General features: G+C 72.0%; 56 protein-coding genes (1 of these 56 only partly in view). 8 read left to right on the top strand and 48 right to left on the bottom strand.

The features are described from left to right. Together N801_RS00285 and N801_RS00280 are read right to left on the bottom strand one after the other, a co-directional pair. Positions 1–161 carry the 5' end (the start) of an ABC transporter permease gene (locus N801_RS00285; protein ID WP_035931583.1) on the bottom strand. It extends 763 nt beyond the left edge of the window, so the window shows 161 of its 924 coding nt (coding positions 1–161); its start codon is at positions 159–161; its stop codon lies off the left edge, out of view. A 100-nt stretch (positions 162–261) separates the two neighbouring features. Next, a complete protein-coding gene (locus N801_RS00280) occupies positions 262–1911 on the bottom strand; it encodes a peptide ABC transporter substrate-binding protein (RefSeq protein WP_035931580.1) in 1650 nt (549 codons plus the stop codon). A gap of 239 nt (positions 1912–2150) precedes the next feature. Between N801_RS00280 and N801_RS00275 the strand changes: the two genes are divergently transcribed. Beyond that, a complete protein-coding gene (locus N801_RS00275; protein WP_052112452.1) occupies positions 2151–2642 on the top strand; it encodes a copper chaperone PCu(A)C domain-containing protein in 492 nt (163 codons plus the stop codon). Positions 2643–2665: 23 nt separating this feature from the next. On the opposite strand, the gene N801_RS00270 is transcribed toward N801_RS00275, so the two are convergent. From N801_RS00270 to N801_RS00190, 17 genes are all read right to left on the bottom strand, one after another. Next, a complete protein-coding gene (locus tag N801_RS00270) occupies positions 2666–3652 on the bottom strand; it encodes a polyprenyl synthetase family protein (protein ID WP_035931577.1) in 987 nt (328 codons plus the stop codon). Then, positions 3649–5202, bottom strand: a complete 1554-nt coding sequence (gene nuoN, locus N801_RS00265; protein WP_035931925.1) for an NADH-quinone oxidoreductase subunit NuoN — start codon at positions 5200–5202, stop codon at positions 3649–3651. The genes N801_RS00270 and nuoN overlap by 4 nt, the downstream gene beginning before the upstream one ends. Before the next feature lie 8 nt (positions 5203–5210). Further along, the gene (locus N801_RS00260) at positions 5211–6755 is read right to left on the bottom strand and encodes an NADH-quinone oxidoreductase subunit M (protein WP_035931574.1); all 1545 of its coding nucleotides are present in this window, start codon (positions 6753–6755) and stop codon (positions 5211–5213) included. Continuing rightward, on the bottom strand, positions 6755–8704 hold the full coding sequence (nuoL, locus tag N801_RS00255) for an NADH-quinone oxidoreductase subunit L (protein WP_035931571.1): 1950 nt from the start codon (positions 8702–8704) through the stop codon (positions 6755–6757). Before nuoL ends, N801_RS00260 begins: the two co-directional genes overlap by 1 nt. A 14-nt stretch (positions 8705–8718) precedes the next feature. Beyond that, positions 8719–9018, bottom strand: coding sequence for an NADH-quinone oxidoreductase subunit NuoK (gene nuoK, locus N801_RS00250; RefSeq protein WP_035931569.1), 300 nt, complete (start codon positions 9016–9018; stop codon positions 8719–8721). Beyond that, complete coding sequence (locus N801_RS00245) at positions 9015–9839, bottom strand: NADH-quinone oxidoreductase subunit J (RefSeq protein WP_052112451.1); 825 nt, start codon at positions 9837–9839, stop codon at positions 9015–9017. Before N801_RS00245 ends, nuoK begins: the two co-directional genes overlap by 4 nt. Continuing rightward, on the bottom strand, positions 9836–10450 hold the full coding sequence (gene nuoI / locus N801_RS00240) for an NADH-quinone oxidoreductase subunit NuoI (protein WP_035931566.1): 615 nt from the start codon (positions 10448–10450) through the stop codon (positions 9836–9838). The genes N801_RS00245 and nuoI overlap by 4 nt, the downstream gene beginning before the upstream one ends. Next, positions 10443–11912 carry an NADH-quinone oxidoreductase subunit NuoH gene (gene nuoH, locus N801_RS00235; RefSeq protein ID WP_035931564.1) on the bottom strand — a complete coding sequence of 490 codons (1470 nt, stop codon included), beginning with the start codon at positions 11910–11912 and terminating at the stop codon, positions 10443–10445. The genes nuoI and nuoH overlap by 8 nt, the downstream gene beginning before the upstream one ends. Further along, on the bottom strand, positions 11909–14410 hold the full coding sequence (locus N801_RS00230) for an NADH-quinone oxidoreductase subunit G (RefSeq protein ID WP_035931560.1): 2502 nt from the start codon (positions 14408–14410) through the stop codon (positions 11909–11911). Before N801_RS00230 ends, nuoH begins: the two co-directional genes overlap by 4 nt. Positions 14411–14471: 61 nt before the next feature. Further along, positions 14472–15785 carry an NADH-quinone oxidoreductase subunit NuoF gene (nuoF, locus tag N801_RS00225; protein ID WP_035931918.1) on the bottom strand — a complete coding sequence of 438 codons (1314 nt, stop codon included), beginning with the start codon at positions 15783–15785 and terminating at the stop codon, positions 14472–14474. Between the two features lie 5 nt (positions 15786–15790). Then, on the bottom strand, positions 15791–16705 hold the full coding sequence (nuoE, locus tag N801_RS00220; protein ID WP_052112450.1) for an NADH-quinone oxidoreductase subunit NuoE: 915 nt from the start codon (positions 16703–16705) through the stop codon (positions 15791–15793). Further along, a complete protein-coding gene (locus N801_RS00215) occupies positions 16705–18123 on the bottom strand; it encodes an NADH-quinone oxidoreductase subunit D (protein WP_035931558.1) in 1419 nt (472 codons plus the stop codon). The genes nuoE and N801_RS00215 overlap by 1 nt, the downstream gene beginning before the upstream one ends. Continuing rightward, a complete protein-coding gene (locus N801_RS00210) occupies positions 18123–18908 on the bottom strand; it encodes an NADH-quinone oxidoreductase subunit C (protein ID WP_035931555.1) in 786 nt (261 codons plus the stop codon). Before N801_RS00210 ends, N801_RS00215 begins: the two co-directional genes overlap by 1 nt. Then, the gene (locus tag N801_RS00205; protein ID WP_035931551.1) at positions 18905–19501 is read right to left on the bottom strand and encodes a NuoB/complex I 20 kDa subunit family protein; all 597 of its coding nucleotides are present in this window, start codon (positions 19499–19501) and stop codon (positions 18905–18907) included. The genes N801_RS00210 and N801_RS00205 overlap by 4 nt, the downstream gene beginning before the upstream one ends. A 74-nt stretch (positions 19502–19575) precedes the next feature. Beyond that, complete coding sequence (locus tag N801_RS00200; protein ID WP_035931547.1) at positions 19576–19938, bottom strand: NADH-quinone oxidoreductase subunit A; 363 nt, start codon at positions 19936–19938, stop codon at positions 19576–19578. After that, positions 19935–21248 carry an NAD(P)/FAD-dependent oxidoreductase gene (locus N801_RS00195; protein WP_052112449.1) on the bottom strand — a complete coding sequence of 438 codons (1314 nt, stop codon included), beginning with the start codon at positions 21246–21248 and terminating at the stop codon, positions 19935–19937. Before N801_RS00195 ends, N801_RS00200 begins: the two co-directional genes overlap by 4 nt. Positions 21249–21442: 194 nt before the next feature. Next, positions 21443–22138 (bottom strand): demethylmenaquinone methyltransferase, encoded by a 696-nt coding sequence (locus tag N801_RS00190; RefSeq protein ID WP_035931545.1) that lies wholly within the window; start codon positions 22136–22138, stop codon positions 21443–21445. 63 nt (positions 22139–22201) lie between these two features. Between N801_RS00190 and N801_RS00185 the strand changes: the two genes are divergently transcribed. Continuing rightward, positions 22202–23515, top strand: coding sequence for an isochorismate synthase (locus N801_RS00185; protein ID WP_035931541.1), 1314 nt, complete (start codon positions 22202–22204; stop codon positions 23513–23515). Between the two features lie 211 nt (positions 23516–23726). Here the strand turns inward: N801_RS00185 and N801_RS00180 are convergent, their stop codons facing one another. Genes N801_RS00180 through N801_RS00160 form a run of 5 tightly spaced genes read right to left on the bottom strand, consistent with a single transcriptional unit; the run spans position 23727 to position 28653 of the window. After that, positions 23727–24959 (bottom strand): geranylgeranyl reductase family protein, encoded by a 1233-nt coding sequence (locus N801_RS00180; RefSeq protein WP_035931538.1) that lies wholly within the window; start codon positions 24957–24959, stop codon positions 23727–23729. A 25-nt stretch (positions 24960–24984) separates the two neighbouring features. Continuing rightward, the gene (menD, locus tag N801_RS00175; RefSeq protein WP_035931535.1) at positions 24985–26751 is read right to left on the bottom strand and encodes a 2-succinyl-5-enolpyruvyl-6-hydroxy-3-cyclohexene-1-carboxylic-acid synthase; all 1767 of its coding nucleotides are present in this window, start codon (positions 26749–26751) and stop codon (positions 24985–24987) included. After that, a complete protein-coding gene (locus N801_RS00170) occupies positions 26751–27209 on the bottom strand; it encodes a DUF3817 domain-containing protein (RefSeq protein ID WP_035931532.1) in 459 nt (152 codons plus the stop codon). Before N801_RS00170 ends, menD begins: the two co-directional genes overlap by 1 nt. Then, positions 27206–28414: a PGAP1-like alpha/beta domain-containing protein gene (locus tag N801_RS00165; protein WP_035931529.1), complete on the bottom strand. Its 1209-nt coding sequence runs from the start codon at positions 28412–28414 to the stop codon at positions 27206–27208. Before N801_RS00165 ends, N801_RS00170 begins: the two co-directional genes overlap by 4 nt. Continuing rightward, a complete protein-coding gene (locus tag N801_RS00160; RefSeq protein WP_035931526.1) occupies positions 28411–28653 on the bottom strand; it encodes a hypothetical protein in 243 nt (80 codons plus the stop codon). The genes N801_RS00165 and N801_RS00160 overlap by 4 nt, the downstream gene beginning before the upstream one ends. Before the next feature lie 154 nt (positions 28654–28807). Between N801_RS00160 and N801_RS00155 the strand changes: the two genes are divergently transcribed. Continuing rightward, entirely contained in the window at positions 28808–30214 is a 1407-nt protein-coding gene (locus N801_RS00155; protein WP_035931520.1) for a mycothione reductase, read from the top strand. Positions 30215–30232: 18 nt separating this feature from the next. On the opposite strand, the gene N801_RS00150 is transcribed toward N801_RS00155, so the two are convergent. The 8 genes from N801_RS00150 to N801_RS19450 form a co-directional block, all read right to left on the bottom strand. Next, a complete protein-coding gene (locus tag N801_RS00150) occupies positions 30233–31552 on the bottom strand; it encodes an MFS transporter (protein ID WP_035931516.1) in 1320 nt (439 codons plus the stop codon). Positions 31553–31586: 34 nt separating this feature from the next. Then, complete coding sequence (locus tag N801_RS00145) at positions 31587–31976, bottom strand: DUF779 domain-containing protein (RefSeq protein ID WP_035931514.1); 390 nt, start codon at positions 31974–31976, stop codon at positions 31587–31589. A gap of 1 nt (position 31977) precedes the next feature. Next, on the bottom strand, positions 31978–33495 hold the full coding sequence (exaC, locus tag N801_RS00140; RefSeq protein ID WP_035931512.1) for an acetaldehyde dehydrogenase ExaC: 1518 nt from the start codon (positions 33493–33495) through the stop codon (positions 31978–31980). 95 nt (positions 33496–33590) lie between these two features. Then, on the bottom strand, positions 33591–34835 hold the full coding sequence (locus N801_RS00135; RefSeq protein ID WP_035931509.1) for a sigma-54-dependent transcriptional regulator family protein: 1245 nt from the start codon (positions 34833–34835) through the stop codon (positions 33591–33593). A 71-nt stretch (positions 34836–34906) separates the two neighbouring features. Further along, positions 34907–35632 carry a VOC family protein gene (locus tag N801_RS00130; RefSeq protein ID WP_211254644.1) on the bottom strand — a complete coding sequence of 242 codons (726 nt, stop codon included), beginning with the start codon at positions 35630–35632 and terminating at the stop codon, positions 34907–34909. Further along, positions 35629–36612 carry an o-succinylbenzoate synthase gene (locus N801_RS00125; RefSeq protein ID WP_035931500.1) on the bottom strand — a complete coding sequence of 328 codons (984 nt, stop codon included), beginning with the start codon at positions 36610–36612 and terminating at the stop codon, positions 35629–35631. Before N801_RS00125 ends, N801_RS00130 begins: the two co-directional genes overlap by 4 nt. Continuing rightward, positions 36609–37013: a VOC family protein gene (locus N801_RS00120; RefSeq protein ID WP_035931485.1), complete on the bottom strand. Its 405-nt coding sequence runs from the start codon at positions 37011–37013 to the stop codon at positions 36609–36611. Before N801_RS00120 ends, N801_RS00125 begins: the two co-directional genes overlap by 4 nt. A 10-nt stretch (positions 37014–37023) precedes the next feature. Further along, positions 37024–37917 (bottom strand): hypothetical protein, encoded by an 894-nt coding sequence (locus tag N801_RS19450; RefSeq protein WP_052112448.1) that lies wholly within the window; start codon positions 37915–37917, stop codon positions 37024–37026. A 140-nt stretch (positions 37918–38057) separates the two neighbouring features. On the opposite strand from N801_RS19450, the gene N801_RS00105 reads away from it, so the two are divergent. Next, positions 38058–39008 carry a 1,4-dihydroxy-2-naphthoyl-CoA synthase gene (locus N801_RS00105; protein WP_035931476.1) on the top strand — a complete coding sequence of 317 codons (951 nt, stop codon included), beginning with the start codon at positions 38058–38060 and terminating at the stop codon, positions 39006–39008. A 26-nt stretch (positions 39009–39034) separates the two neighbouring features. On the opposite strand, the gene N801_RS00100 is transcribed toward N801_RS00105, so the two are convergent. Beyond that, a complete protein-coding gene (locus N801_RS00100; RefSeq protein WP_035931474.1) occupies positions 39035–39490 on the bottom strand; it encodes a hypothetical protein in 456 nt (151 codons plus the stop codon). 46 nt (positions 39491–39536) lie between these two features. On the opposite strand from N801_RS00100, the gene menE reads away from it, so the two are divergent. From menE to N801_RS00085, 3 genes are read left to right on the top strand one after another with little or no spacing between them, the layout of a single operon-like run. Continuing rightward, positions 39537–40703: an o-succinylbenzoate--CoA ligase gene (menE, locus tag N801_RS00095; RefSeq protein ID WP_035931909.1), complete on the top strand. Its 1167-nt coding sequence runs from the start codon at positions 39537–39539 to the stop codon at positions 40701–40703. Between the two features lie 4 nt (positions 40704–40707). Beyond that, positions 40708–40956 carry a PLDc N-terminal domain-containing protein gene (locus N801_RS00090; protein ID WP_035931471.1) on the top strand — a complete coding sequence of 83 codons (249 nt, stop codon included), beginning with the start codon at positions 40708–40710 and terminating at the stop codon, positions 40954–40956. A gap of 12 nt (positions 40957–40968) precedes the next feature. After that, positions 40969–41853 (top strand): 1,4-dihydroxy-2-naphthoate polyprenyltransferase, encoded by an 885-nt coding sequence (locus N801_RS00085; RefSeq protein WP_035931468.1) that lies wholly within the window; start codon positions 40969–40971, stop codon positions 41851–41853. A gap of 28 nt (positions 41854–41881) precedes the next feature. Here N801_RS00085 and N801_RS00080 read toward each other — a convergent pair whose 3' ends face one another. From N801_RS00080 to N801_RS00045, 8 genes are read right to left on the bottom strand one after another with little or no spacing between them, the layout of a single operon-like run. Continuing rightward, positions 41882–42193, bottom strand: coding sequence for a DUF4229 domain-containing protein (locus tag N801_RS00080; protein ID WP_035931460.1), 312 nt, complete (start codon positions 42191–42193; stop codon positions 41882–41884). Between the two features lie 7 nt (positions 42194–42200). Then, positions 42201–43190 carry a c-type cytochrome biogenesis protein CcsB gene (ccsB, locus tag N801_RS00075; protein WP_035931458.1) on the bottom strand — a complete coding sequence of 330 codons (990 nt, stop codon included), beginning with the start codon at positions 43188–43190 and terminating at the stop codon, positions 42201–42203. Further along, entirely contained in the window at positions 43187–44779 is a 1593-nt protein-coding gene (gene resB, locus N801_RS00070; RefSeq protein ID WP_035931456.1) for a cytochrome c biogenesis protein ResB, read from the bottom strand. The genes ccsB and resB overlap by 4 nt, the downstream gene beginning before the upstream one ends. Next, positions 44779–45528 carry a cytochrome c biogenesis CcdA family protein gene (locus N801_RS00065; protein WP_035931453.1) on the bottom strand — a complete coding sequence of 250 codons (750 nt, stop codon included), beginning with the start codon at positions 45526–45528 and terminating at the stop codon, positions 44779–44781. Before N801_RS00065 ends, resB begins: the two co-directional genes overlap by 1 nt. Before the next feature lie 4 nt (positions 45529–45532). Further along, entirely contained in the window at positions 45533–46150 is a 618-nt protein-coding gene (locus N801_RS00060; protein ID WP_035931449.1) for a TlpA family protein disulfide reductase, read from the bottom strand. After that, positions 46147–46803: a histidine phosphatase family protein gene (locus N801_RS00055; protein ID WP_035931444.1), complete on the bottom strand. Its 657-nt coding sequence runs from the start codon at positions 46801–46803 to the stop codon at positions 46147–46149. The genes N801_RS00060 and N801_RS00055 overlap by 4 nt, the downstream gene beginning before the upstream one ends. Before the next feature lie 35 nt (positions 46804–46838). Beyond that, positions 46839–48197, bottom strand: a complete 1359-nt coding sequence (gene hemL, locus N801_RS00050; RefSeq protein ID WP_035931438.1) for a glutamate-1-semialdehyde 2,1-aminomutase — start codon at positions 48195–48197, stop codon at positions 46839–46841. Positions 48198–48213: 16 nt separating this feature from the next. Further along, the gene (locus tag N801_RS00045; RefSeq protein ID WP_035931437.1) at positions 48214–48708 is read right to left on the bottom strand and encodes a MarR family winged helix-turn-helix transcriptional regulator; all 495 of its coding nucleotides are present in this window, start codon (positions 48706–48708) and stop codon (positions 48214–48216) included. 140 nt (positions 48709–48848) lie between these two features. Between N801_RS00045 and N801_RS00040 the strand changes: the two genes are divergently transcribed. After that, positions 48849–49394 (top strand): YceI family protein, encoded by a 546-nt coding sequence (locus N801_RS00040; protein ID WP_035931435.1) that lies wholly within the window; start codon positions 48849–48851, stop codon positions 49392–49394. A gap of 146 nt (positions 49395–49540) precedes the next feature. Here the strand turns inward: N801_RS00040 and hemB are convergent, their stop codons facing one another. The 7 genes from hemB to N801_RS00005 all read right to left on the bottom strand — a co-directional run. Continuing rightward, the gene (gene hemB / locus N801_RS00035) at positions 49541–50506 is read right to left on the bottom strand and encodes a porphobilinogen synthase (RefSeq protein WP_035931432.1); all 966 of its coding nucleotides are present in this window, start codon (positions 50504–50506) and stop codon (positions 49541–49543) included. A gap of 13 nt (positions 50507–50519) precedes the next feature. After that, positions 50520–52145 carry a bifunctional uroporphyrinogen-III C-methyltransferase/uroporphyrinogen-III synthase gene (locus N801_RS00030; RefSeq protein ID WP_052112447.1) on the bottom strand — a complete coding sequence of 542 codons (1626 nt, stop codon included), beginning with the start codon at positions 52143–52145 and terminating at the stop codon, positions 50520–50522. Continuing rightward, the gene (gene hemC / locus N801_RS00025; protein WP_035931427.1) at positions 52142–53092 is read right to left on the bottom strand and encodes a hydroxymethylbilane synthase; all 951 of its coding nucleotides are present in this window, start codon (positions 53090–53092) and stop codon (positions 52142–52144) included. The genes N801_RS00030 and hemC overlap by 4 nt, the downstream gene beginning before the upstream one ends. After that, positions 53089–54414, bottom strand: coding sequence for a glutamyl-tRNA reductase (locus N801_RS00020; RefSeq protein ID WP_035931425.1), 1326 nt, complete (start codon positions 54412–54414; stop codon positions 53089–53091). The genes hemC and N801_RS00020 overlap by 4 nt, the downstream gene beginning before the upstream one ends. After that, positions 54411–55106: a redox-sensing transcriptional repressor Rex gene (locus N801_RS00015; protein WP_035931422.1), complete on the bottom strand. Its 696-nt coding sequence runs from the start codon at positions 55104–55106 to the stop codon at positions 54411–54413. The genes N801_RS00020 and N801_RS00015 overlap by 4 nt, the downstream gene beginning before the upstream one ends. 361 nt (positions 55107–55467) lie before the next feature. After that, positions 55468–55779: a glutaredoxin family protein gene (locus tag N801_RS00010; protein ID WP_035931419.1), complete on the bottom strand. Its 312-nt coding sequence runs from the start codon at positions 55777–55779 to the stop codon at positions 55468–55470. A 12-nt stretch (positions 55780–55791) separates the two neighbouring features. After that, positions 55792–56946 (bottom strand): lysophospholipid acyltransferase family protein (locus N801_RS00005; protein ID WP_035931416.1); only part of this gene is annotated, 1155 nt, incomplete at its 5' end.

Raw genomic sequence — 56946 nt, 5'->3', positions numbered from 1 at the left:
TCGCGCAGCGTGGCCACGGTCGAGGGGGAGATCGGCCGGTCACCGGCCAGGGCCCGGATCGGGTCTCCGGGGATCGCGAACACCAGGGCGAAGATGAGGAACGTCGTCCCGATGAAGACCGGCATCAGCTGCAGCAGCCGGCGTGCGGTGTACCTGCCCATGGCTCCTCCTTCCTGGTTGGTGGGCGGCTGACGGCGGGAGTCCTCACCCCGCCGCCAGCCACCTCGATGTGGGCCGTCCCTGTGCGGCCCACGGGCCGGACTACTGCTGGACCGTGACGTCCTCCAGCCGGACCCGGGTGAACGCGTCGATGACGACGTCGTCGACCCGGTCCGAGTGCCCGGCCTGCACCTTGCCGAACCACATGGGGATGATCGGCATGTCCTCGAGGATCTGGTCCTCGGCTCGGTGGTAGGCATCGATGCCGGCCTCGACGCTCTCCGCCGCGTTGCCCTCGGCGATGAGCTTGTCGACCGTCGGGTTCGAGTAGGTCGTGTTGTTCGACGAGCCACCGGTGCTGTGGATCGGCTCCAGGTAGTTCTGCGGGCTCGGGTAGTCCATGACCCAGCCGAGGCGGAACGGCCCGGTGACCTCCTCGGCATCGAGCAGCCCGAGGTACTCCGCGAAGGCCAGGGACTTGAACTGCACGTCCGTGATGCCGAGGTTGGTGCGCAGCTGGTTCGAGACCGCCTCCATCCACTTCTCGTGACCCGCGCCGCTGTTGAACCACAGGGTCAGCGGACCGGTCCACCCGCCGGCCTCCTCGAGGAGCTGCTTGGCCTTGGCCGGGTCGTAGGTGCACGCCTCCCCGCACGGGTCCTCACGTGCTCCGGTCACGACCGGCGAGACGACGGACTTCGCGGGCTGGAACGAGCCGTTGAACACCGCGTCGATGATGGCCTGCCGGTCGATGGCCATCGAGAACGCCTGACGCAGCCTGGCGTCCTTGAACTTCGGGTCGTAGAGCGGGAAGCCGACATAGGTGAAGCTGGAGCTCGGTCGCTCGAGGAAGCGCTCACCGAACTGCGACCGGGCCTCGCTGAGCCGCTCCGGCGGCAGCGAGTCCATGATGTCGAGGTTGCCGCCGAGCAGGTCGTTGTATGCCGTGTTGACGTTGGAGTAGATCTTGAACGTCACCGCGTCGGCCTTGGCCTTGTCGCCCTGGTAGTCCTCGTAGCGGGTGACCTTGATCTGCTGGTCGTGCTGCCACTGGCCGTCCATCTTGAACGGGCCGTTCCCGATCGGGCTCTCCTGGTAGGCCTTCGGGTCGTCCTCGTACGCCTTGGGCAGCGGGAAGAAGGCGGTGTAGCCGACGGTCAGCGGGAACTGGCTGAAGGGGTCGGTGAGGGTGACCCGCAAGGTCAGGTCGTCGACGACCTCGAGGCCGCTGAGCTCCTTGGTCCCCGGCGCAGCCGGCTTCTGGGGGCCGTCACCGTCCGGGTCCTTGGGGTTGAGGGCGTCATAGCCCTCGATGTTGGCGAAGAAGTAGTTGTTGCCGTAGGCGTTGGGCCCGTACGCCCCGGCGTTCCACGCCCGGGCATAGGACTGCGCGTCCACCGGCTCGCCGTTGTGGAAGGTGTAGCCCTCCTTGAGCTTGATGGTCCACACCTTCTGGTCCTCCGACTGGATGGACTCCGCGATCGCCCCGTCGTAGGTCAGCTCGCTCGTGTCGGGCGTGAAGTTGACCAGGGGCGTGAAGAGCGCTCCCAGGACCTCCCCGCCGCAGGTCTCGTTGGTGTTCTGGGGGACGAGGTGCTCCGGTTCGCAGACGTACATCGAAAAGCTTCCGCCGTTCTCCGCTTCGCCCTCCGCCGAGTCGGTTCCCTCGTCCTGGCTGCCACCACAGGCGGAGAGCGCCAGCGCTGCTCCGGCGGTGATGGCGATCCAGGTCCTCGTGCGTTGCCGTGCCATGACGGTGACCCTCTCTTCCTGGGATGTGTGCCGCGCCGGGTGCGCGTCCTGTGGTGTCTCCACCCAGCCACGTCCCGGACGCAGGCGCCACACCTCGGACCCGCTTTCGGCCGGTTCGTCACGCAACCTCAAGGGCTGCGTCACCGTTCTGCAACATCCGTGCGGGGACGTCACACGCCTGCGGATTCCGTGACGCGACAACGGTGTTCAGCCCGTGCCGGGCAGGCGAGGCTGGAACCATGCGATCAACCCAAACCTTCCGAACGGCGACCGCCACCCTGGCGGCCGCACTCCTCGCCACCTCCTGCGCGACCAGCCCCACCACGGTCGGCGACTCCCCCGGCACCAACCTCGAGTTCGATGGCGTCAAGATCCGCTACGCCCACCTCGAGGCGCCCAAGGACCCGGACGGGTGGGAGCAGGGGGACGACGTGCCGCTGTACGTCTGGCTGCACAACAGCTCCGGCGAGCCGCGCCGGCTCGTCGGCGCCAGCAGCCCGGTCGCCTCCGCGGTGACCCTCAGCGAGGGGGCGCTGCCCATGGACCTGCCGACGATGGAGTGGCTGCAGCTCGAGCGTGGCCAGCCGCACCTCGTCCTCCACGACATCGAGGAGCAGGTGCGGGGCGCCGAGTTCGTGACCGTCACCCTGACGTTCGCCACCGGAAAGGAGGCAGTGATGCAGGTGGAGGCGGTCGATCCACAACCGGACCCGCCGGCATCCCCCACCTGACCCCCTTGCGCGGGGAGGGTGGCTCAGGAGGTGCGGTCGGTGACCGAGGTGGCCAGGGCGAGCAGGGCCGTCTTGGCCTCGCTCTCGGGCAGCGGCGCGAGGGCCTCCTGGGCCTGCACCCCGACGGCTCGCGTCTCGGCCCGGGCCCGCTCGAGCCCCGGGTGGGCCCGCAGCAGCGTGAGCGCCTCGGCGAGCGCGGCGTCCTCCGACAGGTCCGAGCGCAGCAGCGCCTGCAAGCGTGCGTCGGCGGGGTCCGTCGAGGCCAGCGCATGGAGCACCGCGAGCGTCCGCTTGCCCTCACGCAGGTCGGTGCCCGGCGTCTTGCCCAGCTCCTCCTCGGAGGACTCGATGTCGATGAGGTCGTCGGCGAGCTGGAAGGCCATGCCGAGCCGCTCCCCGTAGACGCGCAGCGTCTCGACGACCTCGTCGGAGCACCCCGAGAACATCGCGCCGTAGCGGGCCGCGGTCGCGATGAGGACACCGGTCTTGTCCTCGAGGACGCGCAGGTAGTAGGCGCCCGAGTCCTCGCCGTCCGCGGCCTGACGCTCGTCGCGGATCTGCCCCGTGCACAGCCGGATGAACGTCTCGGCCTGGATGCGCACCGCCTGCGGACCGAGGTCCGCGACGAGGGCCGACGCGTGCCCGAAGAGCAGGTCGCCGACGAGGATGGCGGTGGAGTTTCCGTATGCCGTGTTGGCCGTCGGCGTCCCGCGCCGCAGGTCCGCCTCGTCCATGACGTCGTCGTGGTAGAGCGAGGCGAGGTGGGTCAGCTCCACCGCGGCGGCGGCGGCCACCACCGAGTCGTCGACGCCGTCCCCGAGCTCGGACGCGAGGATCGTCAGCATCGGCCGGAACCGCTTGCCTCCCGCGCGCAGCAGGTGGACGCTGGCCTCGGCGATGAACGGGTCCTCGTGGTCGATCCGCTCCTCGATGAGCGCCTCGACCCGGGACAGGCCGTCGGTGAGCCGCTGTCGCAGCCCATCCGACACCTCGGGCAGGGCGAGGGTCACTGGATGAACTGCGACACCCGACCGGCGAGGTCGAGGATCGGGCCCGGGACGACGCCGAGGATGACGGTGCCGAGGGCTCCGACCGTGATGGCGATCGTCGAGGCGATGGACGGCGTGAGCGCGACGACCTTGTCGCCGGTCGGCTCGGTGAAGTACATGAGCACGATGAGCCGGAAGTAGACGAACGCCGTGACCGCGGAGGCGAGCACTCCGACGACGACCATGACGACGCCGGCCAGTCCGCCGTGGGCGATCGCCGGGGCGAACGCGGCGAACTTCGCGGTGAAGCCGGACGTCAGCGGGATGCCGGCGAAGGCGAGGAGCAGCAGCGCGAAGATCCCGGCGACGACCGGGTGGTTGCGCCCGAGGCCGGCCCACTGCGACAGGTGCGTCGCCTCGGACCCGCCGGAGCGGACGAGGGCGACGATGGCGAAGGCCGCGATCGTGGCCAGGCCGTAGGCGAGCAGATAGAACATCACGCCGGAGACACCGGTGACGTCGAAGGCGAGGACGCCGACGAGGATGAAGCCCGCGTGCGCCACCGACGAGTAGGCGAGCAGCCGCTTGATGTCGGTCTGGGTCACGGACAGGACCGCACCCACGACCATCGTCAGCACGGCGATGGCCGCGACGCCGAGGCGCCACTCCAGACGCGAGGACTCGACGCCGACGTAGGTGAAGCGCAGGATCGCGCCGAAGGCGGCGAGCTTGGTCGCGGCGGCCATGAAGCCGGTGACCGGGCTCGGCGCACCCTGGTAGGCGTCCGGGGTCCACGAGTGGAACGGCACGGCACCGATCTTGAACAGCAGGCCGATGAGGACGAGGACGACGCCCGGGAGCAGCAGCCCCTCGTAGGCACTGTTGGCCGTCGTGATCGCGGTGGCGATGTCCGCGAGGTCGGACGAGCCGGCATACCCGTAGAGCAGGGCGGCACCGAAGAGGAAGAACGCCGACGAGAAGGCGCCGAGGATGAAGTACTTCAGCGACGCCTCCTGCGAGAGCAGGCGGCGTCGGCGCGCCAGCCCGGTGAGGACGTACAGCGGGAGCGAGAGGACCTCGAGCGCGACGAACATCGTGATGAGGTCGTTGGCCGAGACGAACATGAGCATGCCGAACACCGCGAACATCGTCAGCGGGAACGCCTCCGACGTGGCGTACCCGGCCCGGTCGGCGGCGGACTCGGCCGGCGAGCCCGGCGTCGCCGCACCCATGGGTGTGAAGGCGTCGGCGGACCGGCCACCGAAGCGCTCCGACATCGTGAGGACGCCGAGGATCGCGAAGATCAGCAGGCCGCCCTGGAGGAACAGGGCCGGTCCGTCGATGGCGATGGAGCCACCCGCCGTCACCGTGTGGTGGTCGACCGAGACCAGCGCGAGGAACGCGAACGACGCGACGAGCGCGGCGAGGGCCAGCCCCACCTGGATCGCGTGGCGCCGGAGCCGCGGCGCGAACGCCTCGGCGAGCACCCCGACGAGCGCGGCGCCCACGACGATGAGCATCGGCGCCACGGCGGCGTAGTCGACCGTCACGGCCTCGAAGGCCGTGGGCATGAGGGCGGTCACTGGGCACTCCCGGAGGCGTTGGTCGGCGCCGGGTCAGTGACGCCGACGAGGTCGAGGGTCTGCTTCACGGCGGGGTTCACGAGGTCGAGGACCGGCTTCGGGTAGGCCCCGAGCAGGAGGAACGAGGCGATGATCGGCACCACGACGAGCTTCTCGCGCAGGCCCAGGTCACGCGGCTCGCGCCCCTCGAGGAACACCGGGCGCGGGCCGGTGAAGACCCGCTGGTAGGTGAGCAGGATGTAGAGCGCGGCGAGCACGATGCCGAGCGTCGCGATGACGGCCGCCACCTCGTAGCGCTGGTACGTCCCGGTGAGCACGAGGAACTCGGAGACGTAGGACGACAGCCCCGGCAGGGCCAGCGACGACAGCCCGGAGACGAGGAAGGTCCCGGCGAGGAGGGGGGTGACCCGCTGCCAGCCGCCGTAGTCGGCGATCCGCTGCGAGCCGTGGCGGGTGATGAGGAAGCCGGCGATGAGGAACAGCCCGGCGGTCGCGAACCCGTGGTTGATCATGTAGAGCGCCGACCCGGACCCGGCCGTCGACGTCATCGCGAAGATGCCGAGGACGATGAGCCCGAAGTGGCTGATCGAGGTGAACGCGATGAGCCGCATGATGTCGCGCGAGCCGATCGCGAGGAGTCCTCCGTAGATCACCGAGATGACGGCGAGCGTGATGACCACCGGGGTGGCCCACTTCGACGCCTCGGGGAACATGCCGAGGCAGAAGCGCAGCATCCCGAAGGTGCCGACCTTGTCGAGCACGCCGACGAGGAGGACGGCCGTGGCCGGGCGCGCCTCGGAGGCCGCGTCGGGCAGCCACGTGTGGACCGGCCACATCGGCGCCTTGATCGCGAAGGCGATGAAGAAGCCGACGAACAGCCAGCGCTGCGTGGTGGTGGAGGCGGTCACGCCGCCCTCGAGGGCCTCGTAGAGGAAGCCCTGCTCACCGCCGGGACCGTTGAAGTACAGGGCGATGACGGCGACGAGCATGACGAGCCCGCCGACGAGCGAGAAGAGGATGAACTTCACCGCGGCGTACTGCCTCCGCGGGCCGCCGAAGAGCCCGATGAGGAAGTACACCGGGATGAGCATGGCCTCGAAGAAGACGTAGAAGAGGAAGACGTCGCGCGCCGCGAACACGCCCACCATGAAGGTGAGCAGCACGAGCATGAGCGCGAAGTAGGTCTTCTCGCGCTGCGGCTCGGCGTCCTCACCGAGGTCGTTCCACGCGGCGAGCAGGCACACCGGCGTGAGGATCGTGGCCATGACGATGAGCGAGAGCGCGATGCCGTCGACGCCGAGCGCGTAGGAGACCCCGAACTGCGGGATCCACGAGTGCGTCTCGGTGAGCTGGTAGCGGTCCGAGGAGCCGTCGCCGTCGAAGCGGGCCCACGCGAGCAGGGCCAGCGCGAGGGTGACGAGCGAGGTGGCCAGCGCGATCGGCTTGGCCAGTCGCGCGGACCCGCCCGGCAGCAGCGCGACGACCGCCGCGCCGACGAGCGGCACGACCATCATGACCGTGAGCAGGGGGAAGCCGGACATCAGTTCATCACCCACAGGGCTCCGAGGACGACGACGACGCCGGTGAGCATCGTCAGGGCATAGGACCGGGCGTAGCCGGTCTGCAGGCGGCGCAGCCGTGAGGACGCCCCGCCGATGGACGCGGCGAGCGAGCCGGTGACACCGTCGACACCCTTGCCGTCGGTGAAGACGAGCGCGCGGGTGAGGTGGGTGCCGGGCCGCATGAACAGGCCCTCGTTGATGGCGTCCTGGTAGAGGTCGGCGCGAGCCGCCTGGGTGAGGAGCGAGCCGCGCGGGGCCGTCTCCGGCACCGTGTCACGCCAGTAGAGCATCCAGGCGTAGGCCGCCCCACCGGCGACGAGGAGGAGGGTCAGCCCCATGATGACGGGCACCGCGAGGACGGGGTGCTCGTCACCGTGCTCGCCGACGACCGGCTCGAGCCAGTGCGAGAACGTGCCGCCCCACGAGAGGGCGAGGCCGAGCACTCCCGAGCCGACGGCGAGGACGATCATCGGCACGGTCATCGTCAGCGGTGACTCGTGCGGGTGGTACTCCGGCTCCCCCTCGCGGGCGTCGACCCAGCGCTTCTTGCCGTGGAAGGTCATGAAGAACAGGCGCGACATGTAGAAGGCGGTGATGCCGGCGCCGATGAGCGCGACGAAGCCGAAGACCCACGGCCGCCAGCCCTCACCGATGAACGCGGACTCGATGATCTTGTCCTTGGACCAGAACCCGGAGAAGGGGGGGACACCGAGGATCGCGAGCCAGCCCAGGCCGAACGTCACCCACGTGATCTTCATCGCGCTCGACAGGCCACCGAAGCGGCGCATGTTCACCTGGTCGTTCATGCCGTGCATGACCGAGCCGGCGCCGAGGAACATCCCCGCCTTGAAGAAGCCGTGCGTGACGAGGTGGAAGATGGCGAAGGCGTAGCCGACCGGGCCGAGACCCGCGGCGAGCATCATGTAGCCGATCTGGCTCATCGTCGAGGCGGCCAGCGCCTTCTTGATGTCGTCCTTGGCGCAGCCGACGATCGCGCCGTAGAGCAGCGTGATCGCGCCGACGACCGCCACGGCGAGCTGCGCGTTCGGGGCCGCGTTGAAGATCGTGTGCGAGCGGACGATGAGATAGACACCGGCGGTGACCATCGTCGCCGCGTGGATGAGCGCGGAGACCGGGGTCGGACCGGCCATGGCGTCACCGAGCCAGGACTGCAGCGGGAACTGCGCCGACTTGGCGCACGCCCCGAGCAGCAGGAGCAGACCGAGGACGGTCATCGCCGTCGACCCAGCCTCGGCGGCACCGGCGTGGACGGTCTCGAAGTCGACCGCTCCGAAGGTGAAGAACATGACCATGATCGCCACGGACATCCCGACGTCGCCGACGCGGTTGACGAAGAACGCCTTGTTGGCCGCCGTCGCGTACGCCGGGTTGTGGTTCCAGAAGCCGATGAGCAGGTATGACGCCAGCCCCACTCCCTCCCAGCCGACGAACAGCAGGAGGTAGGAGTCGGCCAGCACGAGCAGGAGCATGGAGGCGACGAACAGGTTGAGGTAGGCGAAGAACTTGCGCCGGTCGGCGTCGTGCTCCATGTAGCCGATCGAGTACACGTGGATGAGCGAGCCGACGAAGGTGATGAGCAGGACGAACGCGATCGACAGCTGGTCGATGAGCAGCCCGGTCTCGAGCTGGAACTGCCCCGCCGGGACCCAGTTCCAGCCGCCGACGTGGGCCGCGCGCTCCTCGGTGCCCCGCCCCGCCATCGCGAGGACGATGAGGAAGCCGAGCACGAAGCTGGCCCACGAGAGTGCCGTGGCGAGCAGGTGGCCCCAGGCGTTCGTGACGCGGCCCCCGACGAGGAGGAGTGCGGCTCCCAGCAGGGGCAGCCCGACGAGGAGCCAGGCGTATGCCGTGATGCCGGTGGCCGCAGCCACCTCGCCTTCCGCGGCGAGCTGTACGAGTGAGTTCACGAGTGCGGGCCCCTTCAGAGCTTCAGCAAGTTGGCGTCGTCGACCGAGGCCGACCGGCGGGACCGGAAGATCATCATGATGATGGCCAGGCCGACGACGACCTCGGCCGCCGCGACGACCATGACGAACAGGGCGATCACCTGGCCGTCGAGGGTGCCGTGCATGCGCGCGAAGGTGACGAACACGAGGTTCGCGGCGTTGAGCATGAGCTCGACACCCATGAAGACCACGATCGCGTTGCGCCTCGTGAGGACCGTCGCGCCACCGATGACGAAGAGCAGCGTCGCCAGGTAGACGTAGTTCATCAGGTTCACGGCTGGTCCTCCCCGGTGACCGGGCTCCCGGGTTGCGGGAGCCGGCCGGGCACGTCGTCGGCGGCGATGTCGCGCTCCATCTCGTCGGAGGCCTCGACCCACGGCGTCGCGGAGGCGACCTGGCCGCGGGCGGTGAGGACCCTCGAGACCGACAGCTCGCTCGGCGAGCCGTCCGGGAGCAGGGCGGGGGTGTCGACCGCGTTGTGGCGGGCGTAGACGCCCGGGGCGGGCAGGCCGGCGAGGTTCTCACCGGAGCGGATCCGGCGCTCGCTCCACGTGCGCTGGTTCGGCGCGGAGCCGAGGCGCTCGCGGTGGGCGAGGACCATGGCGGCCAGGGCCGCCGTGATGAGCAGCGCCGAGGTGGTCTCGAAGACCCACACGTAGCGGCCGAAGATCAGCTCGGCGACCCCCGACACGTTGCCGGTCTCGGAGTTGATCGCGTCGAGCTTGTTCGCCGGGCCGTCACCGACGGTGACCCGGCCGATGGCGCCGACGAGCAGGGCGCCCAGGCCGAGGGACAGCACGGCGGTCGCGGCGCGCTGGCCCTTGAGGGTCTCGACGACGCTGTCGGAGGAGTCGACGCCGACGAGCATGACGACGAAGAGGAAGAGCATCATCACGGCGCCGGTGTAGACGAAGATCTGGATGACGCCGAGGAAGTCGGCACCCTGCGCGAGGTAGAAGATGCCGAGCATGATCATCGTCAGCGCCATGCCGAGGGCGGCGTGGACGGCCTTGCGGGCGAAGACCAGGCCCAGCGCGCCGACGACGCAGAGCGGGGCGAGGACCCAGAAGAGGACCGCTTCACCTGTGCTGGTCATGAGGACACCTCCTCGGTCGTCCTGACGTGGTGCTCGTCGACCCACGACTTCTGGGTGGGCGTGGCCTCGGAGACGGAGCCGAGGTAGTAGTCGCGCTCCTCCAGGCCCTCCACCATCGGGTGCGGCGGGCTGAGCATGCCACCCTGCAGCGGCGCGAGCAGCTGCTCCTTGGTGAAGATGAGGTCGGCGCGGTTGTTGTCGGCGATCTCGTACTCGTTGGTCATCGTCAGCGCGCGCGTCGGGCAGGCCTCGATGCACAGCCCGCAGAAGATGCAGCGCAGGTAGTTGATCTGGTAGACGCGGCCGTAGCGCTCGCCGGGTGAGAAGCGACCGGCGCCGCCCTCGCTGTCGTCGTTGTTGGCGCCCTCGACGAGGATCGCGTCCGCGGGGCAGGCCCACGCGCACAGCTCACAGCCGACGCACTTCTCCAGCCCGTCGGGGTGACGGTTGAGCTGGTGGCGGCCGTGGAAGCGCTGCGCCGTGGGGCGCTTCACCTCGGGGTACTCGGTCGTGGCGACCTTGCGGAACATCGTCGCGAAGGTCACCCCGAACCCACCCACGGGGGCGAAGAGGTCGGAGAGGAACCCGCCCTTCTTCTCGTCGTCAGCCACGGGGGGCCTCCTTGTCGGGGTCGGACGTGGCGGCGGACACCGGCGACTGGGTCACGGGCTCGGCCTCGGGAAGTGCGGGGGCGCCGACGCGGGCGGTCTCGCGCAGCCGCTGACCGGGCATGGGCGGCACGACGAACCCACCGGCATACGGGTCGATCTCCTCAGGCGGAGCGGCGGCCGCTGCTGCTTCTCTGGCGAGGGCGCGGTTGTCCCACCACCAGCCGAGCGCGAGCGCGCCGACGGCGACGAGGCCGACGATGAGCAGCGACGAGATCGGGAACCGGCGGCCCGCGAACTCGAGCGCCGAGTCACCGAACCAGCCGTTCTGCGCACCACGGAAGAACGCGACGAGGACGACCCACCCCAGGGTGGCGGGGATGAGGAACTTCCACCCGAAGCGCATGAACTGGTCGTAGCGGGTGCGAGGCAGCGAGCCGCGCAGCCACACGAAGACGAACATGAACATCCACAGCTTGACGGTGAACCAGAGCAGGCCCCACCAGCCCTCGTTGAACATGCCGTCGTTGATGGCCGCGATGCCGGGAGGCGCCTGCCAGCCGCCGAGGAACATCGTCGTCGCCAGCGCGGCGACGGTGAACATGTTGATGTACTCGCCGAGGAAGAACATGGCGAAGCGCATCGAGCCGTACTCGGTGTGGAAGCCACCGGTGAGCTCGCCCTCGCCCTCGGCGAGGTCGAACGGGAGGCGGTTGGTCTCGCCGACCATGGTGATGACGTAGACGAAGAAGCTGAAGAACGCCGGGATGATGTACCAGACGTTGCCCTGGGCGCCGACGATCTGCGAGGTCGACATCGAGCCGCTGTAGAGGAACACGGCGACGAGCGAGAGGCCCATGGCGATCTCGTAGGAGATCATCTGGGCCGAGGAGCGCAGGCCACCCATGAGCGGGTACGGCGAGCCCGACGACCAGCCCGCGAGGACGACGCCGTAGATGCCGATGCCGGCGATGGCGAGCACGAAGAGCACCGCGATCGAGGAGTCCGCGAGCTGGAGCGGCGTGCGGTGCCCGAACATGCTCACCTCACCGGCGAGCGGGATGATCGCGAAGCCGATGAAGCACATCGTCGCGGTGATGAGCGGTGCCAGCGTGAAGACGAACCGGTCCGCCTTGGCGGGGGTGTTGTCCTCCTTGAGCATCGACTTCATGCCGTCGGCGAGGGTCTGGAGCAGGCCGAAGGGACCGTTGCGGTTGGGTCCGGGCCGCTGCTGCATGCGGCCGATGACCCGGCGCTCGAACCAGATGACGAGCAGGGTCGAGACGAGCAGGTAGACGAAGATGATGAGCGCCTTGACGAGCGAGAGCCACCACGGCGTGTCGGAGAAGTCGGCCCGCGGGTTGTCCTTGCCCTCCGTGGCGAGACTGCCGAGAGCCTGTATGCCGGTCAGTCCGGTGTCGGCGAACGTGCCGACCGCGTGCTGGACGCTGAGGATGATGCTCATGGTGTGTCCACCTTGTCCACCTTGGTGACGGAGACGCGGATGCCCGGGGCGTCCGCGAGCGTGCCCCGGAGGTCGCAGCCCGCGGAGTGGGTCGGGAGCCAGACGACGTGGTCGGCCATCTCGGTGACGTCGACGGGGACGGTGACGGTGACGGTGCCGGCCCGGACGTTCACCGAGTCGCCGTCGGCGACCCCGATCGAGGCGGCGGTCGTCGCCGAGACCTTGGCGGCGGCCCGGGGGGCCGTGCCGGCGAGGAACGGCTCGCCGTCCTGGAGGATGCCCTTGTCGAGCAGGTGGCGCCACGTCGCGAGGACGAGGTGACCGTCCTCGGCGCTCGGCACCTCACCGGCGGCGACGTCGGGGGCCGCGAGCCGGCCCTCCTCGGAGCCCGGGCCGAGGCGCTCCATCTCGGAGCGGATCTCGGCGACGGTGCGGCACCCGAGGAACTCGCCCATCTCGTCGGCGAGCATGTGGAGGGCGCGGTGGTCGCTGACGAAGCCGGTGTCGAGGGCCTGGGCGAAGGGGCGGGTGCGGCCTTCCCAGTCCACGAAGGCGCCCGACTTCTCGGCGTGCGCGGCGACGGGCAGGACGACGTCGGCGATGGCGGTCACGGCCGACTCGCGGATCTCGAGCGAGACGACGAAGGGTGCCTCGAACGCGGCGAGCGCGTCGGCCCGTCCGAGGTCGAGCGGGTCGACCCCACCGACGACGAGCGCACCGATCTCGCCGGAGCGAGCCGCCTCGAGGATCGCGGCAGCGTCCCGGCCGGGCGCCTCGGGGAGGGCGTCGACCTGCCACACCGAGGCGACGTCGGCCCGGGCCGCGGCGTCGGCGACGGGGCGGCCGCCGGGCAGCAGGGTGGGGAGGGCGCCGGCCTCGAGGGCACCGCGCTCCCCCGCACGACGGGGGATCCACGCGAGGCGGGCCCCAGTGGTCTCGGCCAGGCGAGCAGCGGCGCTCAGCGCACCGGGCACGGTCGCGAGGCGCTCACCGACGAGGATGATCGCGCCGTCACCGCGCAGCGCCTCGGCGGCCGCGCGGACGGTGTCGGGACCGTCCCCGGCAGCGCCGCTGGCCGAGCCCTTGCCGAGGGCGTCCAGCACCTCGGGCTCGGTGCCCGGGGCGGTGGGGATGAGCCGACCGGAGACCTTGTCGAGCCCGCGGGTCGCGACGGGCGACACGGCATACACGGCCGTCTTGTTCTTGCGCGACGCCTTGCGCAGACGCAGGAAGACGATCGGGCTCTCGTCCTCGGGCTCGAAGCCCGCGAGGACGACGGTCTTGGCGGTCTCGAGGTCGGCGTAGGTGACCGCGCCGCCCGCGGGGCCGGTGGCGACGACGCGGGAGGCGAGGAAGTCGGCCTCCTCCGCCGAGTGCGGGCGGGCACGGAAGTCGATGTCGTTGGTGCCGAGCACCGTTCGCGCGAACTTCGAGTACGCGTAGGCATCCTCGGCGGACACGCGGCCGCCGGTGAGGACACCGACGCCGGACGCCGCGCGCAGGCCTGCGGCGGCGGCCTCGAGGGCCTCACGCCAGGAGGCGACACGGAGCTCGCCGTCCTCGCGCACCATCGGGAGCTGGAGCCGGGCCGGGGTGGCGGCGTACTGGAAGGCCCAGCGACCCTTGTCGCAGTTCCACTCCTCGTTGACCTCCGGGTCGTTCCCCGCGAGGCGGCGCAGGACGGCGCCGCGGCGGTGGTCGGTGCGCATCGAGCAGCCGCTCGCGCAGTGCTCACAGATGCTCGGCGTCGAGACGAGGTCGAACGGGCGGGCCCGGAAGCGGTACGCCGCTCCGGTGAGCGCGCCGACCGGGCAGATCTGGACGGTGTTGCCGGAGAAGTACGACTCGAACGGCTTCTCCTCGTAGATGCCGACCTGCTGCAGGGCACCGCGCTCGACGAGCGCGATGAACGGGTCGCCGGCGACCTGGTCGGAGAAGCGCGTGCAGCGCGCACACAGCACGCAGCGCTCGCGGTCGAGGAGGACCTGGCTGGAGATGTTGATCGGCTTGGGGTAGGTCCGCTTGACGTCCTCGAACCGGCTGACCGCGCGGCCGTTGCTCATCGCCTGGTTCTGCAGGGGGCACTCGCCACCCTTGTCGCAGACCGGGCAGTCGAGCGGGTGGTTGATGAGCAGGAACTCCATCTGCCCGTGCTGCGCCTTGTCGGCGACGGGTGACGTGTGCTGGGTGTTGACCTGCATGCCCGGGGAGACCGTCATCGTGCAGGAGGCCTGCGGCTTCGGCATGGGGCGCAGGGTGCCGTCCGGGCCGGGCGTCGCGACGTCGACGAGGCACTGGCGGCAGGCTCCGACCGGCTCGAGTAGCGGGTGGTCGCAGAAGCGCGGGATCTCGATCCCGACCTGTTCGGCCGCCCGGATGACGAGGGTGTTCTTGGGGACGGAGACGTCGATGCCGTCGATGGTGAGCTCCACCATCTCGACCGCCGGCTTCGGCGAGCCGCCGGTGGTCTTGGCGCTCTGGTCTGAGGTCACAGTCATGCGGGGTCCCCAAGGCGTTGTGTGGAGGAGCGAAGCGGGGGAACAGAACGTCGTGGGGTGCTCATGCCGTCACGCGGTCCTTGTGGAAGAGCGTCGACTCGCGAGAGTCGAAGGGGCAGGCACCCTGCGTGAGGTGCGCGATGTACTCCTCGCGGAAGTACTGGATCGAGCTCGTGATCGGGCTCGTCGCTCCGTCGCCCAGCGCACAGAAGGCGCGGCCGAGGATGTTGTCGCAGATGTCGAGCAGCTTGTCGAGGTCCTCCTCGGACCCCTGACCGTGCTCGAGGCGGCCGAGGATCTGCTTGAGCCACCACGTGCCCTCGCGGCACGGGGTGCACTTGCCGCAGGACTCGTGCTTGTAGAAGTCGGTCCATCGGTCCACGGCGCGCACGACACAGGTCGTCTCGTCGAAGATCTGCAGGGCGCGGGTGCCGAGCATCGAGCCGGCCGCGGCGACCGACTCGAAGTCGAGGGGGACGTCGAGGTGCTCGGCGGTGAACAGCGGCGTCGAGGAGCCGCCCGGCGTCCAGAACTTCAGCTGCTTGTCGGGGTCGCGCATGCCACCGGCCATGTCGAGCAGCTCGCGCAGGGTGATGCCGAGCGGCGCCTCGTACTGGCCGGGGTTCTTGACGTGGCCCGAGAGGCTGAAGATGCCGAAGCCCTGGGACTTCTCGGTGCCCATGTCGGAGAACCACTCTGAGCCGTGGAGCAGGATCGGCGGCACCGACGCGATGCTCTCGACGTTGTTGACGACGGTGGGGCGTGAGTACAGGCCGGCGACGGCGGGGAACGGGGGCTTGAGCCGCGGCTGGCCACGACGGCCCTCGAGGCTGTCGAGCAGCGCCGTCTCCTCGCCACAGATGTAGGCGCCGGCACCGGCGTGGACGGTCACCTCGAGGTCGAACCCCGAGCCGTGGATGTTCTTGCCGAGGTGGCCGGCGGCGTACGCCTCCTCGACGGCACGCAGCAGCCGCCGGTAGACGTGGACGACCTCACCGCGGATGTAGATGAAGGCGTGGTTGCACCCGATCGCGTACGACGTGATCGCGACGCCCTCGATGAGGAACTGCGGCGCGGCCATCATGAGCGGGATGTCCTTGCAGGTGCCCGGCTCGGACTCGTCCGCGTTGACGACGAGGTAGCGGGGACCGCCGTCCGGCGGGGGCAGGAAGCCCCACTTCATGCCGGTGGGGAACCCGGCGCCGCCGCGACCGCGCAGGCCGGAGTCCTTGGTGAGCTGGACGAGGTCCTCGGGCTTCATGCCCAGGGCCTTCTTGAAGGCCTGGTAGCCCTCGTTCTTCTCGTAGGTCTCGAGGGTCCAGCTCTGGGGGTCGTCCCAGAACTTGGTGAGGATCGGGGTGAGCGTGGTGGTCACGGCGGTCACTTCCCCTCTTCCTTGGGAGCGTCGTCCTTGCGGGAGTCCTTCGCGGGCGCGCCGCCCGGCTTCTCGTCCGGCTCGTTGGTCGGCGTGTTGACGGAGGTGTGGCGCCCGGCCGCCCGGCCCTCGACCTGCTCGCCCGAGGGGCTGGCGGCGGTGTCGGCGTGCGCGGTGCCGGAGCCCGCGCCCTCGTCGGCGTCGGCGCCGGCCGGAGCGGTCCAGTTGTTGGCGTGCGCGACCTCGAGACCGCGCAGCGACGCCGGTCCGGCGCCGACGCCCTCGTCGGCGCGGCCGTCCGGGAAGCCCGCGAGGACACGCGACATCTGCTTGAACGTGCACACCGAGTTCGCCCCGCGGGTGGGCTTGACGGCGGCCCCGGCACGCAGGTCGTCGACGAGCTGGTTGGTCGACTCCGGCGTCTGGTTGTCGAAGAACTCCCAGTTGGCCATGACGACGGGTGCGTAGTCACACGCCGCGTTGCACTCGATGCGCTCGAGGGTGACCTTGCCGTCGGCGGTGGTCTCGTCGTGGCCGACGCCGAGGTGCTCGGACACCGACTCCCAGATCTCGTCGCCGCCCATGATCGCGCAGAGGGTGTTGGTGCAGACGCCGACGGTGTACTCGCCGTTGGGGTGGCGCTTGTACTGCGTGTAGAACGTCGCGACGCCCGACACCTCGGCGCGGGTGAGGTCGAGGACCTCCGCGCAGAAGTCGATCCCGCGACCGGTCACGTAGCCGTCGACCGACTGCACGAGGTGCAGCAGGGGCAGCAGCGCCGACCGCTTCTGCGGGTAGCGCGCGACGACCAGCTCCGCGTCCGCGCGCAGCTGCGCGAGGTGCTCGGCGGCATACGGCTCCTTCGACTCCGCCGACACCGTGAGGTGACCGGCCGCCGTCTGCAATCCGTAGTGCTCCATCAGCGGTCCACGCCTCCCATGACGGGGTCGATCGACGCCACGGCCACGATGACGTCAGCGACCTGGCCGCCTTCGGACAGCGCGGCCACGGCCTGCAGGTTGTTGAAGCTCGGGTCCCGGAAGTGCGCCCGGAACGGACGCGTGCCCCCGTCGGAGACCACGTGCGCGCCCAGCTCGCCCTTGGGCGACTCGATCGGCACGTACGCCTGCCCGGCGGGCACGCGGAAACCCTCGGTGACGAGCTTGAAGTGGTGGATGAGCGACTCCATGGACGTGGCCATGATCTCGCGGATGTGGTCGAGGCTGTTGCCCTGGCCGTCGCTGCCGACGGAGAGCTGCGCCGGCCACGCGATCTTCTTGTCCTCGACCATGACCGGGCCGGTGACCTTCTTGAGGCGTTCGACGCACTGCTCGATGATCCGCAGCGACTGGTACATCTCGTCGAGGCGGATCCGGATCCGGTCGTACGCGTCAGCACCGGTGCGCGTGACGACGTCGAAGTCGTAGGTCTCGTAGCCGCAGTAGGGCTGGCTCTTGCGCAGGTCGTGCGGCAGGCCGGTGGAGCGCAGGATCGGGCCGGTGATGCCGAGCGCCATGCAGCCGGCGAGGTCGAGGTAGCCGACGTTCTTGGTGCGGCCCTTGAGGATCGGGTTCTCGTTGAGGAGCAGCTCGAGCTCGTGGATGCCGGTGCGCAGCTCGCCGACCGTGTCGTTGACGAGGTCGAGGCAGCCGTGCGGCAGGTCCTGGGCGACGCCGCCGGGGCGGATGTACGCGTTGTTCATGCGCAGGCCGGTGACGCTCTCGATGATGCGCAGGATCCGCTCGCGCTCACGGAAGCCGACGGTCATGACCGTCGTCGCGCCGAGCTCCATGCCGCCCGTGCCGAGGCAGATGAGGTGGGAGCTGATCCGGGTGAGCTCCATCATGAGGACGCGGATGATCGTCGCCCGCTCGGGGATCTGGTCCTCGATGCCGAGCAGCCGCTCGATGCCGAGGCAGTACGTCGTCTCCTGGAACATCGGCGTGAGGTAGTCCATGCGCGTGCAGAACGTCACGCCCTGCACCCAGGTGCGGTACTCCATGTTCTTCTCGATGCCGGTGTGGAGGTAGCCGATGCCCGCTCGGGCCTCGGTCACCGTCTCGCCGTCGAGCTCGAGGATGAGGCGGAGCACGCCGTGGGTCGAGGGGTGCTGGGGACCCATGTTGATGACGACGCGCTCCTCGTTGAGCGAGGTCGCCTCGTCGACGAGGTCGGCCCAGTCGCCACCGGTGGCGTTGAGGACCCGGGCGCCGCCCTCGCGGTCGCCCTCGGTCGTGGCGTAGGGGTCGCGGTCGCCGTCGCCGAGGTCCGGGTGCAGACCCGGGCTCTGCTCGTCGGCCGGGATCTCTTCGTAGACGGTGTCTTCGTGAGTGGTCATCAGCTGTACGACCTCCGCTCGTCGGGCGGGGGAACCGTTCCGCCCTTGTACTCCACCGGGATGCCACCCAGCGGATAGTCCTTGCGCTGGGGGTGACCCGGCCAGTCGTCCGGCATGAGGATCCGGGTGAGGGACGGGTGCCCCTCGAAGACGATGCCGAACATGTCCCAGGTCTCGCGCTCGTGCCAGTCGGCGGCGGGCCAGGTCTCGACCACCGACGGGATCGTGGCGTCGCCGTCGGGGACGCTCACCTCGAGGCGCACGCGCCGGTTGTGGGTGATCGAGAGCAGGTGGTAGACCGCGTGCAGCTCGCGACCGGCGAGGTCGGGGTAGTGGACCCCGGAGACGCCGGTGCAGATCTCGAAGCGCAGCGCCGGGTCGTCGCGCAGCGCGCGCGCCACGGTCGGCAGCGCCTCACGGGCGATGTGCAGGGTCAGCTCTCCGCGGTCGACGACGACCCGCTCGACGGCCGCGCCGAAGCTCGTGTCGCCGGCGCCGTCGAGCGCGGTCTCCAGCGTGCCGGTGAGCTCGTCGAAGTAGCCGCCGTAGGGCTTCTCGGCCGATCCGGGGAAGAGGATCGGGGTGCGCAGGCCGCCGTAGCCGGAGGTGTCCGTGCCGGTCGAGGGGCCGAACATGCCGCGTCGCTCGCCGATCCGGACCGGGTCGGTGTCCCCGGCGGCCCGGGCCCGGGTGAGGTCGACGTCGGTCGCGTGAAGGTCGGAGGAGTCGAACGTCTCGGGGACGGGCTCGGTGGCCTCGGTGCCCCTGGTGGTGTCGTCGCTCATGCGAGAAGGCTCTTCCCGGGTGTCGCGGTGAGCGCCCCGTGGTCGTGGGTGGCCGGCATGAGGTGCGTCGGCGTGGCGCGCAGGGCGGCCTCCTCGGCGGCACGTGCGGCGGCGACCCGGTTGACGCCGAGCTTGGAGTTCTGGATCTGGTCGTGCAGCTCGATGATCGCGTTGAGCAGCATCTCCGGGCGCGGCGGGCAGCCGGGCAGGTAGATGTCGACGGGCACGATGTGGTCGACGCCCTGGACGATCGCGTAGTTGTTGAACATGCCGCCCGAGCTGGCGCAGACGCCCATCGCGATGACCCACTTCGGGTTCGGCATCTGGTCGTAGACCTGCCGGACGACCGGCGCCATCTTGTTGGAGACGCGTCCGGCGACGATCATCAGGTCGGCCTGACGGGGGGTGGCCGAGAAGCGCTCCATGCCGAAGCGCGCGATGTCGTAGTCCGGCGTGCCGACGGCCATCATCTCGATGGCGCAGCAGGCCAGGCCGAAGGTCGCCGGCCAGATCGAGGCCTTGCGCATGTAGCCGACGACGTTCTCGAGCGTCGTGAGCACGAAGCCTGCGGGCAGCTTCTCCTCGAGTCCCATCTAGAGACCCCTTCCGATCGGTTCGGACAGCAGAACGGCTGGCGCACACGCCAACCGGGCACACGGCATACGCGTCAGTCCCACTCGAGACCCCCGCGCTTCCACACGTACGCGTACGCGACGAAGACGGTGAGGATGAAGAGGACCATCTCGACGAGGGCGAACAGGCCGAGCTGGTCGAAGGCCACCGCGAACGGGTAGAGGAAGACCGACTCGATGTCGAAGATGATGAAGAGCATGGCCGTGATGAAGTACTTGATCGGCACGCGCCCGCCGCCATGGGCCCGCGGCGTCGGCTGGATGCCGCACTCGTACGGCTCGGACTTGGCGCGGTTGTAGCGCTTCGGCCCGACGACGAGGCTGGTGCCCACCGAGCCGACGGCGAAGACGAAGCCGAGTCCGACGAGGAAGAGGATCGGGACGTAGGGGTTGCTCATCGCTGGTCAACTCCCCTTTCGGTGCCTGGGTGTGCGGCGGCTCGGGTCACGGAGACCATCGTAGGGGGCGTGAGCGAGGTCTCAACCGGAGCGCCCGGCGACGGGGTCGCGTGGCGCAGGACGCGCTTCATCAGCGCCTCCCGCGGAAGGGCGTAGGTGGTGACCAACCGTGCCACGGACGGCCGGTCGAGCAGGCGGGCTGCGAGCCGGTCCCACCGCTCGTGCCGGCCGAGTGCGTCGTCCAGGCGCGCGCCGTATGCCGCGAGCGTCGTCGCGATCTCCGACTCACCCGTGCGGGTGAGGGCCTCGACGACGGTGGCTGCGGCGACCCGCGCGGAGACGAGGGCTGCGGTGAGCCCCTCGCCGGTGACGGGGTGCGCGGCGCCGGCGGCGTCACCGACGTGCAGCACTCCGTCGCGTGCGCCGTCACGGTGGGCGCGGGCGGTGCCGAGGCGGGCGGCGCGGACCGGGCCGGTCGTCGTGGTCTCGGTGAGCTGCCAGCCGGCCGGGAGCGCGGTGAGCCACTGCTGGAGCACACCGGCGCACTGGTCGGGGGTCGCGGAGGTGTCGGCGGCGAGGGCGCCCACGCCGGCGGTGACGTGACCGTCGCCGCGCCCGACGATCCAGCCGTGGCCGGGGAGTCGGGTGCCGTCCGCGGACGTGAGGGAGAGCCACGTCTCGACGTGGTCGTCGAGGTGGCGGGGGCTGGCAAAGTCGACGCTGACGGCGAGGCCGGACGGCTGTCCGGTGGCGGCGACACCGGAGGCGTCGATGACGACCCGGGCCCCCACGGTGAAGCCTGCACCGGTCGGTTGCCCGGACCCGTCGACCGGCTGCGCCGCCACGCCGTTCACCCGACCCCGAGCGTCGGTCTGGAAGCCGGTGACCTCGGTGGCGCGGTGGACGCGGGCACCGCTCGCGACGGCATACGAGGAGAGGGTGTCGTCGAGGACGGCCTGCGCGCAGGTGAGCCCATGGCCCGGGCGTCCCGCGACGTCGGGCCACGCGACGGCGAGGCGCATGCCGCCGCCGACGAAGCGCACGCCTGTGGTCCGGTGCCACCGCTGCGTGCCGGCGTCGTCGATCCCGAGGGCGCGGAGCTCGCCGACCGCCTGCGGGGTGAGGGCCGCGGTGCCGGTGCGGACGGCTCCCGCGTCGGCGCGCTCGAGGACGATGACGTCGAGCCCGGCGGCGCGCAGGTGTGCCGCAGCGGCGGAACCGGCCGGGCCGGCTCCGACGACGACGACGTCCGCGCTCTCGAGGGCGCGGGCGGCGCTGGCGGGGCCAGCGGCATCAGGGGAGAAAGTCAACGACACACCTTGCTTGTGAATGTCTTCACGAACAACGGACCACTCTATGCACCGGTTTTGGGCTGACGCACTAAGGCGCGCCTAACCTGCGGTGCCGCGGTCCGGGAAGGCCCTCAGGCCGGCTTCGCCGCTCGGGCCCTTGCTCGCGCTCAGCCACCCTTCCGGGCCTCGCTCGCTGGCGCTCGCTCGTGTCCTCAGGCCGGCTTCGCCGCTCGGTGCAGAGCGACGATCCCGCCGCTGAGGTTGCGCCACTCGACCTGGCTCCAGCCGGCGTCGGCGACCCGGGTGGCGAGGGCCCTCTGGTCGGGCCACGCCTGGATCGACTCGGCGAGGTAGACGTACGACTCGGGGTTGGAGCTCACCCTGCGGGCGACGCGAGGGAGCGCCTCCATGAGGTACTCCGAGTAGACCTTGCGGAAGGGGCCGTTGACCGGCTGGCTGAACTCGCACACGACGAGCCGGCCACCCGGGCGGGTGACGCGGGCGAACTCCCGCAGGGCGGCGTCGACGTCCGCGACGTTGCGCAGCCCGAACGACATGGTCACGGCGTCGAAGGCTTCGTCGGCGAACGGGAGCCTCATCGCGTCGGCGGCCGTGAAGCCGAGGTCGTCGCGCCGCTTCTTGCCGACCCGGAGCATCCCGAGCGAGAAGTCGGCGGGGACGACGTGGACACCGTGGTCGGCGAACGGCTCGCTCGACGTGCCGGTGCCGGCGGCGATGTCGAGGACCCGCTCCCCGGGCTGCGCGTCGAGCGCCCGGACGACCGCCCGCCGCCACAGCCGGTCCTGGCCGAGGGACAGCACGTCGTTGGTGACGTCGTACCTCTCGGCGACGTCGTCGAACATCGCGGCGACGTCGCGGGGCTGCTTGTCGAGGGAGGCGCGGCTCATGTCGTCATCCTCTCACCGCGCCCGTGCCGGTCCGGGCAGCCCTCGGCGTTACGCTCGTCCGTGATGACGTCCATGCCCACGTCCGACCAGGACACCGCGCCGCACGCGCCTCTCGTCACCCGCACCGTCGCGCTGTCCCCCGCGGACGGCACGGCGCTGCTGGACCTCCTTCCCGCGACGAGGGCGCGTGACACGACGTCGTGGGTCCGTCGCGGCGACGGCCTCGTCGGCTGGGGGCGCGCCCTCTCGGTCTCCGCCGGGGGCACCGACCGCTTCGAGGTCCTCGAGGAGTGGTGGCGTTCGGTGTCCGGTTCCGCCGTCGTGCGCGACGAGGTCGACCTGCCCGGCACCGGACCGGTCGCCTTCGGCTCCATCGCGTATGCCGCGGACTCGCCGGCCGGTGCCACCCTCGTCGTGCCCTCGGTCGTCGTCGGCCGTCGTGGTGACCGGTGGTGGGTGACGACGACCTCGACCGACGCCCTCCCCGTGGTCGTGGACCCGTCGGTTGCGCTCGCCGGGCCTGTCCCGGAGGCGCCGGGCGAGGTGACCTTCGCCGACGGCCAACTCTCGCCGACCGAGTGGGCCGGCGCCGTCGCGGAGGCGGTCCGGCGGATCCAGGCGGGCGACCTCGACAAGGTCGTCCTCGCCCGGGACCTCGACGTGCGCACCGCCCAGCCGGTCGACGTCCGGTGGCTCCTGTCGCGGCTGGCCGAGCGCTACGAGTCGACGTGGGTGTTCGCCGTCGACGGGCTCGTGGGCGCGACGCCCGAGATGCTCGTGCGGCGCGAGAAGGGGCTCGTCACGTCACGGGTCCTCGCGGGCACGATCCGCCGCACCGGCGACGACGAGCACGACCTCGCGCTCGCGGCGTCGCTGGCCCGCTCGTCCAAGGACCTCGAGGAGCACGAGTACGCCGTGCGCTCCGTGGCCGACGCCCTGGCCCCGCACTGCTCCTCGATGAACGTGCCCGAGGCGCCGTTCGTCCTCCACCTCTCCAACGTCATGCACCTCGCCACCGACGTCGCCGGGGTGCTCACCGACGCGACGTCCTCGCTGGCGCTCGCGGCCTCGCTCCACCCGAGCGCCGCCGTGTGCGGGACGCCGACGGCGGCGGCCGACGCCCTCCTCCAGGAGCTCGAGCAGATGGACCGTGGCCGCTACGCCGGGCCGGTCGGCTGGATGGACGCCAGCGGCGACGGTGAGTGGGGCATCGCGCTGCGCTGCGGGGCGGTCGACCCGCAGGACGACCACGCCATGTCCCTGTATGCCGGGTGCGGCATCGTCGCGGGGTCCGTGCCGGAGGCGGAGGTGGCCGAGTCCGACGCCAAGCTCATCCCCATGCGCGACGCCCTCACCGCCCCGACCCCCCGCGCCTAACTCACCAATTCCCCCGTGAGGTCCGCGACACGCCGGGTGCTCCCGTCCGCGACACGCCGGGACACCCCGGCAGTCGGGTCGCTCCCGTCCCGGCAGGTCGGGACACCCCGACTGTCGGGTCGCTCCCGCGCCGGCACGTCGTTCCCGCGCCCGCACGGCGCCGGGACGCCATGGCCGGGCGAGAACGACATGGCCCAGCGGGAAGGACCCGTCAGCTGAAGGGCGGGCGGTGCTCGAGGCGCACCGACTGGCGCCCGGCCCAGCGCCACACCCGGGCGGCGCGGTCGCGGTCCTCGTCGGTGACGAGGTTGCCCATCCAGCGCAGCGCCAGCGTCATGAGCCAGTCCGAGCGCATGCCGGCCGGGCCGAGCGCCGGCAGCACCCGCGGCACGGTGACGACGCCCGCGAGCCGGCGGGCGATCGAGAAGGCCTCGCCGTAGTGCTCGGTGAGCAGCGCCGGCCAGGTCCGTGACAGGTCGGTGTCGAGCAGGTCGACGACGAGCCGGCCGGACTCGAGGCCGTAGTCGATGCCCTCGCCGTTGAGCGGGTTGACGCAGGCGGCGGCGTCGCCGATGAGGGCCCAGTTGGGACCGGCGACGTTGCTCACGGCCCCGCCCATGGGCAGCAGCGCACTCGTGGGGATGCGGGCCTCGCCGCTCACGCCGAAGTCCCTGCGGCGCTCGTCGACGTAGCGCGCCATGACCGGCTTGATGGCGACCTCCGCGGGGCGCTTCGTCGTCGCGAGCGTGCCGACGCCGACGTTGACCTGGCCGCCGCCCAGCGGGAAGATCCAGCCGTAGCCCGACAGGATCTCGCCGGACTCACCGCGCAGCTCGAGGTGGCTGCTGATCCACGGGTCGTCCGACATCGTCGAGTCGACGTAGCACCGGCCGGCGACGGCGTAGACGGTGTCCTTGTGCCACACCCGGCCGAGCACCTTGCCGAGTCCGGACCGCACACCGTCGGCGACGATGAGCCGCTCGCACTCGATCTCGAAGGTCTCACCGTCGCGCTGGAAGGTCACGGCCCGCACGCGGCCACCCTCGAGCCGCGCGTCGACGGCCTTCGCGCCCTCGACGCCGGTGGCACCCGCCTTGAGCGCGGTGGTGCGCAGGTGGTCGTCGAGCTCGGTGCGGGCGACGGCCGACCCGTAGTCCGGCAGCGACCCGCCGGGCCACGGCAGCTCGAGGGTCTGGCCGAACCCGTGGGCGCGCAGGCCCCGGTTGACGGCGTGCGCCCGGATCCAGTCGTCGACGCCGAGCCGCTGGAGCTCGCCGATCGCGCGCGGCGTCAGCCCGTCGCCGCAGGTCTTGTCACGCGGGAAGACCGCGGCATCGGCGAGGACGACCTCACGGCCGGCACGGGCGGCCCAGGTCGCCGCAGCGGACCCGGCCGGACCGGCACCGACGACGAGGACATCCGTGCGCTGGGGAGTGGTGGTCACGGGCTCATTCTCGCAAGCGGGGCGCTCAGCCCGAAATCGCCAGCGCCTCGCGGGCCACGCGCCGCAGCTCGGCGTGTGCCTCGCGGTGCGACTCCGGGTCGACCGGCACCTCGACGACGGTGATCCCCTCCGGTGCCGCGGACAGTGCGGCCGCCGCCTCCTCGCGGGTCCGCGCCAGGACGTGACGTATGCCGTGTGCGCGGCACAGTGCCTCGAAGTCGGTCCCGGTCGGCGTGCCGAAGATGCGGCCGAAGTCGGCGCTGCGCTCCGGCGCACCGTGCTCGAGGGTGCGGAAGATCCCGCCGCCCCCGTCGTTGGTGACGAGGATCGTGAGGTCCGGGTGCGGTTCGTCCGGGCCGATGGCCAGCGCGTTGGCGTCGTGGAGGAAGGTGAGGTCGCCCACCCACGCGTAGCTCGGGGCGTCGGTCGTCAGGGCGAGCCCGATCGCCGTCGACAGGCACCCGTCGATGCCGGCGAGCCCTCGGTTGGCGACCACCGACAGCCGTGCGCCGCGCGGCGCCATGCCGAGGTCGAGGTCGCGCACCGGGTTCGACGAGCCGACGAAGAGCCGGGCGCCCTCGGGCAGCGACTCCCCCACGAGCGAGCCGACGGCGAGTCCGGTGCCCCACTCGGCTGTTGACGCCGAGACCGCCTGTGCCACCGTCGATCCGGCATCCCGCCACGACGCCGCCCAGGCGTCGTCGGCCATCGCGTCGTTGGAGTCGAGGAGCGCGGAGATCGGGTGGACCGCGTGGACGACGTGGCCGGGGTCCGGCCAGTCGGCGCTCGTGGTGCAGACCTCCACGCGCACGCCGGCCGTGCGCAGCAGGGCCGCGACCGCCCGGGACAGGGTGACGCGTCCGGCGACGAGGACACGGTCCGGCCTGTGGGACGCGAGCCAGTCCTGAGCGGTGAGCAGGAGGGGACCGTGCGGTGCCGTCCCCTCGCGGTCGTGGTCGCCGAACGGCTCGGCGACCACGGGGTAGCCGTGTCGGCGGGCCCAGTCCAGCACCTGCTGCGAGGGGATGACGGAGCCCAGGTCACCGAGGACGACGAGCGTCCGTGGGACGTGCTCGACGCCGCCCCACGACATGGCCATCGACGGCGCCGGCGGCATCACCCACGGCAGCCCGTCCGCCCGCCCCTCGTGCACGTCCGACCCAGCGCGCCCCGGCGTCGCGGAGGACCCCGAGTCCGGGCCCGGAGTGTCGCTGTGGCGCAACAGGTCGGGGGTCAAAGGATCGCGAAAGGAGACGTTGAGGTGGGCCGGCCCGCGGTGGGAAGCAGCACCGCCGCTGCCCAGCAGGTCGAGCGCTGCGGCGAGGGCGCGGCACACGGTCGAGCGGTGGAACGCGCCGACGGACTCGACCGACTCCGGGGCCGGGAGGTCGGCGGACCAGCGGACCGCGGACCCGAAGATCCCCGGCTGGGTCGTCGTCTGGTTGGCGCCGGTCCCACGCAGCTCGTGCGGCCGGTCTGCGGAGAGGACGACGAGGGGCACCCCCGTGTGGTGGGCCTCGAGGACGGCGGGGTGCAGGTTCGCGACCGCCGTCCCGGAGGTGGTGATGACGGGGACCGGGAGTCCCGAGCCCTTCGCGAGCCCGAGGGCGAGGAACCCCGCGGTGCGCTCGTCCACCCGGACGTGGAGGCGCAGGCGACCCGCGCGCTCGGCCTGCTGGACGGCATACGCCAGGGGTGCCGAGCGCGACCCGGGAGCGAGGACGACGTCACGCACCCCACCGCGGACCAGCTCGTCGACGAGGACCCGAGCGAGCGCGGTGGAGGGATTCATCAGCTGCCCGATGCCGGGGGGCCGACGACGAGGGCGACCCCGGTCAGGGAGGCGACGGCGATCACGCCGACGACGGCGGCGAGCGCGGGCTGGCGGGTGAGCCGGGCGACGACCTTCTCCGGGAGGGACGTCGGCGACTCCCCGCCGTCGCCGAAGCGCCACGGCCCCTCGAGCAGCCCGGACGCCTCGGCACGGCGGTCGAAGACGATCGTCGCGAAGGGCGGGACCGCGCTGAGGACGGCGAGCAGGCCGACCCCGAGCGGCCACCGCTGGTTGACCCAGGTGACGAGGGCGACGAGGCCGTAGGCGATGAAGACGACCCCGTGCACCATCCCGAAGACGCGCACCCCCAGGTCGGTGGTCTCGGTGACGTACTTGAGGAACATGCCGACGAGCAGCAGGGCCCAGGTGATGGCCTCGGCGATGGCGACACGGCGGAAGAGCAGCGAGGGGGTCACGAGTCGCGATTGTGCCACCGTCGCTCGGAGCGGAACTCATGCACCACCGGCACCGAGCCGGTGCGCGACGTCAGTGCAGGTGCGACTCCGGCACGCCACCGTTGCAGCGACACGTCATCCGAGCGGTCCACGGCCGCGGCCGTCGAGCGGTACGCACCCAGCGCATGGGCCGCCACCGGTCCGCCATTCGGGAGCGACCGGGCCGCCGGGGTGGCGACGACCGTGGTCCAGGTGCGTCGGTCGGGCGGCGGGGAGACGTCGAGCGCGTGCACGGGGTCTCCGCGGTGCTGCAGGGACAGCACGTCGATGGACGCCGGGATGGGGAACTCGTCGATGGGCGACCCGGCCGTGACGACGTGGGTCACCCGGTGGCGCCGACCGAACGCCGGGTCGGACGCGAGCGCCGCCGCCACGAGCCCTCCCTGGCTGTGTCCGACGAGGACGACGCGGTCGCCGGGGCGGGCCCGCCCCGCCTGGGCGCGGTCGAGCGCCGTCGTCGCCGCGACCGCGGACGCGCTCGTCGCGGCGAGCATGAGGGAGACGTTCGCGGGCCAGTCCATCGGCACCGAGCCGCCCTCGAACCACGAGCCGTGGGTGCCGGGGACCTGCACCACCCAGGTCGTCGAGCCGTCGGCCGTCGGCACCTCGACGACACGCACCCGCCCCTCGACGGCCAGCGACTCGACACCGGCCAGCAGGGTCTCGGCCGAGGTGGGGACCGGCACGACCACCCCGTCCCGCGTGCGGGCGGCGGTCACCGCGACCTCCCAGCCGGTCCCCTCGTCGAGCAGCCCGAACGCGCGCCCGGTCGCCGCGGTGACGATCCGCGCGACGACCATCGCCTGGTCGTGGACGGCCCCGACGAGGGCGCGGTTGCGCGCCTCGACGGCCTCGAACCCGTCCGCCGCCCGCGCCGTCGCGTCCGCCAGGTCGCGGAGCCGGACGGCGGTCGAGGCCACCCACCGACGCAGCTCGCCAGACTCCGCCCGGGCCCGGGTGACCTGAACGGTCACGGCGGACAGCAACGGCAGGGCCGGCGGGACCGGCGGCACGTGGAGCGACAGCCACGGGGCGACCTCCCAGTTGGGACCCAGCCAGTCGTCGAGCACCGCGGCGCAGCGGCGCAGACCTGCGGCGGCCCGACGCAGGTCCTCGACCGCCACCTCGAGGCCGCCGAGCCCACCGACGACCTCGAGGTCGCTCACGCGGCCTGCTCCACCACCGCCGCGACCCGGTCGAGCAGGTCGGCGACGGCGTCCTCACGGTCGGCGAGCTCCCCGAGCTCGCGCACCCGTCGGCCCAGCACCTCCCGGAAGGCCCCTGCCGACTCGCCCCGCCACGTGAGCGTCGCCAGCGTCCGAAGCGTGCGCATCTCGGTGCGCGTCACCTCCGCCGTCGCCCGCCACCTGGCCGCCCTGCGCCGCAGCTCACTCGCCTCGTTCATGCCGACATCCCACTCCGACCGGGCGGGCACGACCAGTGGCCCGCCTCCACCTGTGGATCCCCGGCGCACCGACGGACCTCTGTGGACGAGCCCCCGCCCCCGCGCGGGGCGCACCCGACCGAGGGAGGTGAGCGGGCGGCATACGCTGATCGGCATGGCCACGCACCACGACCTCATCATCATCGGCACCGGGTCGGGGAACTCGCTCGTCACTCCCGAGCTCGAAGGGCTCGACATCGCGATCGTCGAGGAGGGGACCTTCGGCGGCACCTGCCTCAATGTCGGGTGCATCCCGACCAAGATGCTCGTCCTGCCCGCCGACCGCGTGCTCGAGAGCCGCGACGCCGCCCGACTGGGTGTGACCATCGACGGCGAGGTCACCGTCGACTGGCCGGCCATCCGCGACCGCATCTTCACCGACCGCATCGACCAGATCTCGGCCGGCGGCGAGCGCTACCGCCGAAGCCAGGGTTTCGTCACCGTGTATGCCGCCACCGCCGAGTTCGTCGGACCGCGGCACCTCGCGCTGTCGACGGGTGAGGAGATCACCGCCGACCGGGTCGTCGTCGCCGCCGGTTCCCGCGCCGACCTCCTCGAGGTCGACGGGCTCGACCGCGTCGCCCCGGACCGCGGGGTCCACACGAGCGACACCGTCATGCGGATGGACGAGCTCCCCCGCCGGATCGCGATCGTCGGCGGCGGGTTCGTCGCCTGCGAGTTCGCCCACGTCTTCGCGGCGCTCGGCGTCGAGGTCACCCAGATCCAGCGCTCCGGCGCGCTCCTGCGCACCGAGGACGCCGAGATCTCCCGCCGCTACACCGAGCTGGCCCGTGGCCGCCACGACCTCCGCCTCGAGACGCAGGTCACCTCCGCCTCCCGCAGCGACGCCGGCACGTGGACGCTCGCCCTCAAGGGGCTCGACGGGGACACCGACGTCGAGGTCGACGCCGTGCTCGTCGCGGTCGGCCGCACCCCGAACGGCTCACGGCTCCGCGTCGAGGCCGGCGGCATCGAGCTCGACGCGCGCGGCGTCGTCGTCGTCGACGCGCAGCAGCGCACCACCGCGGACGGCGTGTGGGCCCTCGGTGACGTCGCGAACGCGTGGCAGCTCAAGCACGTCGCCAACCACGAGGCCCGGGTCGTCGCGCACAACCTCGCCGTCGACACCGGACGCCGCGAGGGTGAGCCGATGGAGGCCGACCACCGCTTCGTGCCGCACGCCGTGTTCGGGCACCCGCAGATCGCCGCGTTCGGTCCCACCCGCGCCGAGCTCGACGGGGCCGGCACCCCGTACGTCGACTACACGCAGGCGTTCGGCGACACCGCGTACGGGTGGGCGCTCGAGGACACCACGGGGATCCTCACGGTGTGCGCGGACCCCGAGACCGGCCTGCTCCTCAGCGCGCACTGCCTGGGGCCGCACGCGTCCACGCTCATCCAGCCGCTCATCCAGGCCGCGTCCTTCGGGCAGCCGGCGGGAGAGGTCGCACGCGGCCAGTACTGGATCCACCCGGCCCTCGCCGAGGTCGTCGAGAACGCCCTCATCGGCCTCGAGGTCTGACCGTTCGGCGCTCCCCGCCTACGGCGTCGGGTGCCGCGCGTCGTAGCGCGTGAAGCCAGGCTGGACGCGCGCGAGGACGACGATGGCGACGACGCAGGCGACCCCGCCGAGCACCGCCGTCCGCCCCTCACCCACGTGCTCCGCGACGAACCCGCCGATGACGTCCCCGAGGCGCGGGCCGCCCGCGACCACGACGATGAAGACGCCCTGCAGACGGCCGCGCAGGTGGTCGGGGGTCGCGGACTGCAGGATCGTCGTCCGGAACACCGCGCTCACCGAGTCTGCGGCCCCGGCGAGCGCCATGGCGACCAGCCCCGCCCAGAGGGCCTGCCCACGGGTGAGGACGTCACCGGCCATGAGCATCGCCGCACCCAACCCGGCGATGGCCGCGCCCCACCCGACGATGGACACGAGGATCGCGAGACCCTGGCGGCGGACCGAGCCGAGCCGGCCCGAGAAGAACATCGCTCCGATGCCGCCGACCGCCGCGGCCGCCGAGAGCGCCCCCACGGTGGTTGCCCCGCCCCCGAAGATCAGCGCCCCCGCAGCGGGGAAGAGCACGCGCGGCTGCGCGAGGACCATCGCGGCGATGTCGGCGAGGAAGGTCATGCGGACGTTCGGCCGGGTCGCGAGGAACGCGAAGCCGTCGAGCACGGACCGTATGCCGGGTGCTCGCCTCGCCGCCCCGCTCGCCGTCCCCGTCGCCGCGGCGTCCCCGGCGCCATCGGGGGTCTCGGCCGGCTCGGGCGGCAGCGAGCGCAGCCGGGCGAGCCCCCAGAGCGCCGCGGTCGTGATGACCGCGTCGACCGTGTACGCCGTCCGGAAGCCGCCGACGTCGACGAGCACCCCCGCAAGCAACGGGCCGACCGTCATCGACGCGTTCATCGCGAAGACCGACAGGGCGTTGGCCGCGGGCAGCTGGTCGCGCCGGAGGATCCGCGGGTAGATCGACGTGCGAGCCGGGGACGACACGGCGAAGGCGGCGTTCCACGCGGCGACGAGGACGTAGAGCACCCACACCTCCGTGTTGCCCAGCCAGGCCTGGAGAGCGCACAGCAGGCTGACGACGAACGCCACCGACTGCGCGGCGAGCCCGACGACCCGCCGGTCGAAGTGGTCGACGAGCGAGCCGCCGTAGAGCCCCATGACGACGAGCGGGACGAGGGCGAAGAGGCCGACGAGACCGACCGAGGCGGTGGAGCCGGTCAGCTCGTAGACCTGGAGCCCGATGGCGACCACCGCGAGCTGGGAGCCGACGTTCGACAGGGTGAACCCGGCATACAGCCGGCGGTAGTCGAGGTTGCTCCGCAGCGGTTCCAGGTCGAGGAGCAGCGGCACGCGGGTGAGCCTACGGCGAGGCCGACGGCCGCGCTCAGAGCAGCCCGAAGGCGGTGAGCTCCTCCTCGGTCATGAGCCGCGAGCGGATGAGGAAGCGCACGCCCTCCGGCGCCTCGACGGAGAACCCCGAGCCGCGGCCGGGCACGACGTCGACGGTGAGGTGGGTGTGCTTCCAGTACTCGTACTGCGCCAGGCTCATCCAGAACTCGATGGGCGTCACCCCCTCGGGCGCCAACGTGCCGAGGAGCACGTCGGCGTCCGAGGTGATGAAGTCGCCGTCCGGGAAGCACATCGGGGACGACCCGTCGCAGCACCCACCGGACTGGTGGAACATCAGCGGTCCGTGGATCCGCTCGAGCCGTTCGAGGAGCACGGCAGCGGTGGCGGTGAGGTCGACGCGGGTCGTCGCCGGTGCCTCGGCCATCTCAGAAGAAGCCGAGCTTGTCGGGGCTGTAGCTGACCAGGAGGTTCTTGGTCTGCTGGTAGTGGTCGAGCATCATCTTGTGGTTCTCGCGGCCGATACCGGACTGCTTGTAGCCACCGAACGCGGCGTGGGCGGGGTACTGGTGGTAGCAGTTGACCCAGACGCGTCCCGCTTCGATCCCCCGACCCATCCGGTATGCCGTGTTCGTGTCTCGCGACCAGACGCCGGCTCCCAGCCCGTAGAGGGTGTCGTTGGCGAGGCGCAGGGCGTCGTCGCGGTCGCTGAACTTCGTCACCGACAGGACAGGTCCGAAGATCTCCTCCTGGAAGACGCGCATCGAGTTGTCGCCCTCGAACACGGTCGGCTCGATGTAGAACCCGCCCTCGAGGCCCTCGACAGTGCGCCGGTTGCCACCGGTGAGGACCTTGGCGCCCTCCTGCTTGCCGATGTCGAGGTAGCTGAGAATCTTCTCGTACTGGTCGTTGCTCGCCTGCGCGCCGACCATGACGTTGGGGTCGAGCGGGTTGCCCACGGTGATCGCGTTGACGCGGGCGATGGCCTTGTCCATGAACTCGTCGTAGATGGACTCCTGGACGAGGGCCCGCGACGGGCAGGTGCACACCTCGCCCTGGTTGAGCGCGAACATCGTGAAGCCCTCGAGCGCCTTGTCGAGGAACGCGTCGTCGGCTGCCATGACGTCCTCGAAGAAGACGTTCGGGCTCTTGCCGCCGAGCTCGAGGGTCACCGGGATGATGTTCTGCGAGGCGTACTGCATGATCAGCCGGCCGGTCGTCGTCTCACCGGTGAAGGCCACCTTGTTGATGCCCGGGTGCGAGGCGAGCGGCTTGCCGGCCTCGACACCGAAGCCGTTGACCACGTTGAGGACACCGTCGGGGAGCAGGTCGGCGATGATCTCGACGACCCGCAGGATCGACGCGGGGGTCTGCTCGGCTGGCTTGAGGATGACGCAGTTGCCGGCGGCGAGCGCGGGTGCGAGCTTCCACGTCGCCATGAGGATGGGGAAGTTCCACGGGATGATCTGGCCGACGACGCCGAGCGGCTCGTGGAAGTGGTAGGCCATCGTGTCGTGGTCGATCTCGGAGATCCCGCCCTCCTGGGCGCGGATGCATCCGGCGAAGTAGCGGAAGTGGTCGATCGCCAGCGGGAGGTCGGCGGCGAGGGTCTCGCGGACCGGCTTGCCGTTCTCCCACGCCTCGAGGACGGCGAGCTCCTCGAGGTGGCTCTCGAGCCGGTCGGCGATCTTGAGCAGGATGTTGCTCCGCTCCGTCGTCGACGTGCGGCCCCAGGCGTCCTTGGCGTCGGTCGCGGCCTGGACCGCGGCGTCGATGTCGGCTGCCTTGCTGCGGGCGACCAGGACGAACGCCTTGCCGTCGACGGGTGAGATGTCCTCGAACGTCTCACCGTCCTGGGCGGGGACCCACTTGCCACCGATGAAGTTGTCGAGCTGCGACGGCAGGGTCACCTTCGAGCCGTCCGCGTTGGGGGGTGCAAACACCATGACCGGACCTCCTTGTCCTTGCGGCGACGCGCCAGTGCGTCACCACCTGCTGCGGACGCTAGGTCGGCGTGGGTTGGTCGGAGGTTGGTCGGCGCTCAGCGGCCGGCGGCGAGGTGCGCGGCGAGCTCGGCGCGAGCAGGGTGCGGCCGGTCGCCGAGGACTGCGAGCGCGCGCTCGACGACCTCGGTGTCCCACGGGACCGCGCGGGCGTAGCGGGCGACGACGTCGGGGCGCGGGTCGGCGAGCAGCGACTCCCGCACGGCCACCGCGAGGTACTCCCCCGTCGAGGTGAGCTCGGGCGAGTCGGTCCCGGGCACGAGGTCGCCGCCGTAGTGCTCGACCGCCCGCTCGACGTCGCGGGCACGGACGGCCTCCATCACGGTGACGGCGTCGCACGTCACCCGAAGGTCGAGCCGGTAGGGGCGTGAGGCGAGGCGCCCCCCGAGGGCCTGGCGCAGGTGCGACACCTCGGCCTTGAGCGTGGACGCCGACACGCGGGCGTCGCCGTAGAGCGCCGCGTGCAGTGCGTCGAGGGTGAGCCCCTCGGGGTGCAGGGCCAGGAGGGCGATGATCTCGCTCTGCCGCCGGGTGAGGAGCAGCCGGGTGCCGTCAAGGTGTGCCTCGGCCGCTCCGAGGATGCGCAGGGTCAGGCCGCTGCCGACCCGCGGCGCGGCGCCGGCGAGACCCCCGCGCGGGATCTCGCGCTCGAGGAGCGCGGCCAGCGCCGTCGCGGTCGCCGCACCGATGGGGTGGGTGCGGTCCCACGTGGTCGACAGGTCGAGCACACCGATCTGCTCACCGGTGGTCGGGTCGTGCACGGGGGCCGCCCAGCACACCCAGTTGTGGACGATCGGGGCGTAGTGCTCCGCGGAGAACACCGTCTGCGTGCGGCCCGTCCGCTGCGCCAGGCTGAGGGCGTTGGTCCCGACGCTCTCCTCGTCCCACCGGCCCCCGGCGACGAAGTTGACCCGCTCGGCCTTGCGCCTCATCACCCGGCCGCCGTAGGTCCACAGGATCCGGGTGTCACGGTCGGTGATGGCGACGACGAGGTCGCCGTCCTCGGCGGCGCGGCGCAGCTCGCTCGAGATGTTGCCGACGGCGACGTGGAGCGGCGAGTCCTCGAACTCGGCCCGGGTCTGGTCCGGATCCGCCATCGGCGCCTCGGTGACGCCCTCGGGGACGTGGCCGGCGCTGCGGTCCCAGCTGTCGACGATCGTGTCCGGCACGTCGCTCGCGTGCGAGCGCGTCCCGAGCCGGTCCGGGCGGTCCGCGCGCTCCGCCCAGGCCGACCGCGCACGCTCGAGCGCACTGCGCCGACCCTTGAGGCCCTTGGTCGCCATCGACCCTCCATCCGCTCGTCCGGGCTCAGGTTAAGGGGCCTGCCTGTGCGTGGCCCGGGAGTCGTGCGAACTCAGGGCCGCCGGTCGGTGAGGCAGTAGGTGCGTCCGACCGGGTCGTGCATCACCGTCCAGAACTCGTGCTCCGAGACGACCTCCGCGCCCGCGGCGACGTGCGCCTCGCGGGTGGCGCCGCGGTCCCGGGCGGCGAGGTCGACATGGGCGGAGACGGTGCCCGTGGGCTCGCCCAGCCGCTGCAGCAGGAACCGCACGGGTATGCCGTCCGGTCGCGTCAGCGAGACGAACTCCGGCAGCGAGCCGGGCCGTTTCGGCCAGCCGGTGAGGGTCTCCCAGAAGGCGACCTCCCGGGCGAAGGACCCGGACGGGACGTCGAGGCAGACCTGGTCGAGCAGGTCGGGCTGGCCTTCTCGGACCTGCTGCAGGGCCGACCCGGCGTTGGCCCACGAGGTGAGGCAGAAGGTCATGCCTCCCGGCGAGCGCAGCACGACGACCTCGTCGTGACGGGCGACCTCGACCGCACCGAGCCGGGTGGCCTCGGCGGCCGCCTCGGGGAGCGGGACCTCGACGTCGAGGTCGACGTGCACGCCACCGCCCTCGAGGACCCGCTGCACCTTGACCCAGGCGTCCCCACGCTCGGGCAGGAGGGTCGCGAACTCGCGGCGCTCACCCCGCGGCTCCGAGAGGCGCGAGCGGGTCACGGTGGCCCAGAACGCCCACGACTGCTCGGCGTCGGGCGTGGGGGTGTCGAGGAAGGCCCAGACCCAGCGGATGTCGATCATGCGAGCTCCCATGCGGCAGTGAGGCGGTCGAGCCACCAGCGGACGCGGTCGGGTGGTGCGGCGTGACGGTCGAGGAGGTCGGGATCGGCCGCGACCCGGCGGACCGGGAGCTGCCCGTCGACCGGGACGAGCGACGCGGTGGTGACGTCGCCGTCGAGCAGCGCCACCGTGCCGAGACCGCACGCGTGGTCGAGCCGCGGCAGCGCGGCCGCGAGCGCCACCCCAGCCGCCATGCCGACACTGGTGTCCAGGGCGGAGGACACGACGGCCGGGAGCCCGCACTCGGCGACGATCTCGAGCGCCCGCCGCACCCCGCCCAGCGGCGCCGCCTTGATGACGATGAGGTCGGCGGCGTCGAGGTCCCGCACGCGCATCGGGTCCTCGGCCTTGCGGATCGACTCGTCGGCGGCGACGGGCACGTCGATCCGACGCCGCGCCAGGGCGATCCGGAGGTCGCGCAGCTCCTCGACGGTGCTGCAGGGCTGCTCGGCGTACTCGAGGTCGTGCGCGGCGAGCCGCCGCAGCACCGCGGTCGCCGTGGCGACGTCCCAGCCGCCGTTGGCGTCGACCCGGATGCGCGCGTGCGACCCCATGGCGTCGCGCACGGCTGCCACCCGGTCGACGTCGTCGTCGGGCGACTGCCCGCGCTCGGCGACCTTGACCTTGGCGGTCGTGCAGCCCGGGAAGCGCGCGAGGACACCGGGCACGGCGTCGGGAGCCACGGCGGGCACCGTCGCGTTGACGGGGACGGTGTCCCGCAGCGCAGCGGGCCAGCCGTGCCAGGCCGCCTCGACCGCGGCGGACAGCCACCGTGCGGACTCGGCCGGCCCGTACTCGAGGAAGGGACCGAACTCACCCCACCCCGCCGGCCCCTCGACCAGCGCCACCTCGCGCTCGGTCACCCCGCGGAAGCGCACGCGCAACGGGATGGACACGACCCGCACGGAGCCGAGCAGGTCGTCGAGCGACGGGTCGGTCACCGGTCGCGCGAGGAGAGGACGCAGAACTCGTTGCCCTCCGGGTCGGCGAGCACGGTCCACGTGACGTCGTCGGGCTGGCCGACGTCGACACGGGTGGCCCCGCGCTCGAGGAGGGCGGTGATCTCGGCGTCGCGGTCCTGGCTCGTGTGGGGGGCGAGGTCGATGTGGAGCCGGTTCTTGAGGGTCTTGGTCTCCTCGACACGGACGAAGACGAGCTCCTGCGGCCGGCGCCGCCACTCCGCCAGCGTCGCCACCGGATCCCCGGTCGCGTCGTGCGGGGCGATGACGACCTCCTCGTCGTCCTCGTACCCGACCTTCCAGTCGAGCGTCTCCGCCCACCACCGGGCCTGGGCCGACATGTCGTGGCTGTCGACGACGAGCGTGTACCAGAGCAGGGCCATGCCGGCGAACCTACTCCGGGAGGGCGTCCGCGGGGGCGGGGTCGGGGTCGGGGGCGGTGGCGGCCTCGGTGGTCGCGCGCAGCCGGAGGGCCGCGTCACGCGCCAGGACGACCGCCCGTCGGAACGAGCCGACGAGGTAGTCCTCGGACCCCAGCACCGTGACGTCGAACCCGGGCCGGTCCCAGCCGGCGAGGAAAGCGGTCTCCGGGGCCACCGCCCGCGCCAACGCCTGCACCTTGTCGTTGGGGGACGAACGGAGGTTGAACATCGTCCGCAGCAGGGACACGGGGACGACGCGGCCGGGTCCGACCAGGTCGTTGGCCCTGGCGACCGCGGTCAGGGCTGCGCACGCCACGACCTCCTCGGACGCCGTGGAGCGCAGGAGCGTGGGTTGAGCCGTGACCGCACGCACCAGGAGTCGCCGCGCGGCCGTGCGGACCTCGGCCCCCAGCAGGAGGTCCGTCACCCTGGTCAGCTCGGCGTCGACGCGCAGGATCGTGCCTCGCGCCTGCTCGGACAGTCCGCCGACCTGCAGTGGTTCATCCGGCAGCGGCGTCGGCTCGAGCGCGAGCAGCGGGCCCTCGCCGCCGACGAGCAGTCCGAGCCAGGTCAGCACCTTCTCGTGACGGGGCGGCTCCGGCGGCGTCGCTGGCGCCCGGACGACGGGTCGCCCACGGCCCAGCTCCAGCGCCGCGCACTCGTAGCCGGTGCCGTCGACCGGCCGACGACGCACGTCGACCACGTGGTCGTCGATGACGACCACCTCGAGAAGGTCGCCCAGCGAGCCGCCGCCGTGTCCCGGGCCGAGGTGGTCGTCCGCGTAGGGGTCGAGGTCGTTGGGTCCCCAGTCCGGGTACGGCCCCTCCTGGTGCGACCGGCCGAGGTTCACGATGTTGTCCCTCACAGCAGCTCCTTCGGTCCCCGCGGCTCGACTGCCGCTGCGCCCCACCGTCCCAGAGATCCTCGAGACGACTGCGGAGTTCTCCACAGGCTGCTCCTGCGACGCCGGAGCGAGGCCGACCACGCCCGGATAGGCTCGCCCGCGTGACTGCGATCGAAGGCGTGAGCGAGACGTTCGACCCGGCGGCGTGGGACGAGGTCGAGGGCTTCGACTTCACCGACATCACCTACCACCGGGCACGGGACCTCGGCTGCGTGCGCATCGCCTTCGACCGGCCCGAGGTGCTCAACGCCTTCCGGCCGCACACCGTCGACGAGCTCCACCGCGCGCTCGACCACGCCCGCCGCACCCCGGACGTCGGCGTCGTCCTCCTCACCGGCAACGGCCCGGGTCCGTCCGGCACCGGCAGCGCGGGCAAGTGGGCGTTCTGCTCGGGCGGCGACCAGCGCATCCGCGGGCGCAGCGGCTACCAGTACGCCGCGGAGGGCGCCGACGACGACACGGCGGCGGGCGTCGACGAGCGCCGGGTCAGGGCCGAGGGCGGGCGCCTCCACATCCTCGAGGTGCAGCGCCTCATCCGGACCATGCCCAAGGTCGTCATCTCGCTCGTGGGCGGCTGGGCGGCCGGCGGCGGCCACTCGCTGCACGTCATCTGCGACCTCACGATGGCCTCGCGCGAGCACGCCCGGTTCAAGCAGACCGACTCCGACGTCGGCTCGTTCGACGGCGGCTACGGCAGCGCCTACCTCGCGAAGATGGTCGGGCAGAAGTTCGCCCGCGAGATCTTCTTCCTCGGCCGCACCTACACCGCCGACGACATGCACCGCATGGGCGCGGTCAACATCGTCTCGGCCCACGCGGAGCTCGAGTCCGACGCCCTGCAGGTCGCCCGCGAGATCATGTCGAAGTCGCCCCAGGCGCAGCGGATGCTCAAGTTCGCCTTCAACCTCACCGACGACGGGCTCATGGGCCAGCAGGTCTTCGCCGGCGAGGCGACCCGCCTCGCCTACATGACCGACGAGGCCGTCGAGGGACGCGACCAGTTCCTCGAGAAGCGCGAGCCGGACTGGTCACCCTTCCCCTGGTACTTCTGAGGCCCGGGAACCCTCGGCCGTGGCCCTTAGCCCGACCCGCCGATGTCCACCTCGTACGCCTCGTAGATGAGGTCGGCTCCACGCTGGCGGTGACGCACGATGCGGCCCACGAGCTCGGTCGCCGCCTCGCGGTGTGCCGCAACGGCATCCGGGCTCTGGAGGCCGGCCTCCCGCTCCCCCAGCAACCGCTCGACGACCTCGATGAAGTCGAGGTGCTCCTTCATCTGCAGCTTGGCCAGCGACGCGAGCCGTGGGGCGCGGGACACGGCGTCGGCGTAGAGCCCTCCGGGCTCCTCGGTGACCGCGCGGTGGTCGCGCAGGTCGTGGGCGAGCTCGGTGAGCGCGGCGCGCACCCGGCGCCGCCACAGGGAGCCGAGACCGACGGGCAGGGCCAGGGCCGCGTCGAGCGCGGCCATCGACTCGCCCAGCTCGGCCCGGTGGCTCCGCACCCGCTCGAGGTATGCCGCGAACTCGGGGTCCATGCGGCCATCATCCTCACGATGTGCGGCGCTGCCTAGAGTGGTCGCCATGAGGATCGAGCCGCTCGCCGTGCCTACCGGCCCGGCCGTCCTCGCCGTCCTCCCGCGCCTCGCGCGGGCCCTCGAGGGTGGCCACCCCGTGGCCCCGTATGCCGCCGGCTCGCCTCCCCCGGACCTGTCGCCGTCCGTCCTGGGCACCCTGCCCGACCTCCCCGACGACCTGGCCGTGGTGGTGGGGACCTCGGGGTCCACCGGGGCCGCCAAGCGGGCGATGCTCACGACGACCACCCTGCACGCCAGCATCGAGGCGACCGCGGCACGCCTCGGCGGGCACGGCCAGTGGCTCCTCACCGTGCCCGGCCACCACGTCGCCGGGCTGCAGGTGCTGCTGCGCTCGCTCGTCGCCGGCACCACACCGCACGTCCTGGACCCCGCAGCCGGGTTCACGCCCCAGGCCTGGTCCACCGCGGTCGACTCCCTGCCGGCCACCGACCGTCCCACCCACGTCTCCCTCGTCCCGACCCAGCTCGCCCGCCTGCTCGAGGACCCGGGCGCCACCGAGCGGCTCGCCCGGTTCGCCGCGGTCCTCGTCGGGGGCGCCGCCACGCACCCCGCACTGCTCGTCCGAGCCGCCGGGGCCGGGGTCGCCGTGGTGACGACGTACGGCATGTCCGAGACCGCCGGTGGCTGCGTCTACTCCGGCCGGCCGCTCGACGGTGTCGGGGTCCACCTCGACGGCGACCACCGGGTCCACCTCACCGGAGCCGTCGTCGCCGCCGGCTACCTCGGCGACCCCGCCCTCACCGCGGCGGCCTTCCCGGAGCCCGGGACCTTCCGGACCGACGACGTCGGGCACGTCGACGCGGCCGGGGTCCTCCACGTGGACGGTCGCCTCGACGACCTCGTCAACACCGGCGGCCTCAAGGTCGCGCCCCGGCTCGTCGAGGAGGCCGTGGCCGCGCTCCCCGGCGTCCGCGAGGCCGTGGCCGTCGGGGTGCCCCACCCCGAGTGGGGCGAGGTCGTCGCCGTCGTGGTCGTGAGCGACCCCGGCCACGGGGCACCCGGGGTGAGCGGTCTGCGGGAGCGGCTGCGCGGCATACTGCCCGACCACGCCCTGCCCCGAGCGGTCCGGGAGGTCGACGCGATCCCCAGCCGAGGGCCCGGCAAGCCCGACCGAGCCGCGATCCGAGCACTCTTCGCCGACGTGGGAGAATAGGCGCGTGCTCCGTTTCCTGCCCGTGGTCATCTCGCTCGCACTGTCGATCTACTGCGTCGTCGACTGCATCCAGAGCAACGACGGCGCGGTCCGTGGCCTGCCCAAGCTCGTGTGGGTGTTCGTCATCCTGCTCTTCCCGTTCGCGGGCTCGCTCGCGTGGCTCTTCGCCGGTCGCCCCAAGGCGACACCGCAACCACGCCGCCCGCTCCCCCGGGGGCCCGACGACGACCCCGACTTCCTCAAAGGACTCTAGGCACCTCCCCTCATGGCCACGTACCAGCAGTGGGTCGCCGGTGCGCGCCCTCGCACCCTCTTCGCCGCCGTCGCCCCGGTCGTCATCGGCACCGCCGCGGCGGCCCAGCACTCCGAGCCGAGCTACGGGATCGCGATCCTCGCGGCCGTCGTCGCGCTCTCGCTCCAGGTCGGCGTGAACTACGCCAACGACTACTCCGACGGCATCCGCGGCACCGACGACGAGCGCGTCGGCCCGGTGCGGCTCGTCGGGCAGAGGCTCGCGGTCGCGCGCAACGTCAAGGCGGCGGCGTTCCTGTCGTTCGGCTTCGCCGCGGTCACCGGCCTCGCCCTCGTCGCCCTCTCGGAGGCGTGGTGGCTCCTGCCCATCGGCCTCGGGTCGATCTGGGCGGCGTGGACCTACACCGGCGGTGACAAGCCGTACGGCTACCGGGGGCTCGGCGAGCTCTTCGTCTTCGTCTTCTTCGGCCTCGTCGCCACGCTCGGCACCATGTACGCGCAGACCGCGGCGCTGTCGTGGTTCGGGCTCGCGGCGGCCGTCGGGGTCGGGGCCATCGCCTCGGCCATCCTCGTCGTCAACAACCTGCGCGACATCCCCACCGACGCCGAGTCGGGCAAGCGCACCCTCGCGGTGCGGCTCGGCGACGCCGGGACGCGCCGGCTCTGGCTCGGCCTCATCGCCGTCAGCGTCCTCGCCGTCGGCGTCATGGCGCTGTGGGACGTGTGGGCCCTGGCCGGCCTGCTCTCCCTCGTCGTCGTCGCCGGCGCCGTCAGGGTCGTCACGGGCGGCACCCAGGGGCGTGGGCTCGTGCCCGTGCTCGGCTCGACCGGCAGGTACGAGCTCGCGTATGCTGTCGCCGTCCTCGCCGGGATCGTCGCCTCCCGTTCCCTCGCCTGAGCTGCTCCCGCTGAGGCCCGCCCGCGGGTCAGCGGAAGTCGGAGCTGCCGTCGTCCGGAGCGGCACGGCGGGCGTCGGGCCGGGCCACCTCGGCGTCCTCGGCCACCTCGTCGCCACCCTGCTCCCGCTTGCGCTCGACGCGGCGGTCGACCCGTGACGCGATGTCGGCCGAAGCCTGCTGGCGGAACGGCTTGAGCACGAACGCCGAGATGACGAGCGAGGCGACCGCCGCGATGACGACGGCGAGCAGCTGCTCCTCGCGGTCACGCAGGCCGAGCAGCCAGGTCGCCGCGAGGCAGCCGGTGAAGATGAGGGTCCTCAGGATGAGGTAGCGGAGCATGCTCACCTCAGAGGCCCGAGTAGGAGTGCTGGCCGACGAAGTACATGTTGACGACGGCGTAGTTGACGATGATGCAGACGAACCCCGCCACCGCGACCCAGGTCGCCGACTGGCGCCGCCAGCCGCGGGTCACCCGGGCGTGGAGGTAGGCCGCGTAGACGACCCAGATGATGAAGGTCCAGACCTCCTTGGGGTCCCAGTTCCAGTAGGACCCCCACGCCTGACGGGCCCAGATCGCCCCCGCGATGAGGGTGAACGTCCACAGGGGGAAGGCGATGATGTGCAGCCCGTAGGTCAGCCGCTCGAGCGTCTTCCCGTCCGGCAGGGCCCGCAGCACGCCGCGCTCGGTCCCGAACCGGTCCTGCGCGAGGTAGAGCAGGGCGATGACGAACCCGACCGCGAACAGCCCCACGGAGATGGTCGCGACGGTGACGTGGATGACGAGCCACACGCTCTTGAGCGACGGCATGAGCTCTGCGGCCTCGGTGTACCAGACGGTGTTGGCCAGGCCGAGCAGGATGAGGACCGGGGCGACGACGAACAGCCCGAGCCAGCGCAGGTCGCGGCGCAGCCCGTAGGCCACGAAGACGACCATCGTGAAGAGCGCTGCCGCGACACCGAACTCGAACATGTTGCCCAGCGGCCAGCGCTGCACCGACGCACCGCGAAGGGCGGCCGAGGCGAAGAGGAGCACCGTGCCGAGCAGGGCCAGGGTGTGGGCGACGCCGGCGGCCTTGCGGGCCCGCAGCGGCACCTGCGCGTCGGAGCCGCCACGAGCGGTCACCGCGTCGGCGCGCGACGGCCCCCCGTCGCCCGCCGATCCACCACCGGCTGAGACGAGCTCACGGTCGGGGGCGTCCGCGGACTCGGCGCGAGCGTCACGGGCCGGGAGCAGCCCGGCGAGGTAGCCGGCATACCCGAGCATGGACAGGGTGAGCACCGCCATGGCGGAGTAGAGGCTGAGGTTCGCGTAGCTCGCCAGGGTCTCGTTCGTCACGTGCGCCGTTCCTTCAGTCGGGTGAGGACGTCCTCGAGCTGCTCGCCCATGCCCTCGTCGTCGTCCTTGGCCAGTCCGCCGATGCTCACTACGGTACGTCCCTGCTCGGCGGCGGGTGCAACCCGCACGAAGACCCGTCGCCGCCGGATCGTCAGCGACAGGATGAGCCCCAGCAGGGCAGCGAGCGCGGACACGAGCGTCAGCTCCTTGCCCGGGTCGCTGCGGATCGAGATGCCGGCGAACCGCTCGAGACCGTCGAAGGTGATCGAGCCCTGGCCGCCGGGAAGCGTGAAGGTCTGGCCCTGGGTGAGCCAGATCCGCAGCAGGTCGGAGCCGTCGGCGTTCTTGAGCTGGGTCATGTCGTCGGTGTCGAGCGAGTAGACCGACTGCGGGCGCCCCTGCGGGAAGAGCGTGCCCTCGAAGGCGCTGAGCGCCAGCGCCGGCTCGAGTGCGTCGGGGAAGACCGAGCGCGGTCCCTGCTCGTCGAGCACCGCGGTCGGCAGGAACAGCCCCGCGAACCCGAGCTGCTTGCCCGCGGGGCCGGCGCCCGCGACCTTGACGGCGCCGACCGAGGTGTAGTTGTTGTCCTGCGCGAGGAACGGCGTCGCCTCGGAGTAGAGGACCGTGCCCGCCGCGTTGCGCACGGTGATCTTCGGCGCGTAGCCGTTGCCGAGGAGGAACGCCGTCCCACCGCCGGTCTCGAGCGGGCCGTTGACCCGGATGACCTTCTTCTCCGGCTCCGCGCCCGGCGTCTTCGTGAAGTCGACGTATGCCGTGAAGTCGCGCGGCGACCCGAACTGCCCCTTCCCCTGGACGTCGTCCTCGAACTCCGCGTCGAAGCGGGTGAGCTTCATCGTGAACGGGGTGAAGTCGGCGGGGTCGACGAGCGGGCCGGGGCTGATCGTGTCGTAGCGGGCGACGGTGTTGGCGAAGGTCTGTCCCACGGGGAGGATGACGTCGCCCTTCCACCCGAGGAGGTGGCCCCACGCCATGCCGACGATGACGCCGATGAGGGCGAGATGAAAGAGGAGGTTGCCCGTCTCCTTGAGGTAGCCCTTCTCCGCCGACACCGTGGTGGCGTCGTGCGAGTGGGTCCGGAAGCGCCCCGACCGCAGGGCGGACCGGACCTCGCGCAGCACCTCGTCGGGGGCGCCGTCGAGGGTCACCGACTCGTGGGCGGACAGCCGCTCCAACCGCTTCGGTGCCCGCGGCGGCAGCGAGCGCATGGCCCTCCAGTGGATCCTCGACCGGGGCAGGACGCAGCCGACGAGCGAGACGAAGAGCAGCAGGTAGATGGCCGCGAACCACGGCGAGGCGTAGACCTCGAAGAACCCGAGGGTGTCGAGGATCGGGCCGGCGGTCTCGTGGCGGGCGATCCAGTCGGCCGTGCGGACGGCGTCGATCGAGCGCTGCGGGAAGATCGACCCCGGCAGGGCCGCGACGGCGACGAGCAGGAGCAGGAACAGCGCGGTGCGCATCGAGGTGAGCTGGCGCCAGGCGAAGCGGAGCAGGCCGAGGGGCCCGAGCTGCGGCTGGGTGACGTCGTCACGCTCGGTGCGCGGGTCGGCGGGCTGGGTCGACAGGCTCATCAGATCGGCACCTCGAACCCGGAGACCAGCTCGGCCTGGAGCCAGCGGGTCAGCTCCTCCCAGACGCCGGTGAGCAGGAGCAGCCCGACGACGATGAGCAGCCCTCCACCGACGAGCTGGATGGCGCGGTGGTGGCGACGCACCCACCCGGAGACGCGCCCGAAGCGCTCGATCCCGGCCGCCGCGAGGATGAACGGGACCCCGAGACCGAGGGCGTATGCCGTCGCGAGGGTGACGGCGCGGCCGGTGCTCGGGTTCGTGGTCGAGGCGGAGAGCGTGAGGACCGCGGCCAGGGTCGGGCCGGTGCACGGGGCCCAGCCGAGCCCGAAGACGGCGCCGAGCAGAGGTGCGCCGAGGAGCCCGGCGCGCGGCCGCCAGGACGGGGCCAGCTGCCGCTGGGATCCGGCGTTCGCCCCGACGCCGAGGAAGACCAGGCCCATGAGGATGACGAGCACTCCCCCGACCCGCATGAGGAGGACGCGGTGCTCGACGAGGGCGCGGCCGAGGGAGGCGATGAAGATCGAGCCGACGACGAACACGGCGGCGAACCCGACGACGAAGAGCGTCGCCCCGAGCACCATGCGTCCGCGCGAGCGCCGCTCCAGCGCGGTGTCGCTGAGGCCGGTGACGTAGCCGAGGAACCCGGGGACCAGCGGCAGCACGCACGGGGAGGCGAATGACACCAGGCCCGCGAGCGCAGCCACGAGGACGGCGAGGGGCAGGGCGCCGGAGGCGATCGTGTCGGTCAAGGGGTCAGGACTTCAGCACGTCGTCGATGAGGCCCTGCAGCGTCGTGGCGGACACGACTCCGTTGGCGCGGGCGGCGACCCGGCCCTCGCGGTCGAGGATGAGGGTCGACGGCGTGTTCACCGGCGCCTGGCGGCCGAAGGCGAGGATGAGGGTGCCGCTCTCGTCGGTGAGGCTGGGGTAGGTCATCTTCGTCTCCTGCGCGAGGGCCGCTCCGCGTTCGGGACCCTCCCGGAAGTTGATCCCCATGAACTGCACCGGCTTGCCGGCGGCCTGGACGTCGGTCCAGACCTTCTGCAGGTCCGGGATCTCCTTGATGCACGGCCCGCACCACGAGGCCCACATGTTGACGACGACGACCTGCTTGCCGCGCTCGGAGGTGCTCGACCACTGTCGTCCGTCGAGGGTGGTGCCCTCGAGGGTGATCGGCTTCAGCCGGTCACCGACCGCGATCTGCTCGAGGGCGCCGTTGCCGGCGATGTAGCCCTTCTGGTCGCCCTGCTTGGCCTGCTCGGCGATGGAGTTGGGGTCCGACGAGCACGCACCCAGCGCGAGCAGCGCGACCACGGAGGTGAGGGCCACGGCTGCGCGGGACACGGCATACCGAGAAGGGGTGCGGGTCATGCGCCGGCACCCGCCTGGGCCTGCGGGAGGAGGGCGGCAGCGGGCTCGCTGTAGGCGAGCGACTCGAGCTCGTCGCCCACGTAGGTCAGCGAGGTGAGCGAGGCGAGGGAGCACTCGCGGCGCCGCGGGTCGTGGACGAAACGGCGCCCTTCGATGGCCAGGCGCAGCATCCAGATCGGGGCCTGGTGCGACACGATGACGACCTCGTGGCCCCGGCCGAGCTCCCGGGCGTCGTCCACGGCGGCCTGCATGCGGGCGGCGAGGTCGACGTAGGGCTCGCCCCACGACGGACGCATCGGGTTGACCATGAGCCTCCACATCTTCGGGTCGCGGAAGATGCCCTTGCCCCCGGCGACCGCACGCCCCTCGAAGGCGTTCTCGGCCTCGAGCGCCCGCGCGTCGAGCTCGACCTCGAGGTCGTGGGCGGCCGCGATGGGCGCCGCCGTCTCGCGAGCGCGCTCGAGCGGGCTCGAGATCACGTGGGTGACGTCGTGGTCGGCGAGGTGCGCCGCGACCAGCTCGGCCATCTCCCGGCCCAGCGGGGAGAGGTGGAACTCCGGCAGCCGTCCGTAGAGGACACGCTCGGGGTTGTGGACCTCCCCGTGCCGCACGAGGTGCACGACCGTGCGGTCGGCGGTCGAGGAGGGCGTCATGGCACCGATTGTCTCAAACGAACCTGAGCGCCCGGTCACCCGGCGTGGGCGGCGGCGCGGGCCGCGGCGGGCAGCGCCGCGACGACCTGACCGACCGCCTCGTCGTCGTGCGCGCCGCTGACGAACCAGGACTCGAACGCGCTCGGGGGTAGGTGGACACCCTGCTCGAGCATCGAGTGGAAGAAGCGCCCGTATGCCGCGGTGTCCTGGTCGCGTGCCTCGTCGTAGTTCGTCACGGGGGCGCCGCGGAAGAACATCGAGAACATCGAGCCGGCCCACTGCACGGTGTGCGGGACGCCCTCGTCCGCCAGCGCCGCGCTCGCCGCGTCGGCGATGGTGCGGGCGGTCGCCTCGAGTCGCGGGTAGAGGTCGTCGGTGCAGCCCTTGAGCGTGGCGAGGCCCGCCGCCGTGGCGACGGGGTTCCCGCTCAGCGTGCCCGCCTGGTAGACCGGGCCCAGCGGTGCGAGGCGGCTCATGATCTCGGCGCTGCCCCCGAAGGCCGCGGCGGGGAAGCCGCCACCCATGACCTTGCCGAAGGTGAAGAGGTCGGGTGCGCCCGCGGCATACGGTCCCTCGAGACCGAACCACCCGGCCGGGCTGCAGCGGAAGCCGGTCATGACCTCGTCGGAGATGAGCAGCGCGCCGTGCTCACGGGTGATCCGGCGCAGCGCCTCGGTGAAGCCCGGCGCCGGAGGGACGACGCCCATGTTGCCGGCCGCGGCCTCGGTGATGACGGCGGCGATCTCGCTGCCCCGCGCGGTGAAGACGGCCTCGAGCGCCTCGACGTCGTTGTAGGGGACGACGACGGTGTCCATCGTCATCTCGCGCGGGACGCCGGCGGAGTCGGGCAGTGCCAGGGTCGCGACGCCGGAGCCGGCGGCGGCGAGGAGGGCGTCGACGTGGCCGTGGTAGCAGCCGGCGAACTTGACGATGACGGAGCGGCCCGTGAAACCGCGAGCCAGCCGGACGGCGCTCATCGTCGCCTCGGTGCCGCTGGAGACGAGGCGCACCTGCTCGAGGGGTTCGACGCGACGGACGATCTCCTCGGCGAGGAGCACCTCGTTCTCGCTGGGAGTGCCGAACGAGAAGCCGCGCCCCGCCGCCTCGGTCACGGCGGCCAGCACGTCGGGGTGCGCGTGCCCGAGGATCATCGGCCCCCACGAGCAGAGGAGGTCGACGTAGCGGCGGCCGTCCACGTCGGTGAGCCACGGGCCCGTGGCGCTGGCGATGAACCGAGGCGTGCCGCCGACGGCCCGGAAGGCGCGCACCGGCGAGTTCACCCCACCGGGGATGACGCGGGTGGCGCGCTCGAGGAGGGCGGCGGAGGCGGGGGCGTCGGGTGCGTTGGTGGCGTCGGGGGCGGGCGCGACGGGGCTGGCGGGGCTGGACGTCATGCGCCCATTGTCCCGCTCAGTGGATCTCGTCGTCCGCCCGGGCCCCGGGGACGAGGTGGGCCCGCACCTGCGCGAACGCGTCGTGGACGGTCGCCACCTGGTCGGCGGTGAGGAGGTCGACGAAGTTGGCGCGCACCGACTGGACGTGCACCGGCGCGGCGGCCTCGACCGTGCGGCGGCCGGCGGGGGTCAGCGCCAGGGCCACGCCCCGGCCGTCCTCGGGGGTCGGCTCGCGCCGGACCCAGCCGCGCGCCTCGAGGCGCTTGGCGGTGTGGGTCACCCGGCTCCGGCTCTGCACGACGAGGTCGGCGAGCACCGACATGCGGGCGCGGTCCCCGTCCTGCTCGGAGAGCATGGAGAGCAGCTCGTACTCGGGCAGGCTCATGCCGAACGCGTCGAGGTCGCGTTCGAGCGCCACCTCGAGCTCGCGGTGACCGCGCAGGTAGGCCCGCCACGCCTGCTGTTCGCCGTGCGACAGCCAGCGGACCCCCTCGCTCTCCCCTGTGGACACGCTCGCATGCTAGCGGTCCGCGGGCCCGGGCCGACCGACCTCGGCGGGATCCGGAAATGTCGGGATAGTTGAAATATTGACAAGACAACCGATGTTGACCCTGGGGACAGCAACAACCCCCACCTCTTCAAGGAGTGCGCATGACCACCACTGCCGCCACCACCGTCCAGCTCCCCTCCGGCACCTGGACGATCGACGCCAGCCACACCGAGGTCGGCTTCGTCGCCCGCCACCTCATGGTCTCCAAGGTCCGCGGCACCTTCCGCGAGGTCTCCGGCACCGTCGAGGTGGCCGAGGACGTCACCCAGTCCTCCGTCGAGGTCGCCGCCCAGATCGCCTCCGTCGAGACCGGCAGCCCCGACCGCGACACCCACCTCAAGAGCGCGGACTTCTTCGACGCCGAGCAGTTCCCGGCCATGACCTTCCGGTCCACCTCCTTCGACGGTGCGACGCTCGCGGGCGACCTCACCATCAAGGACGTCACCAAGCCGGTGACCTTCGACGTCGAGTTCGGCGGCGTCGGCCAGGACCCGTGGGGCAACACCAAGGCCGGCTTCGAGGCCACGACGACCGTCAACCGCAAGGACTGGGGCCTCACCTGGAACGCCGCGGTCGAGGGTGGCGGTGTGCTCGTCTCCGACAAGATCACCATCACCATCGACGTCCAGCTCGCCAAGCAGGCCTGACCCGCCCCCACCCCCCGACTTATTGCGCATTCCGTTCCAGGACGCGCCACTGATTGCGCCTTCCGTTCACCTCGGTGAACGGAAGGCGCAATCAGTTGTGTTGCTGGGGCCGGAATGCGCAATAAGTCGCGAGACTGGCCGGGGAGTCAGAGGTGGGGGGCGACGTCGAGGGCGCTGTAGGTGAGGATGATCTGCGCCCCCGCCCGGCGGATGTGCAGCAGCGACTCGAGGACGGCGCGGTCGCCGTCGATCCAGCCCCGCTCGGCGGCCGCCTTGATCTGGGCGTACTCCCCCGAGATCTGGTATGCCGCGACCGGCACCGTCGACGTCTGCGCCGCGAGCGCGACGATGTCGAGGTGCGGCTGGGCCGGCTTGACCATGATGATGTCCGCGCCCTCGGCGAGGTCGAGCTCGATCTCCCGCAGCGCTTCGGTCGTGTTGGCCGGGTCCTGCTGGTAGGTCGCGCGGTCCCCGACGAGCGAGGACTGGACCGCCTCGCGGAACGGGCCGTACAGCGCGGAGGTGTACTTCGCGGCATACGCGAGCAGGATCGTGTCGGTGAACCCGGCGGCGTCGAGCGCCTCGCGCACGGCGGCGACCTGGCCGTCCATCATCCCGGAGAGTCCGAGGACGTGGGCTCCCGCGCGGGCCTGCGCGAGCGCCATGTCGGCATAGCGGACGAGCGTCGCGTCGTTGTCCACCCGGCCGTCGGCGTCGAGCACGCCGCAGTGCCCGTGGTCGGTGAACTCGTCGAGGCACAGGTCGGCCATGACGACGAGGTCGTCACCGACGGCGTCGACGACGCGGCGCAGGGCGACGTTGAGGATGCCGTCGTCGGAGTCGGCCCCGGACCCGGTGGCGTCCTTGGTCGCGGGCACGCCGAAGACCATGATCCCGCCGAGACCGGCGTCGACGCAGCGGTGCGCCTCGGCGACGAGCGAGTCCAGCGTGTGCTGCACGACGCCGGGCATCGCGGCGATGGGTTGCGGCGCGTCGATGCCCTCGCGGACGAAGACGGGCAGGACGAGCTCGGCCGGGTGCAGCCGGGTCTCGGCGACCAGCCGACGCACCGCCCCCGACTGGCGGAGGCGGCGCGGGCGCTGGGCGTTCACCGGCGGGCGCCGATCACTTCGCGCGACGACGGGCCGTGGGCCGCTTCTGGCTCGGACGCACGGCCGCGCCGCCGGACTCCTCGGCGGCCAGCGCGAGCGAGCGACCGTGGTCGGCGAGCGCGTCGACGAGCTGGTCGGCCGACGGCTCCGGCGCGAGGACGTCGACGCGCAGGCCGCACTCCTCCGCCGTCTTGGCGGTGGCCGGCCCGATGCAGGCGATGACCGTCGACGGGTGCGGCTTGCCGGCGATGCCGACGAGGTTGCGCACCGTCGAGCTTGACGTGAAGACGACCGCGTCGTAGCTGCCGCTCTTGATCGCGTCGCGGATCGGCGCGGCCGGCGGGGCGGCCCGGACGGTGCGGTATGCCGTGACGTCGTCCACCTCCCAGCCCATGTCGTGCAGCCCGGCGACGAGCGTCTCGGTGGCGATGTCGGCGCGTGGCAGGAAGACCCGGTTGATGGGGTCGAGCAGCTCGTCGAAGGGCGGCCACTCGTCGAGCAGGCCCTTCGCGGACTGCTCGCCCTGCGGGACGAGGTCGGGGTTGATGCCCCAGGCCCGCAGCGCGTCCGCGGTCACACCACCGACGGCCGCGACCTTGAGCCCGGCGAAGGACCGCGCGTCGAGACCGAACTCCTCGAACTTCTCGCGGATCGCCTTGACGGCGTTGACCGAGGTGAAGCCGACCCACTCGTAACGACCGGTGACGAGGCCCTTGACCGCCCGCTCGATCTGCTGGGGGGTGCGCGGCGGCTCGACCGAGATCGTCGGGACGGTGGTCGCGCGGGCGCCGTAGCGCTCGAGGCGACGCACCATCGGGCCCGACTGGTCCTTGGTGCGCGGGACGAGGACGTTCCAGCCGAAGAGCGGCTTGGTCTCGAACCAGGAGAGGCTGTCGCGCAGCGAGACCGTGTCGCCAACGACGGCCAGCGCCGGGAACTGGATCGACTTCGCGGCGGTGGCGACCTCGGCCAGGGTCGTCGTGACGGTCACCTGCTCGACGGTCGTGCCGCGCTCGGTGATGGCCACGGGGGTCTCGCCGGCCCGGCCGGCCTCGCGCAGCGCCTCGAGGGTGGCGACGAGGGTGTCGGGCTGGCCCAGGACGACGACGGTCACCGACGGGTCGGTCGCGACGGCGAGGTCCTTGAGCTTCTGGCCGGCGGTGATGACGTGGATGCCGCGCGAGCCGGTCGTCGTGAGGGGGACACCGGCATACGTCGGGACCGCACTCACCGAGCTCACCCCGGGGACGACCTCGAAGGGGACGCCGGCCTTGACGCAGGCGGCGGCCTCCTCGGCGAGCCCGTTGAAGGTGGCCGGGTCGCCGTCCATGAGGCGCACGACGAGGCCACCGGGGTGGGCCTTGGCGGCCCTGACGACCAGCTTGGAGCGGGAGGCGTGGGTCAGTGGCTGTCCGTGCTCACCATGCCCGGCGTCCACGACCTCGACGTCGGCGCGCGCGTGGCGTTCGACGACCTCCTCGCGGGCGACCTGGTCGATGACGACGGCGTCGGCTTCCGCGAGGTACTCGAGGGCCCGCACCGTCATCAGCCCGGCGTCCCCGGGACCGGCGCCGACGAAGGCGACTCGGGCGGGGGTGCGGGCGGGGGTGGTGGGTCGGATCGAACGGGTGGTGCTCACTGGTCACGCTCCGTGGCGTTCGGTGTGGACGGTGTCAAGGGCGCGAGGTCGGCAGCGCCGTCCTCGATGAGGAGTCGGGCGAGCGCGCGGCCGACGCGCTCGGCGTCAGCGGGCAGCCCGGTGGCGGAACGACGCAGCTCGCCGGTGCCGTCGAGGCTGGCGACGACGACGCGCAGGGACAGCTCGTCACCGTCGTCGCCGAGGACGATCTCGGCGAGGGCGCCGATGGGTGCCGAGCAGCCGGCCTCGAGCTCGGCGAGGACGGCGCGCTCGGCGACGACGCAGGCCCGGGTGTCGGCGTCGTCGAGGGCAGCGACCGCCGTGCGGGTGGCGGTGTCCGCGGCGCGGACCTCGACGGCGAGGGCGCCCTGGCCGGGCGCGGGCAGCATCTGGATCGGGTCGAGGACCTCGGTGACGACGGAGGTGCGCGACAGGCGGGAGAGCCCTGCCTGCGCGAGCACGACCGCGTCGAGCTCGCCGTCGGCCACCTTGGCGAGCCGGGTGTCGACGTTGCCGCGCAGCTCCCGCAGCTCCAGCCCCAGCCCGAGGGCCTCGAGCTGGGCGCGGCGCCGGGGTGAGCCGGTGCCGACGGTGGACCCTGCGGGCAGCTCGCCGAGGGTGAGCCCGTCGCGGGCGACGAGCGCGTCCCGAGGGTCCTCGCGCTGCGGGATGCCGGCGACGACGAGGTCGTCCTCGGGCGTCGTCGGGAGGTCCTTGAGCGAGTGGACGGCGAGGTCGACGGTGCCGTCGCGCAGCGCGTCGCGCAGGGCCGAGACGAAGACGCCTGTCCCACCGAGCGTGGCGAGCGGAGTCGTGCGGTCGCGGTCGCCGGCCGTCGTGATCTCGACGAGCTCGACTTCGTGTCCGAGGGCGCGCAGACGGTCGGCGACCCAGGTCGACTGGGTCGTGGCGAGGGCGGAGCGGCGGGTGCCGAGGCGCAGCGTCACCGGGCCCCCTCCTCGTCGTCGACCGACCGGAGGACGGGCGGGGTCGAGACGACCGAGACGTCGTGGGGGTGCAGGTCGAAGAGCTCGCTGAGCGCCCGGGCGTAGCTGCCGCCCTGGCCGTTCTGGGCCATCTCCTTGACCCGAACGGTCGGGGCGTGGAGCAGCTTCTCGACGATGCGGTGCACGGCGCGCTGCACCTCGGCCCGGTCGGCGTCCGCGAGCCCGGGCGTGCGGCGTTCGAGCCGGGTCATCTCGTCGTCGACGACCTCCTTGGCGCGAGAGCGCAGGGCGGCGACGGTCGGTGCGACGGCCTCGGCGGACCGTTCGGTGAGGTATGCGGCGACCTCGCCGGTGACGATGTCGCGGGCCTCGCGCACGTGCGGGACGTCCCCGGCCCGGCCGAGGATCTCACCGAGCTCGGCCAACCCGATCCGGGTGACCCCGTCGATGTCGGCCACGGCGATGTCGACGTCGTGCGGCAGGGCGAGGTCGATGAAGAGCTGCGGGCGACCGTCGCGCTCGAGGCGGGCGTCCTCGACGTCGCGCGCGGTGATGACCACGCCCGTCGCGCCGGTGCTGGAGATGACGATGTCGGCGTCGCTGAGAGCGTCCGCGCGCTCGTTCCACGGGATGGCGACACCGTCGACACGCTCGGCGAGGCGCTCGGCGCGGGCGAGGCCACGGTTGACGACGGTCACCGACTCGGCACCCGCCTGGGTCACGGTCGTCGCCGCGAGCGCGCCCATGCCACCGGCACCGACGACGAGGACCCGGGCACCGGCGACGGGGCCGACGACGACGTCGGCCAGGGCCAGCCCGGCGCTGACCAGGGACCGGCTCACGTCGTCGATCCCGGTCTCGGTGTGCACACGTTTGCCGACCCGGAGGGCCTGCTGGAGAAGGACGTTGAGCGCCGGCCCGACGTGGCCGCGGCGCTGCGCGCGGCTCAGTGCATCACGAAGCTGGCCGAGGATCTGGGACTCACCGACCGCCATCGAGTCGAGGCCGGCGGCGACGGAGAACGCGTGGGCGATGCCACGGTCCTCGTAGTGGACGTAGAGGTGGGGCTGGAGGTCGGTGAGCGGCACGCCCGTGGCCGCGGCGAGCGACTCCGAGACCGCTGTGAGGGAGCCGTGGAACGTCACGCCCTCGGCATAGACCTCGGTCCGGTTGCAGGTCGAGACGACGACGGCCTCGACGACGTGCTCCGAGCCGACGATGGCGCTCTCGAGCCGCCCCCGGGACTGCTGGTCGAGGGCGGCCGCCTCGAGCAGCTCGATCGGGGTGCCGTGGTGGGACAGGCCCAGGACGAGGAGGCTCACAGGGCCACCACCCCCTCGACACCGGACTGCGCCGTCAGGTCGAGCTCCCCGGTGCGGCGCTGCTCGTGGAAGGCGAGGATCTGCAGCTCGGTCGACATGTCGACCTTGCGCACCATGACGTCGGACGGCACGTCGAGCACGCAGGGGGCGAAGTTGAGGATGGAGCGGACGCCGGCGCCCACGAGTCGGTCGGCGACGTCCTGGGCGGAGTCGGCCGGCGTCGCGATGACCCCGATGGCGAGCCGGTCGTCGCGCACGAGGGCGTCGAGGTCACCCATGCGCCGGACCGCCAGGTCTCCTACGGGCGTGCCGACGAGGCTGTCGTCACGGTCGAGCAGGGCGATGACGTTGAAGCCCCGCGTCGCGAAGCCGCTGTATGCCGCGAGCGCCCGACCGAGGTTGCCCATCCCCACGATCGCGACGGGCCAGTCCTGGGTGAGGCCGAGGGCGGTCGAGATCTCGTAGGCGAGGCGGTCCACCTCGTAGCCGACGCCCCGGACCCCGTACGAGCCGAGGTGGGAGAGGTCCTTGCGCAGCTTCGCCGAGCTCACTCCGGCGGCGGCCGCGAGCTCCTCGGAGCTGACCGAGCTGATGCCCCGCTCGGCGAGGCTCGTCAGGGCCTGCAGGTAGCCGGGAAGTCGAGCCACGGACGCATCCGGGATGCCCCGGCGGGCTGCGACGTCGGCGGACACGTGGCCTTCGGCTCCTGTCTTGAAGTGGTGGTACCCGGTCAGCGTACGCACTTGTGAAGCCATGCACAAAGTCACAAGCCGACCCCGAGACGGGGTGGCCGCACCGTTCTGGTACAAGCGCCGTGCGCAACCGTTTCCCCCACCCCCGACCGGCTCAGACCGACCCCGACCTGCCCCGACCTGCCAGCGTCCGCAAAGGTGGTCGGTTTCTCGACCAAGGTTGCGGACGCACAAGCGGGGGCGGGGCGAGCGTCCGCAAAGGTGGTCGGCTTCTCGGCCAAGGTTGCGGACGCACGGGTGGGGGCCGGGCGAGCGTCCGCAGAGGTGGTCGGCTTCTCGACCAGGGTTGCGGACGCTGGAGTCAGGGGCGGGAGGGGGGACGGGGGCGGGACAGGGCCGCGCGCAGCCGGGCCGGGTCGACCCGCCAGTAGTCGTGCTGCCGCCCGTCGACGAGGGTCACCGGGACCTCCTCGGCGTAGCGCGCCATGAGGTCGGGCCGGTCGAGGATCGACAGCTCGGTGAAGGACTCCCCCAGCTCCGCCGTGACCTCGGCGACGACTGCCCGCGCGGCCTCACACAGGTGGCACCCGGGTTTGCCGATGAGGGTGACGCGCGGCTCGACGGAGCCGGGCCCGACGGAGTCGGGCACGAGGGGGTCGGGGGCGGACGGCATGCGGGTCGCCTGTCAGAAGAAGACGGAGCGGCGCTGCATGAGCAGCGAGTACAGGGTCTGCTGGATCGTCTCGCGCACCTGGTCGGTGAGGTCGAAGACGAGCATCGGGTCGTCGGCCGCGCCCGGGCCGTGGCTCGCGGTCTCGATCGGCGCGCCGAACTCGATGATCCACTTGCTCGGCAGCGGGATGAGCCCGAGCGGGCCGAGCAGCGGGAACGTCGGCGTGATCGGCGCGTAGGGCAGGCCGAGCAGCCGGGCGACGGTCTTCATGTTGCCAAGGATCGGGTAGGTCTCCTCGGCACCGACGACGGACGTCGGGATGATCGGCACGCCGGCCTTGAGCGCGGCCGCGACGAACCCGCCCCGACCGAAGCGCTGCAGCTTGTAGCGCTCGCTGAACGGCTTGCCCACGCCCTTGAAGCCCTCGGGGAAGACGCCGACGAGCTCGCCCTTCGCGAAGAGGCGCTCGACGTCGGACCCGACCGCGAGCGTGGACCCACCCCGGCGGGCAAGCGTCCCGATGAACGGGGTCTGGAAGACGAGGTCGGCACCGAGCGCCCGCATGATCCGGTGCTGCGGGTGCTCGTCGTGGAGCGCCTGGGCGACCATGAGCGAGTCGAGCGCGACGGTGCCGGAGTGGTTGCTGACGATGAGCGCGCCACCCTCGGCCGGGATGTTCTCGAGCCCGCGCACCTCGACCCGGAACCAGCTCCGGAAGATCGGGCGCAGCAGCGGGAAGATGACGTTCTCGGCGAAGTGCTCGTCGTAGCCGAACTCGTCGACCGAGTAGTCGCCCTCGATCCGGCGGCGCAGGAACGCGAGCGCCGACGCGATCCGGCGCTCGATCTCCTCGGGCGAGACCCCTGCCCCCTGCGCGGCGATGCGCATCGCGGCGATCGACGCGCCGAGCAGCTCCTCGATGCCGGGCACGGGCAGGGCCATGTCGGTCTGGGTCGCCGTCGGGTCGGGCGACGTCGCCCGCTTCGGCGGTGCGGGCGTCGGGTCCGGGACGGCGGCCACGCGCAGGTGCCGACGTGCCGCCTCGTCCGCGGCGCGCTTGGCGCGCGGGCTCTGCGGTCGTATGCCGGCCTGCCGCGTCGCCTTGGACGTCGCCGTCGCGCGAACGGTGGGGCTCGGGCGGTGGGCGGTGCGGGCGGTGCTGGCCGC

Source organism: Knoellia aerolata DSM 18566 (genome assembly GCF_000768695.1).
GTDB lineage: Bacteria > Actinomycetota > Actinomycetes > Actinomycetales > Dermatophilaceae > Knoellia > Knoellia aerolata.
Note: the sequence above shows the minus strand (reverse complement) of the source record. Positions and strands in the feature narration are given on the sequence as shown.

What these genes read in the sequence shown, in the direction of transcription:
- N801_RS00280 (WP_035931580.1), bottom strand. Translation starts at nt 1,911, where the DNA reads ATGGCACGGCAACGCACGAGGACCTGGATCGCCATCACCGCCGGAGCA.
- N801_RS00275 (WP_052112452.1), top strand. Translation starts at nt 2,151, where the DNA reads ATGCGATCAACCCAAACCTTCCGAACGGCGACCGCCACCCTGGCGGCC.
- nuoN (WP_035931925.1), bottom strand. Translation starts at nt 5,202, where the DNA reads ATGCCCACGGCCTTCGAGGCCGTGACGGTCGACTACGCCGCCGTGGCG.
- N801_RS00260 (WP_035931574.1), bottom strand. Translation starts at nt 6,755, where the DNA reads ATGTCCGGCTTCCCCCTGCTCACGGTCATGATGGTCGTGCCGCTCGTC.
- N801_RS00245 (WP_052112451.1), bottom strand. Translation starts at nt 9,839, where the DNA reads ATGACCAGCACAGGTGAAGCGGTCCTCTTCTGGGTCCTCGCCCCGCTC.
- nuoH (WP_035931564.1), bottom strand. Translation starts at nt 11,912, where the DNA reads ATGAGCATCATCCTCAGCGTCCAGCACGCGGTCGGCACGTTCGCCGAC.
- N801_RS00230 (WP_035931560.1), bottom strand. Translation starts at nt 14,410, where the DNA reads ATGACTGTGACCTCAGACCAGAGCGCCAAGACCACCGGCGGCTCGCCG.
- nuoE (WP_052112450.1), bottom strand. Translation starts at nt 16,705, where the DNA reads ATGGAGCACTACGGATTGCAGACGGCGGCCGGTCACCTCACGGTGTCG.
- N801_RS00215 (WP_035931558.1), bottom strand. Translation starts at nt 18,123, where the DNA reads ATGACCACTCACGAAGACACCGTCTACGAAGAGATCCCGGCCGACGAG.
- N801_RS00210 (WP_035931555.1), bottom strand. Translation starts at nt 18,908, where the DNA reads ATGAGCGACGACACCACCAGGGGCACCGAGGCCACCGAGCCCGTCCCC.
- N801_RS00205 (WP_035931551.1), bottom strand. Translation starts at nt 19,501, where the DNA reads ATGGGACTCGAGGAGAAGCTGCCCGCAGGCTTCGTGCTCACGACGCTC.
- N801_RS00200 (WP_035931547.1), bottom strand. Translation starts at nt 19,938, where the DNA reads ATGAGCAACCCCTACGTCCCGATCCTCTTCCTCGTCGGACTCGGCTTC.
- N801_RS00190 (WP_035931545.1), bottom strand. Translation starts at nt 22,138, where the DNA reads ATGAGCCGCGCCTCCCTCGACAAGCAGCCCCGCGACGTCGCCGCGATG.
- N801_RS00185 (WP_035931541.1), top strand. Translation starts at nt 22,202, where the DNA reads ATGACGTCCATGCCCACGTCCGACCAGGACACCGCGCCGCACGCGCCT.
- menD (WP_035931535.1), bottom strand. Translation starts at nt 26,751, where the DNA reads ATGAATCCCTCCACCGCGCTCGCTCGGGTCCTCGTCGACGAGCTGGTC.
- N801_RS00160 (WP_035931526.1), bottom strand. Translation starts at nt 28,653, where the DNA reads ATGAACGAGGCGAGTGAGCTGCGGCGCAGGGCGGCCAGGTGGCGGGCG.
- N801_RS00155 (WP_035931520.1), top strand. Translation starts at nt 28,808, where the DNA reads ATGGCCACGCACCACGACCTCATCATCATCGGCACCGGGTCGGGGAAC.
- N801_RS00145 (WP_035931514.1), bottom strand. Translation starts at nt 31,976, where the DNA reads ATGGCCGAGGCACCGGCGACGACCCGCGTCGACCTCACCGCCACCGCT.
- exaC (WP_035931512.1), bottom strand. Translation starts at nt 33,495, where the DNA reads ATGGTGTTTGCACCCCCCAACGCGGACGGCTCGAAGGTGACCCTGCCG.
- N801_RS00135 (WP_035931509.1), bottom strand. Translation starts at nt 34,835, where the DNA reads ATGGCGACCAAGGGCCTCAAGGGTCGGCGCAGTGCGCTCGAGCGTGCG.
- N801_RS00130 (WP_211254644.1), bottom strand. Translation starts at nt 35,632, where the DNA reads ATGATCGACATCCGCTGGGTCTGGGCCTTCCTCGACACCCCCACGCCC.
- N801_RS00120 (WP_035931485.1), bottom strand. Translation starts at nt 37,013, where the DNA reads ATGGCCCTGCTCTGGTACACGCTCGTCGTCGACAGCCACGACATGTCG.
- N801_RS00100 (WP_035931474.1), bottom strand. Translation starts at nt 39,490, where the DNA reads ATGGACCCCGAGTTCGCGGCATACCTCGAGCGGGTGCGGAGCCACCGG.
- menE (WP_035931909.1), top strand. Translation starts at nt 39,537, where the DNA reads ATGAGGATCGAGCCGCTCGCCGTGCCTACCGGCCCGGCCGTCCTCGCC.
- N801_RS00085 (WP_035931468.1), top strand. Translation starts at nt 40,969, where the DNA reads ATGGCCACGTACCAGCAGTGGGTCGCCGGTGCGCGCCCTCGCACCCTC.
- N801_RS00080 (WP_035931460.1), bottom strand. Translation starts at nt 42,193, where the DNA reads ATGCTCCGCTACCTCATCCTGAGGACCCTCATCTTCACCGGCTGCCTC.
- resB (WP_035931456.1), bottom strand. Translation starts at nt 44,779, where the DNA reads ATGAGCCTGTCGACCCAGCCCGCCGACCCGCGCACCGAGCGTGACGAC.
- N801_RS00060 (WP_035931449.1), bottom strand. Translation starts at nt 46,150, where the DNA reads ATGACCCGCACCCCTTCTCGGTATGCCGTGTCCCGCGCAGCCGTGGCC.
- N801_RS00055 (WP_035931444.1), bottom strand. Translation starts at nt 46,803, where the DNA reads ATGACGCCCTCCTCGACCGCCGACCGCACGGTCGTGCACCTCGTGCGG.
- hemL (WP_035931438.1), bottom strand. Translation starts at nt 48,197, where the DNA reads ATGACGTCCAGCCCCGCCAGCCCCGTCGCGCCCGCCCCCGACGCCACC.
- N801_RS00040 (WP_035931435.1), top strand. Translation starts at nt 48,849, where the DNA reads ATGACCACCACTGCCGCCACCACCGTCCAGCTCCCCTCCGGCACCTGG.
- N801_RS00010 (WP_035931419.1), bottom strand. Translation starts at nt 55,779, where the DNA reads ATGCCGTCCGCCCCCGACCCCCTCGTGCCCGACTCCGTCGGGCCCGGC.